The organism is Caballeronia sp. TF1N1, from assembly GCF_022878925.1.
Taxonomy (GTDB): Bacteria; Pseudomonadota; Gammaproteobacteria; order Burkholderiales; family Burkholderiaceae; genus Caballeronia.
In genome coordinates, this window is sequence record NZ_CP084626.1 from 511,022 (window position 1) to 568,692 (window position 57,671).

A 57,671-nucleotide genomic window follows, 5' to 3' on the forward strand; every position below is an offset into this window, starting at 1 on the left:
CATCCGTGCCTATTCCGAGCGATGTCGTCACCGCGAAGGAATTCGCCGCGACCGCGAAAGCCGAAACCAAGCCCGTGGCGGATGTGTCCGACGACGACCTGATCCTCGATATTGGTCCGGACACCGCGAAGGCGCTCGCCGCGCAACTGGAAACGGCGGGCACGATCGTGTGGAACGGCCCCGTCGGCGTATTCGAGTTCGACCAGTTCGGCAACGGCACGAAGACGCTCGCGCAGGCCATTGCGAGTTCGTCGGCATTCTCCATCGCGGGCGGCGGCGACACGCTCGCGGCCATCGCGAAGTACAACATTCACGACAAGGTGAGCTACATCTCGACCGGCGGCGGCGCGTTCCTCGAATTCCTGGAAGGCAAGACGCTGCCCGCGGTCGAAGTGCTCGAGTCGCGGGCTTAAGGTCTTGACGACCCGAGGAAATCCGGCGAAGGCAGGCAAGAAGGGCGCGCAGGAAGCCGGCGGCGCGCAAAAAGACGGAATCAGAAACGTAGTGGCGGGCGGGGCATCGGGCGACGAGCTCGACGCCGCCGCGCTCGCGGCGCGGGCCATTGCCGAAGCGGCTCAGAACACCGAGCCGTCGTCCGGCGAAGCCCGCGCGCAGAATCAGCAACCGAGGCAGAACGAAGACGCGGCATCGCCGGCACCAACGGCGGCGCCCGTCATCATCGGCGGCTTGCCCGCTCATGCAATCAAGCAAATCGATAAAGCGACGCCGGCACGATCCGGCGCGCGCGCGCAACCGGTGAGCAACACCTCACCGTCGGCGCAACGTGCTCGCAGCGTCACGGGCGGTCCTACAGAGACGAGGAATTCCATGCATCGCGCTACCAAAATTGTTGCCACCATCGGTCCGGCATCGAGCAGTCCCGAGATCCTGCTGCAGATGATGCAAGCGGGGCTCGACGTCGTTCGCTTCAACTTTTCGCACGGCACCGCCGACGATCATCGCCAGCGCGCCGAATGGGTGCGCGAGGCCGCGCGTCAGACGGGCCGCGAAGTCGCCATCATGGCCGACCTGCAAGGCCCGAAAATCCGCGTCGGCAAGTTCGAGAACAACAAGACGATGCTCGTCGCGGGCAACAGTTTCGTGCTCGACGCCAATTGCGAACTTGGCAACAACGAGCGCTGCGGACTCGACTACAAAGACCTGCCGCGCGATTTGCGCGCCGGCGACGTGCTCCTGCTGAACGACGGCCTGATTGTCCTCGACGTCACGCGCGTGATCGGCGAAGAGATTCACACGGTCGTGAAGGTCGGCGGCGAGTTGTCGAACAACAAGGGCATCAACCGGCAGGGCGGCGGACTCACGGCGCCGGCGCTGACCGAGAAGGACATGGAGGACATCAAGACGGCGATGTCGCTCGGCGCGGATTTCGTCGCGGTGTCGTTCCCGAAAAACGCGACGGACATGGAAATGGCGCGTCAACTCGCGAACATCGCGGGCGCGCCTTACGGCATCAAGCCGAAGATGATCGCGAAGATCGAGCGCGCCGAAGCCATTCCGGCGCTGCAAGGCATTCTCGATGCGTCGGACGGCATCATGGTGGCGCGCGGCGATCTCGCGGTGGAGGTGGGCAACGCGGCCGTGCCCGCGCTGCAAAAGCGCATGATCCGCATGGGGCGCGAGTCGAACAAGCTCGTCATCACCGCCACGCAGATGATGGAATCCATGATCCACGCGCCCGTGCCGACCCGCGCGGAAGTGTCGGACGTGGCCAACGCCGTGCTCGACGGCACCGACGCCGTGATGCTTTCCGCCGAAACCGCGGCGGGCAAGTATCCGGTGACGACCATCGAGACGATGGCCGCCATCTGCGTCGAAGCCGAGAAGTCGGAAGAGTCGCAACTGGACCGCGATTTCCTCGACCGCACGTTCACGCGCATCGACCAGTCCATTGCCATGGGCGCGCTGTTTACGGCGTTCCATCTCGGCGCGAAGGCGGTCGTGGCGCTGACCGAATCCGGTTCGACCGCGCTGTGGATGTCGCGTCACTGGACGCATGTGCCGATCTTCGCGCTCACGCCGCGCGTGGCGAGCGAGCGCACGATGTCGCTATATCGCAATGTCACGCCGTTGCATCTCGATACCAACATGGACCGCGACGACGCGCTCAATCAGGCGCTGGAAGTGGTCGTGTCGAAGGGATACGCGGCGCGCGGCGACATGGTCGTGCTCACCGTCGGTGAGCCGATGGGCGCGGCGGGTGGCACCAACACGCTGAAGATCGTGCGCGTCGGCGATCATTTCTGAGCGCGCGTAGAGCGAAAAAACGCTTTCGGATGAGCGCGAATTCAGCCTGATCCGAGCCAGGCGTTATTTGTAAAGTAAAATCAACGGGTTCCGGCGACGGGACCCGTTCCCATTTCTTTTCGCCGCTCATGGCAACCTGAGCGGCGGTCAACATTTCTCCGTACCTCTTCGGACCATGACGATGTCCACGCTATACGAATCCACGATCAAATCGCTGCCGCTGCTCGGCCGCGGCAAGGTTCGCGACAACTATGCCGTCGGTCAGGACAAGCTCCTGATCGTTACGACCGACCGCCTCTCCGCATTCGACGTCGTCATGGGCGAGCCGATTCCGAACAAGGGCCGAGTGCTCAATCAGATGGCCGACTTCTGGTTCGAGAAGCTCGGTCATATCGTGCCGAATCACAATACGGGTATCGATCCGGCGAGCGTCGTCGCGCCGGACGAGGTGGCGCAGGTGACGGGCCGCGCGGTCGTGGTGAAGCGTCTCGAACCGATTTTGGTGGAAGCGGTCGTGCGCGGCTATCTCGCGGGCAGCGGCTGGAAGGACTATCAAGCGACGGGCGCGGTCTGCGGCGTGGAATTGCCGCCCGGCCTGCAAAACGCGCAGAAGTTGCCCGAGCCCATTTTCACGCCCGCCGCGAAGGCCGAAATGGGCCATCACGACGAGAACATCACGTACGACGACATGGAACGGCGCATCGGCACCGAACTGTCGGCCACCATCCGTCGCATTTCCATTCAGTTGTACAAGGAAGCCGCCGAGTATGCGGCGACGCGCGGCATCATCATCGCGGATACCAAGTTCGAGTTCGGCCTCGACAACAAGGGCGAGCTGTTTCTGATGGACGAAGTGCTCACCGCCGACTCCTCGCGCTTCTGGCCGGCCGACGGCTATCAGGTCGGCACGAACCCGCCGTCGTTCGACAAGCAGTTCGTGCGCGACTGGCTCGAAACGCAGCCGTGGAAGAAGGAACCGCCCGCGCCGAAGCTGCCCGACGAAGTCGTCGCCAAGACCGCCGAGAAGTATCAGGAAGCGTTGCAGCGCCTGACCGGGCAGACGCTCGCGTAACACCCGTATCGCGCGCGGTCATTTGGAAGAGATGACGGCGCGCCCGAACCAACGCCCAAGGAAAGCAGCTAAATGAGCGAAGTACAGACCGGAGCGCATTCGCACGATGCGCCGCTCGTCGGCGTGTTGATGGGTTCCAGCTCCGACTGGGACGTCATGAAGCACGCCGTCGCGATCTTGCAGGAATTCGGCGTGCCTTATGAAGCGAAGGTGGTGTCCGCGCATCGCATGCCGGACGAGATGTTCGGTTATGCCGAAAGCGCCCGCGCGCGCGGCGTGCAGGCGATCATCGCGGGCGCGGGCGGCGCGGCGCATCTGCCGGGCATGCTGGCCGCCAAGACCACGGTGCCGGTGCTCGGCGTGCCGGTGGCGAGCAAGTATCTGAAGGGCGTGGATTCGCTGCATTCCATCGTGCAGATGCCCAAGGGCGTGCCGGTCGCGACCTTCGCCATCGGCGAGGCGGGCGCGGCGAACGCGGCGCTCTTCGCGGTGTCCATTCTGAGCGTGACCAATGCGCGTTACGCCGAAGCGCTGGCCGCGTTCCGTGTGAAGCAGAACCAGGCCGCGCGCGATATGGCGCTGCCTCCGCTCTGAAGCGTTGAAACGTCGAAGCATTGAAGTGCGATGCCGCGCGCCCCTTTGCGCGGCGTCTGGAAATCAAACCAGCAAATCAGTCCCGGCAAGCCCCAGCCCACGATGAACCCAAACAAATCCCCGAACTCACCCATCCTGCCCGGCGCGTGGCTCGGCATGGTCGGCGGCGGCCAGCTCGGCCGCATGTTCTGCTTTGCCGCGCAGTCGATGGGTTACCGCGTCGCCGTGCTCGATCCTGACCAGACGAGTCCAGCGGGCGCGGTCGCTGATCGTCACATCCGCGCCGGTTACGAAGACAAGGCCGCGCTCACCGAACTCGGCCGCTTGTGCGCGGCGGTTTCCACCGAGTTCGAGAACGTGCCGTCGGCAAGTCTCGAATTCCTCGCTTCGTGCACGTTCGTGAGCCCGGCGGCGAGTTGCGTGGCAATTGCGCAGGATCGCGTTGCGGAGAAGCGGTTTATCGCCGAGGCGGGCGTGCCGGTCGCGCCGCACGTGGTGATCGAATCGCCGGAAGCGCTTGCAGCGTTGTCGGACGAGAAGATCGCGGCAGTGCTGCCCGGCATTCTCAAGACCGCGCGTCTTGGCTATGACGGCAAGGGACAGGTGAGCGTGCGCAACGTGCAGGAAGTGCGGAACGCGTATGGCTCGCTGTCGGGCGTGCCGTGCGTGCTCGAAAAACGCATGCCGTTGAAGTACGAAGTGTCCGTGCTGATCGCGCGTGGCGGCGACGGCAAGTCGGCCGTGTTCCCGCTTGCGCAGAATTCGCATGTCGGCGGCATTCTGGCAAAGACCGTCGTGCCCGCGCCCGATGCGCCCGCCGCGCTCGTCGCGCAGGCGCAGGATTCGGCGTTGACCATCGCGGCGAAGCTGGGCTATGTCGGCGTGTTGTGCGTCGAATTCTTCGTGCTGGAAGACGGAACGCTCATCGCCAATGAAATGGCGCCGCGTCCGCACAATTCCGGCCATTACACGGTCGATGCCTGCGCCACGAGCCAGTTCGAACAGCAAGTCCGCGCGATGACCGGCATGCCGCTCGGCGATACGCGCCAGCATTCGCCCGCCGCAATGCTGAATCTGCTCGGCGATATCTGGTTCAACGGCGATAAGCAACGTGCTCCCGCCTGGACCGACGTCGTGGCAATGCCGGCTGCGCGCCTGCATCTGTACGGCAAGGAAGAAGCGCGCCATGGCCGCAAGATGGGCCACATCAACTTCACGGCGGCGACGCTGGAAGAGGCGCGCACGGCGGCGCGCGACTGTGCGCGCATGCTGCATATCGCGCTCGATTGAAAGACTTGAAGCAGTAAGGCAATGACCATCATCCATCCGAGCGCCGCGCAGATCGACGAAGCAGCGGCCCTGCTCGACGCAGGCGAACTTGTCGCGTTTCCGACTGAAACGGTCTACGGCCTCGGCGGCGATGCCGAGAATCCCGAAGCCATCGCGCGCATCTATGCCGCGAAGGGCAGGCCGGCGAATCATCCGGTGATCGTGCATCTCGCGCCCGAAGCCGATCCAGGCTATTGGGTAAGCGCGTTGCCGGCGGACGCACAAAGGCTCATCGACGCCTTCTGGCCCGGACCCTTGACGCTCATCCTCAAGCGCGCGGAGCATATTCCGGCGGCGGTGAGCGGCGGGCAGGATTCGGTGGGCATTCGTTGCCCGTCGCACCCGGTGGCGCAGCGGCTGTTGTCGGCGTTTCACGTTTTACGCAGCGGAACGGGCAAGCAGGGCGGCGTGGCGGGGCCTTCGGCGAATCGCTTCGGACACGTAAGTCCGACGAGCGCACAACATGTTCGCGATGAATTCGGCGTGAGCGTTCATGTGCTCGATGGCGGGACGGCGCAAGTGGGAATCGAATCGACGATTCTGGATTTGTCGCGCGGCTTTCCCGCTTTGTTGCGGCCGGGACACGTGAGTCCGCGGCAGATCGCGGATGTGATCGGCGTCGCGCCGAGATTGCCGGATGGAACGGATGCCACCGCGCCGCGTGCCTCGGGCACGCTGAAGGCGCATTACGCGCCAAGGACGCCGCTCGCGTTGCTGCCTTTCGCGGCGATCGAACCGATCCTCGTTGCGGCCCGCGCCAATGCGCGCGACAAGAAAATCGCGCTGGTGGCGCGCGCGTCGAGCGCAGGCGATTGGGCGCGCGATTCCGGCGTGCACTTCGTGGCTGCACCTGAAGACCCGCAGAGTTACGCGCGGGAGTTGTATGGCTTGCTGCGGGCGCTGGATCGGGCGAATGTCGAACGCATTCTCATCGAGAAGCTGCCGGAATCGGTCGAGTGGATCGCGGTGAATGATCGGCTGGGAAGAGCGGCGGCGGCGTTCGAAGGGGAAGGCGCTTAGCTCGCTCATGTTCGCTTCGACAGCGACGCGAAGGATCGTCCACGGCAAAAAGAAACCGCCCGGAAAACCATCTCCGGGCGGCTCGCCGACTTCCAATAAACCGGACTACTTACCCAACCCCGCCGCCGCGACCTTCTGCTCCGCCGTCTGCGCATACAGCGCATGCAGATGCGTCGTCGGGTGCACGGTGTCCGCGTACATATAAAGTTGATCCGCGTTGGCCACCGTGTAGTTCTGCGGCGAGCAGAAAAGCGAAGTGGCGAACGCTTGCGGATTCGGCTCGCCGAAAGCCGCTGCTGCCGCGGCCATCGCCTGCAGATTGCACGCCGTGCCGGTATTCGACACCGTGAATCCGTACTGCCCGAAGTTGGCCGTGATATTAGCGAGCGCCGGCACGATATCCAGGTAAATCACCTTCGACATCAGGCCCGTTTGCGTCAACGCGGCGGCAAGCGCCTGATTGAAGCCAAGCGATGCCTGCGTCAGCAGCGCCTTGACGGCCGCGTTGCTCATCATGCCCTGCGGCGTGGTGCCGATATCCGGCACGTTCGACACCAGCACATGCGTTGCGCCATGCTGCAGCACCGAGCCGATGACGCCCGCCAGATCGATCGCCGATTGCACGATCGCGGTGGTCGCCTGCGCTGGCGTCATCTGTCCTGCCTGCACGGCCGTGAGGTTGTACAGAATATCGTTCGCGCCGCCATTGACGATGACGAGCTGATTCGAATTGAAGCTACCGTGCGACGCCAGATAGTTCGTCACCTGTTGCGCCACCGGCACCGTCAGCGCGCCCGTGTAATTGGCCGGATCGGTCGTCGCATGACTCACGCCGATAGGATTGGTCACGCGCGATCCGCCCTGCGCGTAGCCGAGCCCCGATTGCGCCTGGGGCGGCGTGCCGAAGCCACCGGTCATCGCGGGCGTGAGCGTGTCGCCGTAGTATTGCGCGACATCCTGAACCCACACCTGACCGGGATTCGTCGTGAAGCGGCCGCCGCCGAAGTTCGCCGCCGCCACCGGCGCGTAGGTGCCGACGTCGGAGAGGCTATCGCCGAAAGAGACGACTTGCAGTTTGACACCGCCCGGCGGCAACGAATTGTTGTTGTCGTCGCCACCGCCGCCGCACGCGGCAATCAGGGCGAAAGCGGCGCTCGCCGTGGCGATTCGGGCGTAGCGCACCAGGGCGGCGCGCGTCGAGAGTTGCTTCTTCATGGACCTCGTCTCCAATTTTCGGTGTTATCTGTTTGAATCCGCAGCGCGTGTGCCTTGTGTTGGCCCGCGTGTCTGTCTGCGTTTCGTCCGGCGTGCGCCTCGATACGCGCGTGCGCTCGAACGAATTGTGCATCACGAAGGTGGTCGAGTCATCCTTCCGTCATGCGTGCCCGACAGCGTACACGGCGCGCGTGCAGGCGCGGGCGGTCTTCGTAGAAGAAATCTTCGGTCCGCCTTGCCGGGCGCGGGTTTGGCTCAATTGCATCGCGCCTGCCTCCTATGCTTGGCGCAACGCGCGTTCAGTCTTCGATGCCCGGCTTGCGCGCGCCTTCGTACACCCATTCGAGGAGCGCGTCGTGCGCGGCGCGTGCTGCCTCGGCGCGCGGATCGTTGATGAAGCTCACCACGACATAACTCTCGCCATTGGCCGCGCCGACGTAGCCCGCGATCGCCCGGACATCGCGCAAGGTGCCGGTCTTGATGTGCGCATTGCCGAACGCCCCCGCGTTGGTCAGGCGGTTGCGCATGGTGCCGTCCACGCCGGCAATGGGCAGCGATTCGACGAACACTTGCGCGACCGGACTCGCGTTCGCCGCTTGCAGAAGGTCGGCGAGCGAGAGCGCGGAGATGGTTTCGTCGCGCGAGAGTCCGGAGCCGTTGTCGAGCACGAGACCGGCCATTGGCAGGGCGCTTTTCTTGAGAAACGTCTGGATGGCCTGCGAGGATTTGGCGGTCGTAGCGGGCGGTTTCAGTTGCGCCGCGCCGATCGTCAGAAACAGATTTCGCGCCATCACGTTGTTACTGAACTTGTTGATGTCGCGCACGATATCCGACAGCACCGGGCTGCGATGCGTGCCGACGAGCCGCGCCGACGAAGGCGTCGGGCCTTCGCGCGTGGCGCCCTGAAACGTGCCGCCCGCCTGCTTCCACAGCGCGAGGAAGCCGCCTGCGAAGAACGTCGAATGGTCGAGCGCGGCGACGTTGATGGTGCGCGAGCCGCAGCGCAACGGATAGTCGCCGATGAAGGACGCCTGCACGAAGCCGCCCTGCGTCTGCGCCACGCTCGGCGATGCGGACGGCAACGTGCCCGCGCACGCGCCGCGCGTCACGCGCAATTCGTTGTCGATCTGCAGTTGCGCCAGTTGCGGCAATACGTCGATAGATACCTGCCCGTCCGGATTCGGCGTGAGCGTGAAGGTAAGCGACTTGAACGCGTAGAGCAGCGGATCGGGACCGACGTTGTAGGGCGCGGCATCGTCGTTATCGAACGCGGGCAGATCGCGCGTGGAGGCGTCGAAATAGCGCTTGTCGAGCACGAGCGCGCCATCGATTCCCGTGATGCCGTTCTTGCGTATCTGATCGACGAGATCGATCAGTTCTTCCGGCACGAGCTTCGGGTCACCCGTGCCCTGAATGTAGAGATTGCCGTGCAGCACGCCTTGTGCGTCGACATCGCCATCGGCGTAGGCGGTGGTTTTCCAGCGGTAGTCGGGGCCGAGCAGCGAGAGGCCCGAGTAAGTCGTGACGAGCTTCATCGTCGATGCGGGGAGCATTGGCCGGTCCGCGTTGATCGTCACGAGCGGCACGGGCGCGCCGATACGTTGCACGACTACGCTCATCGACGAAAGCGGGATGTGCGCGTGAGCGAGCGCCGCCATGACCGGCGCGGGCAGTGGCCCGGCGGGCACGCGTTCTCGTGCGGCGACGGCTTTCTCGGCTCTGGACGCCTTGCCTGCGCGCTTTGCCTTCGCGCCGCCATGCGCCGCGCGCTCGGGCGCCTGCGCTTGCGATTCGGACTTCGAGCCGCCACGCGCTTGTGCTTCGGGCATGTGAGCGATGACGGCAAAGCCGATTGCGGCGGCGAGTGCAAACGACGAACAGCGAGAAACGAGCGAGGCAAGCGGCATGGGCGTGCTTTTGGTGTTGTTAGGCGAAGCCCACACGGGCGAAAGGCTCATTGTAGACAAGCTGGCTTGCGAAAATCGTACGAATAGGGGTTTGCGGGCTGGCCAAGGGCGGCGAGCAAGCGCGCCCCTCGTCACATCGCGTGATCAAGCGTCATAGATTCCAGCACCCTGCAAGATTCATCACATCCACCCATTAAGCCTTGCTTAAGCCTGCCCGCGCGCGGCAAAGCTAGAATGGCTACGACTTTCAAAGCCGGTCTCCCCAACCACGAAGACGAGATGCCATGCGAATCCTGCTAGTCGAAGATGACCGGATGATCGCCGAAGGTGTGCGCAAGGCGCTGCGCGCGGACGGCTTCGCGGTCGACTGGGTGCAGGACGGCGAGGCCGCGCTGACGGCCGTCGGCGGCGAGCCCTACGACCTGATGCTGCTAGACCTCGGCTTGCCCAAGCGCGATGGCATCGACGTCCTCAGGACGCTGCGCGCACGTGCGAACGCATTGCCGGTGTTGATCGTGACGGCGCGCGACGCCATCGCCGATCGCGTGAAAGGACTCGATGCCGGCGCCGACGATTACCTCGTCAAGCCCTTCGATCTCGACGAACTCGGCGCACGCATGCGGGCGCTCATCCGTCGTCATGCGGGACGCGGCGAATCGCTCGTGCGTCATGGTCAACTCACGCTCGACCCGGTCGGTCATCAGGTGACGCTCGCGGGCGCGCCCGTCGCGCTCTCGGCGCGCGAATTCGCGTTGCTCGAAGCGTTGATGGCGCGTCCGGGCGCCGTGCTCTCGAAGAGTCAGCTCGAAGAGAAAATCTACGGCTGGGGTGAGGAAATCGGCAGCAATACGGTCGAGGTCTACATCCACTCGCTGCGCAAGAAGCTCGGCGCGGACCTCATTCGCAACGTGCGCGGCTTGGGTTACATGGTCGCGAAGGACGCCTGATGCGGTCCATCCGCCGGCAATTGCTTATCTGGCTGCTCGCGCTCGTCATTGTCGGCGTGGGCTTCGCCGGATGGCTCATCTACCGGCAGGCGCTCGCCGAAGCCAACGAACTCTTCGATTATCAATTGCAGCAGATCGCGGCGGCGCTGCCTTCGGAGCCGTTTTCGTCGGTGCTCACGTCGCGCAGCGAAAGCGACGAGGGCGTCGTCATCCAGATCTGGAATCGCAACGGCGTGCTGATGTACTACTCGCATCCGCGCGTACCGCTCGCGCCGCACGCCGAACTCGGCTTCTCGACGGAAATGACGGCGCGTGGCGAGTGGCGCGTGTATAGCGCGATCGTCGGCGACAACGTCGTGCAACTCGCGCAGCCGCTTTCGATACGCAACCGCGTCGCGGCGGGCGTCGCGTGGCGCACGTTGTGGCCGCTGGTCCTGTTGCTGCCGCTGCTCGGGCTTGCGATCTGGGTGATCGTCGGACGCGGGCTTGCGCCCTTGCAGCGTGTGACGAGCGCGCTCGATACACGGCATCCCGAAGCACTCGATCCGCTTCCCAATCAACGCTTGCCACAGGAAGTGCAGCCGGTCGTGCGGGCGCTGAACGCGCTGCTGGTGCGATTGTCGACGGCGCTCGATACGCAAAAAGCCTTCGTCGCCGATGCCGCGCACGAGTTGCGCACGCCGCTTGCCGCCGTGCAGATTCAGGCGCAGCTCGTGGCGCGCGCGCAGGACGACGCATCGCGGCGCGAGGCGTTGCTCGATTTGCACGAAGGCATCGCGCGCGCCACGCGGCTAGCGGAGCAGTTGCTTGCGCTCGCGCGCTCGGAGCCGGACGGCAAGGGCGTGGCGACGAAAGTCGATCTCGCCGCGTTGCTCGAAACATGCGTGCGCGGTTACGTGCTCGTGGCGCAGGAGCGCGGCGTGGACCTCGGCATCGAGGCAAGCGAGCCCGCCACCGTGACGGGCGACGCGGATTCATTGCGCGTGATGTTCAACAATCTCATCGATAACGCGACGAAATACACGCCGCGCGGCGGCCGCGTGGATGTCTGCCTAAAAATAAAAGATGGACATTCAGTAGTCGAAATCGCGGATTCCGGGCCGGGCATTCCAGAGGACGAACGAGAAAGAGTATTCGACCGGTTTTATCGCGTGGGCGAAAGCGTGGACCGCGCGCGTACGGATGTGGCGGGCAGCGGGCTTGGGCTTGCCATCGTGCGGCGGATTGCGGATCAGCATGGGGCGGCTGTTCACCTTGGAGCGTCCGTCGCAGGCGGACTTCGAGTCGTGGTCACGTTTTGAGTTTCACGCGCTGATCTATACGGAATTGCCATGTGGTGACAGGGTGGGTCAGTGGCGTTGGGCTGCGCATATCAGTCAAACAGCGTCCAAACTGGGGCGTCGTCGTCGCTAAGAAAAAATTTCAGTTTCCGATTCTTCTCCAGTTGCTTTACAAGTTATCGCAGAATTGAAGCACAACCGAGTTAGCAACCTAGCGAAAAGCTGTAATGAAGTAACGCAAGATCATTTCAAATCCACACAATTAATTACTCGGTTCGGACCTGATTCTCTTTCGCTTGGACGGAAGGCTATTGACATCGGAAGACATTAGGAGCGCGCTTATGTCTCCCGACCACAAATTACCGTAAATTTCGTCTCACTGCAGGCGAGCTAGTTTTGATTGATCGACGTGCTTCAAGGCAGTTAAATCAACGAGACCCCTTAATGCTTGCAACTGTCAACGTCGGCTGCGCCCATTCGGTGACATTGCTCTCTTTGATTCGTTTTAACTCGCGATCCTTTTTGCTTTGAACGGATTCTCGTGCGAAGCAGTGTTTCATCGCATTCGATTTCACTCTTAGGTTTATTCATGAAGAAAGTTATTAATTCGTCGCAAACGCAATCGCGGTTTCTCTCGAAAGTCGTCCCCGCAGCATTGGCGGTCGGTGCTGTGGCTGCAGCAGTACCGCTCACGGCATCGGCCTCGGATATATGCATTAAAGACGCTTCAGGTGGCTATAAGTACGCAACTACCGGAGCCTCTTCATTAACGTCCTGTCCTTGGGCCGACTCCACGTTTGCCAACACTAATACCAACGATTACGTCCGGTTAGGTGATAGCGGCAATGCAGCAATGCAACTCAGCAACTCTACAGCTCAGTTCATGCTGACGAGTTCGGACAATACTGCGGCGTTTTTGTCGATGCAAAACCTGGGCAATGGCGGCGTGACGATTGACGGCCTGGCTCCGGGCGCCGTCAACGCGTCCAGCTTGCAGGCGGTCAATGGCTCGCAACTGTTTGGGCTATCAAAGTCGACGGCTGCTGCACTCGGCGGCGGTTCGACGGTTAATAGTGACGGTTCGATCACTCAGCCGAGTTACGCGCTGACGAACGCCAACTCGATCAATGGCACGTCTGGCGCCGCTACGGACGTCGGCACGGCTTTCGGTACGGTCGATGCAGCGTTGGGCAAGCTCAACTCGAACGTGACGCAAAACACAGCCGACATCGCGAACCTCAACACCGGACTCACAAACGGCACACTCGGCTTGGTTCAGCAAGACCCGACGACACGCAATATCACCGTAGCAAAAGCCACCGATGGTACGGTTGTCGACGTAACGGGTACTGCAGGTGCTCGGACCGTGACGGGCGTTGCGGCTGGCGCAGTCTCCGCAACCAGTCTTGATGCAATCAACGGCTCGCAGCTCTACGCTACCAACCAGAACGTGGCCCAAAACACGTCCAACATTGCGCAAAACACGTCCGACATCGCGGCGCTGAGTACAAACGTCGCTCAGAACACGTCGGATATTGCTTCGCTGAACACGAACGTCGCTCAGAACACCTCGGATATCGCAAAGAACACCTCCGATATCAACAATATCAACACGCAACTGGCGAGCGGCGGCCTTGGCCTCGTCAAGCAAGACGCAACGACGCAAAACATCACCGTCGCGAAGGACACGGGCGGCACGGTCGTCGACATGACGGGCACCGATGGCACGCGTACGGTGACCGGCGTATCGGCTGGCGCCCTGAGCGCTGATAGTACCGACGCAGTCAACGGCTCGCAGCTCTATCAAACGAACCAAAACGTTTCGAGTCTGGCGCAGCAATTGAGCAACGTCGAAGGCGCTGCTTCAACGGTCGCTTCGCAAAAGACCGATACCCCCGCTGTTGCGTCCGGCACCGACTCGACCGCCCTCGGAAATGGCTCGAAGGCAACGGGTAACAACTCCGTCGCGCTGGGTAGCGGTTCTGTCGCGGACGAAGACAACACCGTCTCGATCGGCTCGAAGGGCAACGAACGTCGCCTGACGAACGTCGCGCCGGGCATCAACGGTACCGACGGCGTCAACATGAACCAGTTGAACGCAGTTCAAAGCAACGTCGATACGGTAGCGCGTCAGGCATTTTCCGGCGTCGCCGCCGCGATGGCCATGCCGAACCTGACGCCGAGTCAGCCGGGCAAGACCGTGGTCGCAGCCGGTGTCGCGAACTACAAGGGCTACACGGCCATGGGCGTTGGCGGCACCTACCGTTCGCGTGACAGCCGCTGGCTCGTCAACGCTGCAGCTTCGATCACGCCGCACGGCGACGCAGGCGTGCGCGGTCAAGTCGGCTACGAGTTCTAAGCGCGCGGTTCGCGAGCGAGACCAAACCAGAAGCACGAAGCATCGATAAGGCAGTAAGCAGGGCGGCTATCCGAAAGGGTAGCCGCCCTTTTTGCATTTTTACGCACCTTAAGAAAGCTTTAAGCGACACCCCGTAATCTTCGTTCATCCAATGGCGCCTTCTCAAGCGCAACCCGTCAGGAGCACACACGATGAAAGCGAAGATTCTCACACGCAGCGCCGTCGCAGCAGCGGTCGCCGTTGCCTTGTCGGCGGGCTACGTGGCCGGCCATAACAACGTGCCCGCGCCGCAGGTCATCGCGCCCGCGCAAGCCGCGCTGATGCCTGCCGAAGCCGCGGCGAAGACCGGCGTTCCCGATTTCTCCGGCCTCGTCGAAACGTATGGTCCGGCCGTGGTGAATATCAGCGCGAAGCATGTCGTGAAGCAAACGTCCGCCCGACGCGGCAACGCGAATCAAGTGCCGATGGACCCCGACGATCCGTTCTATCAGTTCTTCAAGCGCTTTTATGGCGGCGTGCCCGGCATGGGCGGCGGCGATGGCGCGGGTCCCGGCGCGGACCGTCCGAGCGAAGGGCTGGGTTCGGGTTTCATCGTCAGCAACGACGGCTACATTCTCACCAACGCGCACGTGGTCGATGGCGCGAATGTCGTCACCGTCAAGCTCACGGACAAGCGCGAATATCGGGCGAAGGTGGTTGGCGCGGACAAGCAATCGGACGTCGCGGTGCTGAAGATCGACGCGAAAGATTTGCCCACGGTGAAAATCGGCGACCCCAACGGCAGCAAGGTCGGGCAGTGGGTGGTTGCCATCGGTTCGCCGTATGGCTTCGACAACACGGTGACCTCCGGCATCATCAGCGCGAAGTCGCGCGCGCTGCCCAACGAGAATTACACGCCGTTCATCCAGACCGATGTACCGGTGAATCCGGGCAATTCGGGTGGGCCGCTCTTCAATCTGCAAGGCGAAGTCATCGGCATCAATTCGATGATCTATTCGCAGACGGGCGGTTTCCAGGGACTTTCGTTCGCCATCCCGATCAACGAGGCGATCAAGGTAAAGGACGCGCTCATCAAAACGGGTCACGTCGATCGCGGCCGGCTCGGCGTAACGGTGCAAGGGCTGAATCAGACGCTCGCCAATTCGTTCGGCATGAAGTCGCCGCAAGGTGCGCTCGTGAGTTCGGTCGAGCCGGGCGGACCGGCCGCGAAGGCTGGCTTGCAACCCGGCGACGTGATTCTTTCGCTGAACGGCACGCAGGTGACGGATTCGACCTCGTTGCCGTCGCAAGTCGCGGGTCTTTCGCCGGGCACATCGGCGAAGGTGCAGGTGTGGCGCGACAAGAGCGCGAAGGATCTGACCGTGACGATCGGCGCGCTCAAGGACGCCAAGACCGCAAGCGCTGACGTGAAGGGCGACGACGATGGCGGCGCCGCCGCACAGGACGCGCGCCTCGGCGTCGCGGTGCGCCCGCTCACGCCGGAAGAGAAGCAGGAAAGCTCGGTGTCGCGCGGCTTGCTCGTGCAGCAATCGAACGGCGCGGCGGCGAATGCGGGTATCCAGGCAGGCGACGTGATTCTCGCGGTCAATGGCCAGCCGGTCACGACGGCGCAGCAGTTGAAGACGATGATCTCGCACGCGGGCGACAGCATCGCGCTGCTGATCCAGCGGGACAATGCGCAGATTTTCGTGCCGGTCGATCTTGGCTGATGGTGTACGTCGATGCGCGTCGTGCGGTTCGGAGTGGCGTGTTCGCGTCGCTCCGAAACGCGCTTGCGCATGCGGCATGAATGGCGCTTAGCGTCGCTGATTCGTCCGGAGTGCGTTTTCGATTGCGCAATGGATATCACGTTCTGCAATGGCTTTCGCATCATTCCACTAAGCGCGGTCCATCGAACGACAAAAGATCCCGCCCGAACGCGCAGGCACAAAGCATGCTCTACACCCCACTCGGTGCCCCATCGCGTGCAAAAGACGCATCGGGCGTGGCGTCGTCGGTGTGTTCGCATGCCGCGGCATCGAATAAAGGAGCCAACATAATGATGAGCAAGACCACGGGAAAACTGGCGACCGCGCTGCTGGTGACGGCGCTTTCGGCTGGAATGGCAGGCGGCGCATGGGCGCAGGCATCGAGCGCCGGCACGAGCGATACGTCGAGCGCGGGCAACGAAAACGGCGGCGGACTGCCGCAAATCGAACAGCAAGGCGATGTGTCCTACACGTCGGGCGGCGTCGGCCTCGACGAATCGCACGCCTTGCAGCGCGAACAAGCGCATTGGCCGCTATCGCTGCGCTTTACGGGTCCAACCGCGGATTACTTGTCGGGCGTGCACGTGCGGATCGTCGGCGGCAAAGGCGGTGAAGTGCTGAGCACCGATTCCATGGGACCTTACATGCTTGTCAAACTGCCGGCGGGCAGCTACACGGTCTACGCCAAGTACAAGGATCAGGAGAAGAAGCAGTCGGTCAATGTCTCCGGACCGGGCAAGGCAAAGGCGGCGTTTCACTGGAGCATCCAGTAACGATAATTCCCGCCGGTCCGGGCGAAATCCCGTCCACCCGGCGACCAAAGTTTGTCTCATAATGAAGCCACGGGCAGCACGCTCGTGGCTTTTTTGGTGACGAGGCGTCCAACGCGCCTCGCAAATTCGGCAGAGGCCGGAGGGCCCACGATGAGCACGGATCTGAACGACGGGCATGAAGCGGCGCATCGGATCGAGATCGCGCCGAACGGACGGCGCTGCCGCGTGATTCACCAGGGCGTCACTTACGCCGACACGCACGAAGCCGTGACGCTTTCCGAAACGGGCGCCGACGACGTGCACTATTTCCCGCGCGCCGACGTCAACATGGCGCGCCTGCAACGCTCCATCCATACATCGGACTGTCCGTTCAAGGGGCAGGCCACGCACTACCATCTGATGACCGAGGAAGGTCCGGTCGAAAACGCCGCCTGGAGTTACGAGGCGCCGCTCGAAAGCGCGCGGCAGATCGGCGGATATCTCGCGTTTTATGCATCGCGCGTCGATCGTATCGACGTGACTTCCTAGGCAGGGCGTCGAATAAAAGCGCCGAACTCGAGGCGCGCGAGCCGAAACGCAATAGCCAGAACGCGGTCCTTGCCCGGAGAAGCGGATGGAAGTTACCGAAGCGTTGCGCGTTCCGCTCGATCCGGCGCATGTGAAGGCGGCGTTGAGCGATCTCACGCTGTTGCGCGCGAGTCTCGATAATTGCGAGTCCTTTACGCTCACGCCGAGCGGCGAGTACGTGTTGACGCTCGTCATGCCGATCGGCGCCTTGCGCGCGCGTTACGAAATTCGCGCGCACATCGCTCGTCGCAGGCGTCTGGCGCAGGCCGACGAAAGTCAAGAAATCGACGACGACACCAGCACGCTCAGTTTCAAGGCGCGCGGCGAAGGCGTGGGTTCGTTGCGCGGTCAGATAGCCGTCGCGGTGAACGCGGAGGACGGCGGCGCGGACACGTGGATCGAATATACGGTCTGGGCGACGGTTTCGGGGCCGCTCGCCGCGTTGCCGCCACGGCAGATCGAAAACGCGCTGCACGAAGCAGCCGACGACTTTTTCGCCGAATTCTGCGAAGTCGTGCGGGCGAAATACGGTTTGCCATCGGCGCGTGCGGAACAGGAAGCCGTGCCGCGCCGGCATCTCTTCTTGCGACCGGGTTCGATGTCGGCGGCGTTCTCGCGTCGCGGCGGCGCGACCGCTCGCGCGATGGGCGGAACCTCCGTCGATGGCGCCGCGACCAATGTGCTGCGTCATCGTCTGGCCGCGCATGGCCTCGTGCGCCGTAGTCGCGATGGCGCGGGCGCCCCGCGCGTGTTCGGTCTGCCCGCCTGGGCGTGGCTCGCGATGCTAGTTTGCGTCGGACTCTTTGTGTTCTTCGCAGAGTACGTTGGCCTGCAATGAGGCGGGCATCGAACGCTCGGGGTATCCGGCGTTCTTGAGCAAAGCCGGACTGCACCGCAAGGCGTCGAAGCAGGCATCGATGACGGCTTCGGAGTCGTGTTCCGGATCGACGCTTCCAGGCAGCATCAGCGAATCGTGCAGGATGCCGGTGAAAAGCCCGTGCAACAGCGTGGTGGCGCGTCGCGTGTCGAGCGCCGCCGGCAGTTGCTTCTTTTCGATGGCATTACGCAGCGCACGCTCGATGCGCTCCATGCCGTCGCGCATGTTGTTCTGATGGCGCTCGCGCACCGGTCCCATTTCCTCGACGAACTCGCACTTCAAAAACAGAATGTCGAAGACGCGGCGGCGCTGTTCATCGGCCGTGATGCTGCGCATGCACCAGATGAAGATTTCGCGGATGCGCGCAAGCGGGTCGGGCTCCTTGCCGTCGAGCGTCGCTTCCACGAGTTCGTCGAGCGGAAGAAGACTGCGGTCGAACATGGCGTTGAAGAGGTCGCCCTTGTTGGCGAAATGCCAGTAAATCGCGCCGCGCGTGACGCCCGCGGCGTGCGCGATATCCGCGAGCGTCGTTCGCGACACGCCTTTTTCGTAAAAGACGCGCTCCGCCGCGTCGAGGATGCGGTTGCGTGTCTCCTGTGCTTCTTCCTTGGTTCGTCTGACCATATCCTGCGGCCGCTTGCCGTCTGCTCCTGCTTTTTTGCCTGCTCGACCAGCCTCGGAGGACTGTTTGTCGAAAATTTGTCAAACGTAATCGATTCCGGCGGGGCGTTTTCGCTCCGTCAATCTGACAGATCGTCGGTCTGGTTTTATACATGCATTCGTGAATGTATATACAATACCACCCGTCGACCGATAGCCCAAGCTGCAGAGGGCGAGTACTATCCGACCAAGCTTTCATTTCGATTGCCCGTTCTGGCCGTCCTCTTGGCCATCGGCGGCGCTTGCACAGCGCCGCGCACGGGCGGAGAAAGCCGGCCACTGGCCGGACGTTGCGCTCACTGGTCTCACTGCTTGGTTATTGGTCAGCGTCTTGCGACGCTTGTGCGCGGCATCGCCCGGGGAAGGCCGTCGCGCACCCAACTTCACTCTCAGTCTTAGACAGAGGTCGCTCCATGCGCGTCGAACGGGTTCCATTCCGCTTAATCACCGCCGCGACGGCTGCCGTTTTCCTGGCTGCCTGCGGACAAAAACAGTCAGCACCTCCGCCACAAACGCCCGAAGTGGGCATCGTCACCGTGCAGCCGACCAGCGTGCCGGTCATCGCCGAATTGCCGGGCCGCACGAACGCGTTCCTGGTCGCGCAAGTGCGCGCGCGGGTGGATGGAATCGTCCTGCGCCGTGAGTTCGTCGAAGGCGCGGAAGTCAAGCAAGGTCAGCGTCTGTACAAGATCGACCCGGCGCCGTATATCGCCGCACTGAACAACGCCAAGGCGACGCTCGCCAAGGCGCAGGCGAATGTCGCGTCGCAGAACGCCTTGACCGGGCGCTACAAGGTGCTGGTCGCGGCCAACGCGGTGAGCAAGCAGGACTACGACAACGCCGTGGCCGCGCAAGGCCAGGCCGTCGCCGATGTCGCCGCGGGCAAGGCCGCCGTCGATACCGCGCAGATCAACCTCGGCTACACCGACGTGGTCTCGCCGATCACCGGCCGCACGGGTCTGTCGCAAGTCACGCCGGGCGCGTATGTACAGGCGAGCGCGGCGACGCTGCTCACCACTGTGCAGCAGCTCGACCCGATCTACGTCGATCTGACGCAATCGAGCGTCGATGGCCTCAAGCTGCGTCGTCAGATTCAGGACGGGCGTCTGCAGACTCAGGGCATCCACGCGGCGAAGGTGTCGCTGGTGCTGGAAGACGGTCGCGTCTATCCGGAGCAGGGCAAGCTGCAGTTTTCCGATGTGAGCGTCGACCAAAGCACGGGTTCGGTCACCGTCCGCGCGATCTTCGACAACAAGGATCGCGTGCTGCTGCCGGGCATGTTCGTGCGGGCGCGTATCGAGGAAGGCACGAACGACAAGGCGCTCGTCGTGCCGCAAATCGGCATCACGCATGACCAGAAGGGCCAGCCGACCGCGCTCGTCGTCAACAAGGACGACAAGGTCGAACTGCGTCAACTCGTTACCGGTGGCACGTTCGGCAACAACTGGGTGGTCGACAGTGGCCTGAATCCGGGCGACCGCGTGATCGTGAACGGCGTGGAAAAGGCGAAGCCCGGTATGCAAGTGAAGCCGGTCGCGGCGCAACTGCCCGCACAGCCGGCCTCGGGCGCGGCGGCCGGTCAGGCGCCGGCGGCATCCGGCGCGGGCGCGACACCCGACAACGCCAACAGCGCGAGCGGCGCCACGGGCCCGAGCGCAGCCGCGCCGGGCGCAGCTTCGGGCAACGCATCCGGCGCGCAAGCGGCGCCGGCATCTGCCGCATCGGGCGCGTAATAACAGGGAGCCTGTTTCATGGCAAAGTTTTTTATCGATCGCCCGATTTTTGCGTGGGTGATCGCGATTATCTTGATGCTGGCGGGCATGGCGTCGATCTTCACGCTGCCTATTGCGCAGTATCCGACGATCGCGCCGCCTGCCATCCAGATCAGCGCGACGTATCCGGGCGCATCCGCGAGCACGGTCGAAAACACGGTGACGCAGGTGATCGAGCAGCAGATGAGCGGCCTCGATCACTTGTTGTATCTGTCCTCGACCAGTGACGACTCGGGTACGGCCACCATCACGCTGACGTTCGCGGCGGGCACGAATCCGGACATCGCGCAGGTGCAGGTGCAGAACAAGCTGCAGCTCGCGACGCCATTGCTGCCGCAGGTCGTGCAGCAGCTCGGTACGAAGGTCACGAAGTCGAGCAGCAGCTTTTTGCTAGTGCTTGCGTTCGTGTCCCAGGACGGAAGCATGAACAAGTACGACCTCGCGAATTACGTGGCGTCGAAAATTCAGGACCCGCTTTCGCGTATCGATGGTGTGGGTACGGTCACGCTGTTCGGCTCGCAGTACGCCATGCGTATCTGGCTCGATGCGACCAAGCTCACCAACTACAGTCTGACGCCGGTCGACGTGCAGACCGCCATCACCGCGCAGAACGTGCAGGTGGCGGCGGGCTCGCTCGGCGGCACGCCGGCGGTTCCGGGGCAGATGTTGCAGGCGACCATCACGCAAGCGACGCTTCTGCAAACACCCGAGCAGTTCGGCAACATTCTGCTGAAGGTGAATCAGGATGGTTCGCAGGTGCGCCTGAAGGACGTGGCGCGTATCGATCTGGGTGGCGAAAACTATAACTTCGACACCAAGTACAACGGTGCGCCGACGGCCGGTTTCGGTATCCAGCTCGCAACGGGCGCGAACGCGCTCAACACCGCGAAGCTCGTGCGCCAGAAGGTCGACGAACTGTCGAAGTACTTCCCGAACGGGCTGGTCGTGAAGTATCCGTACGACACCACGCCGTTCGTGCGGCTTTCGATCGAGGAAGTGGTCAAGACCCTGATCGAAGGTATCGTGCTGGTGTTCCTCGTGATGTATCTGTTCCTGCAGAACTTGCGGGCGACGCTCATCCCGACGATCGCCGTGCCGGTCGTGTTGCTCGGCACGTTCGCGATCATGTCGGCGGTCGGGTTCTCCATCAACGTGCTGTCGATGTTCGGCCTCGTGCTTGCCATCGGCTTGCTGGTGGACGATGCCATCGTGGTGGTGGAAAACGTCGAGCGGGTGATGTCCGAGGAGCACTTGTCTCCACGGGACGCAACCCGCAAGGCGATGGACCAGATCACGGGCGCGCTGGTGGGCGTGGCGCTCGTGCTGTCGGCGGTGTTCGTGCCGGTGGCGTTTTCGGGCGGTTCGGTCGGCGCCATTTACCGGCAGTTCTCGCTCACCATCGTGGCGGCCATGGTGCTGTCCGTGATGGTCGCGCTGGTGCTCACGCCGGCGCTGTGCGCGACCATTCTGAAGCCGCATCCGGAAGGGCATCAGCCCGAGAAGAAGGGTTTCTTCGGCTGGTTCAACCGCAACTTCAACAAGAGCCAGGACAAGTACCACAAGGGCGTGCAGCACGTGATCCGGCGCTCGGGGCGCTGGCTCATCATCTATCTGGTCGTGATCGTGGCAGTGGGCATGCTGTTCCTGCGCCTGCCGAAGTCGTTCCTTCCCGATGAAGACCAGGGCACGATGTTCGTGCTCGTGCAGGCGCCGTCCGGCTCGACGCAGGAATACACGGCCGGTGTGCTCGCCGACGTGCAGAACTACCTGCTGAACGACGAGAAGGCGATCGTCGAATCCGTCTTCACGGTGAACGGCTTTTCGTTCGCGGGTCGCGGCCAGAACTCCGGTCTCGTGTTCGTGCGGATGAAGGACTACGCGCAGCGTCAAGCGAGCAACGACAAGGTGCAGGCGCTGGTCGGCCGGATGTTCATGCACTTCGCGCCCTACAAGAACGCGATGATCTTCCCGGTCAATCCACCGTCGATTCCGGAACTCGGCACCGCGTCGGGCTTTGACTTCGAGTTGGAGGATCGCGCCGGCGTGGGGCACGCGAAGCTGATGGAAGCGCGCAACATGCTGCTCGGCATGGCGTCGAAAGACCCGGTGCTCGCGCAGGTGCGTCCGAACGGCCTGAACGACACGCCGCAGTTCAAGGTGAACATCGACCGCGAGAAGGCGAATGCGCTCGGCGTCTCCATCTCCGATATCGACCAGACTTTCTCGATCGCGTGGGCGTCGCAGTACGTGAACAACTTCCTCGACGTGGATAACCGGATCAAGAAGGTGTACGTGCAGTCCGAGCCGCGCTTCCGTATGTCGCCGGAAGACATCGGCAAGTGGTATGTGCGTAACACCTCGGGCACGATGGTGCCGTTCTCGGCCTTTGCGACCACCGACTGGATCTACGGTTCGCCGAAGCTCGAGCGCTACAACGGTATCTCGGCGGTGGAAATCCAGGGTGCGGCCGCGCCTGGCAAATCGACCGGTCAGGCCATGACGGCCATCGAAGCCATCGCGGCGAAGTTGCCGGCGGGTATTGGCTACGAATGGACGGGGCTGTCGTATCAGGAACGTCAGTCGGGTTCGCAGGCGCCTATTCTGTACGGCATCTCGATTCTCGTCGTGTTCCTGTGTCTCGCGGCGCTGTACGAAAGCTGGTCGATTCCGTTCTCGGTCATCATGGTCGTGCCGCTCGGCGTGCTCGGCGCGCTGCTCGCGGCGACGCTGCGCGGTCTGGAAAACGACGTGTTCTTCCAGGTCGGCCTGTTGACTACGGTGGGTTTGTCCGCGAAGAACGCCATTCTGATCGTCGAGTTTGCGCGTGAGTTGCGCATGCAGGGCATGTCGACGGTGGAAGCCGCGATGGAAGCGGCGCGTCTGCGGCTGCGTCCGATTCTGATGACGTCGCTCGCGTTCATTCTCGGCGTGATGCCGCTTGCCATCAGTAACGGCGCGGGTTCGGCGAGCCAGCACGCGATCGGCACCGGCGTGATCGGCGGGATGCTGACCGCGACCTTCCTTGCGATCTTCATGATCCCGATGTTCTTCGTCGTGATCAGCAAGTTCAGCAAGAGCAAGGACATGCCGGCACCGGGTTCGTCCGGCGGCGATATCGAAGGTCCGCATGGCGGCGCGCCCGCGGGCTCTGGCAAGGAAGGACATTGAAATGCTAAAACTTTCGTTGATCGCAGCCGCCGTGGCTTTCGTGGCCACGGGCTGCACCTTCGAGCCGAAGTACGACCGGCCGGCCGCGCCCGTCACGCAGACGTTCCCGGAAGGCGGCGTGTACGCCACGCAGCCGACTGCTGAAGGCGCGGCAGACAAGAGCCGCAGCGCGAGCGGGCAGACCGCGCCGGATATCGGCTGGCGCGACTTCTTCGCCGATGCGCGTCTGCAGCGTATTGTCGAACTCGCGCTCAAGAACAATCGCGATCTGCGCGTGTCGATGCTCAACGTCGATGCGGCGCGCGCGCAGTATCAGATCACGCGCGCGGGCCTCTTCCCGACGCTCGATGCGGTTGGCTCGCAAAGCAAGCAGCGCACGCCGCGCAACCTGTCGTTCTTCGACCAGACCATCTCGAACACGTATTCGGTGGGCGTGAATGCGTCGTGGGAAATCGACTTCTTCGGGCGGATTCGCAGCCTGAAGGATCAGGCGCTCGCGCAGTATTTCTCGCTCGCGGAAACGCGCAAGGCGGCGGAAATCTCGCTGGTGTCTTCGGTGGCGGACCAGTATCTGACCATGCTTGCCTACGACGATCTGCTCACCGTCACGCAGAACACGCTGAAGACGGCGCAGGAGTCGTATCGCATCACCAAGCTGCAGTTCGACAACGGTACGGGTTCGGAACTCGATCTGCGTCAGGCCGAGGGCGTGGTGCAACAGGCGCAGGCGAATCTGCAGTCGCAGGCGCGTCTGCGCGCGCAAGCGGAAAACGGTCTCGTGCTTCTCGTGGGCGAACCGTTACCGGACGATCTGCCGGGTGGCATGCCGCTGGATGCGCAGGACTTGCTCGCCGACATTCCGGCGGGTCTGCCTTCCGACCTCCTCACGCGCCGTCCCGATATCGCGGCGGCCGAGCAGAGCTTGCTTGCGGCCAATGCGAACATCGGCGCGGCGCGGGCCGCGTTCTTTCCGCGCATTTCGTTGACGGGCAGTTTCGGTACGCTCTCGCCCACGCTTGGCGGATTGTTCAAGCCGGGTTCGGCGGCGTGGTCGTTCGCACCGCAGATCAGCGTGCCAATCTTCGAGGGCGGCACGAACGTCGCCAATCTGGATCTGGCGAACGTGCAGAAGCGCATCGAGATTGCCAACTACGAGAAGGCCATTCAGACGGCGTTCCGCGAAGTGGCCGACGGTCTCGCCGCGCGCGGCACGTACGACGAGCAGATTCGCTCCCTGCAACGCTTCGTGAGTTCGCAGAGCCGGCGGCTGGAGTTGTCGGACCTGCGCTATCGCAATGGCGTGGACAGCTATCTCGCTGTTCTGACCGCGCAGACCTCGTTGTATGACGCGCAGCAGACGCTCATCAGCGCGCGTTTGAACCGCCTGACCAACCTCGTCGATCTGTATCAGTATCTCGGCGGCGGATGGATCGAGCATTCCGGCGATTCCCCGCGTCCGGCCGACACTCCCACGGATTTCGGCTCGGCTACTCCGCCGAAGGCAGCATCCGACGCGGCGAGTTGACGGTTCGATTCACCGATGTCAGATGTGAGAAAGCCCGGCCACGTGTCGGGCTTTTTTTTCGCCTGTTGCCTGTTGCCATTTGCCAGTTGCCTGTAGCTCAACAATCAAACGCGATCGCAGCGCCGAAAAAAAACGCCGCGGGATGAACCGCGGCGCTCAACGCAAGCACTACAGGAATCTGCTCTTACTGCGCTTCACTCGCATGAGCCGCGCCGTCGAACTCGTGTGCGGCCTCGCGAATCTCGCGGCGCGCATCGCGCTCCTTGCGCACGCCGTTGAACACGATATTCAGAATCACCGCCGACACCGAAGCCAGCAAGATGCCGCTGTGAAGAATCGGCTCCAGCGCATGCGGCAGTTGCGTGAAGAACTTCGGTGCGACCACCGGCACCATGCCCATACCCACGCTCACCGCGACGATGAACAGGTTGTGATGGTTCGTCGAGAAGTCCACGCGCGACAGCGTCTTGATGCCGTTCGCCGCGACCATGCCGAACATCACGATGCCCGCGCCGCCAAGCACGAACGGCGGCACCGATGCAACGACCTGCGCCATCTTCGGAAAGAGGCCGAGCACGACGAGAATCACGCCACCGGTCGCGCAGACGAAGCGGCTCTTCACGCCCGTCACGCCGATCAGCCCGACGTTTTGCGAGAACGACGTATGCGGGAACGAGTTGAACACGCCGCCGATCAGCGTGCCGAGGCCATCGACACGCAGGCCGCGCACGAGCGCTTTCTGATCCACCGGACGATCGACGAGATCGCCGACCGCGAGAAACATGCCGGTCGACTCGATGAAGGTCACGAACATGACGATGACCATGGTCGCCACCGACAGCGCGTCGAAGTGCGGCAAGCCGAAGTGGAACGGCAGCACGACGCCGACCCACGGGGCGTGCGCGACGCCGTCCATGTTGACGCGGCCGAGCATGGCGGCGATCACGAAGCCCGCGACAATGCCGAGCAGCACCGAAATATTGGCGATGAAGCCGCGCGCGAACTTGTTGATGAGCAGAATCAGCGAAAGCACGACGAGCGACAGCAGCAGATAAACGGGATTGCCGTAGTCGGGATTGCCCACACCGCCCGCCGCCCAGTTGATGCCCACGCCCATCAGCGACAAGCCGATCACCGCGATCACCGTGCCGACCACGACTGGCGGGAAGAAACGCAGGAGCTTGCCGATCATCGGCGCGAGCACGATGCCGATCACGCCGGCCGCGATGGTCGAGCCGAACACATCGAGAATGCCGAGCGAAGGATTGGTGCCGATGGCGACCATCGGGCCGACGGCGGCGAAAGTACAACCCATGATGACCGGCAAGCGGATGCCAAAGATCCAGAGACCGAGCGTCTGGATCAGCGTGGCGACGCCGCATGAAAAGAGATCGGCGCTGATGAGGAACGCGATCTGATCCTTGGACAGATTCATCGCGGCGCCGAGAATCAGCGGCACCGCAACCGCGCCCGCGTACATCACGAGAACGTGCTGGATGCCAAGTGTCAGTAACTGTCCTGTCGGCAAACGCTCGTCCACCGGATGCACCTTGTTCGAAGCCATGTCTCTCTCCTTGTATGCCTTGGCATTTGTGTGGCCTCCACGGTAAGTGCATCAAAATGCGCGAACAAGACCATGGGACGCTATACGCCGCGTTCGCACGCCGATATATATTTAGCGCGCCCGGATCATTTGCGTTTCGCGGAAGTCCTTGCTACAAGGGGTTTGGCGGTTATCGAAGCAGAACCGTCGTGTGACGAAAGGCGGCCATCTTCGTGTGCTCGTTATGATGTTCATGGCGGCGCGCGTATAGTCCGTTTTTCATGCTCGTCGCGTATTGGCGGGGTTAACCCGCGATTTACGCGTTTTCCCTTACTCCTTCCGAAGCACGAAATCCCATGCGTTTCTTAGGCATCGATCTCGGTACGGGTTCGCTGAAACTGGCCATCATCGATGAACGCGGCCACGAGGTCGCCATGACGAGCCGTGCTTATTCGGTCACGAGCGCGCATCCCGGCTGGGCCGAAACTTCCGTCGATACCTGGTACGCCGCGCTCGCCGATGCCGCCGCGCATCTTCCCGTCGACGAACGTCAGGCGGTGCGCACGATCGGCTTCTCCGGTCAAATGCATGGCGTCGTTCCCGCCGATGCCAACGGCCGCGCGTTGCGCCTCGCGATGCTCTGGCCGGACACGCGCGCGAGCCATCTGCTCGATGCGTGGCCCGAGCCGCAGCAAAACCCCGTCGCGCCGGGCATGGCCGGTCCGCTGTTGCGCTGGCTCGTCGCGCATGAAAGCACGCTTGTCACGCAGATGCGCTGGGCGTTGCAGCCGAAGGACTGGCTGCGCGCGCGTCTGGGCGGCGCGTTCGTGACGGATGCATCGGATGCATGCGCCACGGCGCTCGCCGCGCCATCGGGCGAATGGGACGATGCGCTCATCGACAAGCTGGGTTTGCAGCGCGCGTGGTTCGCACCGCTCGCGGCATCGCATGCAACGGCGGGCACGTTGTCGGCGGCAGCGGCGGCGGAACTGGGCCTGCGCGCGGGCATTCCGCTCGCCGTCGGCGCGGGCGATACGCCATGCGCCGCGCTCGGCAGCGGCCTCACCGCCGACGGCGACGCGCTTCTCACCACGGGCACCGGCGGCCAGATCATCGTGATGTGCGACGCCGCGCCCGCACCCGTGCACGGACTGCATACGTATCGCGCGGCGAGCGGCGCGTGGTATCGCATGGCGGCCATGCAGAACGTGGGCGTCGCGCTTGAAGCGGTGCGCGGCTGGCTTGGTTATGCATCGTGGCCGGCCGCTTACGACGACGCCTTCGCCGCCGACCCGAGCGCCTCCGTCACGTTCCTGCCTTACCTGAGCGGCGAGCGCTCGCCGTGGATGAACCCGGCAGCGCGCGGCGGCTGGCTCGGCCTCGGTCTCAACGATTCGCGCGGCACGTTGATGCGCGCCGCCTTCGAAGGCGTGACGTTCGCATTGCGTGCGGGACTCGATGCCATCAGACAGCACGGCACGCCGCTGACATCGTTGCGGCTTGCGGGCGGCGGTTCCATCGATGCACGCTGGCGTCAATTGCTCGCGGATTCCCTGCAAGCCGAACTCCATGCCGTCGAATGCCCGAACGCGGCAACGCGCGGTGCGGCGATGCTCGGCGGCATCGCGGCGGGGCACTTTCGTATCGACGAGATTCACGCGCTCGCGCCATCCGCGACACGGGGCGCGATTCCGCAAACGAACCCCGCACTCGATACGCGGTATGCGCGCTTCATCGATCTGTACCAGCGCGCGCATGACTGGTTTTGAGCGTGGGCGCTCGCGGCATCGGCTACGCAAAGTGCCATGCCTAGAGCGAACCCACGCCGACCCCGCGCCGCGTTTTTCTTTTACCGCTTAAACTTTGCGCTCGACCGAAGTTCGCGCCGTCCGGTTCATGAAGAACCGCTTCATATGAGCTGCCCCTGACCACATCGAAATCAGCCATGTCCGCATCCGCACCGTCGCAACCCACTTTCCGCTCGCGCGAATTCCTGCTCGATCACGCGCTGCACACGATGATCTTCTATCACCCGCACTGCCTCGACCCGAACGGCGGGTTCTATCACTACTACAAGAACAACGGCACGATCTACGACCGCAAGTCGCGGCATCTCGTGTCGAGCACGCGCTTCGTCTTCAACTACGCGATGGCGCACAAGCACTTCGGCCTCGACGAATACCGCGGCGGCGTGAAGCACGGCATCGACTATCTGCGCGAGTTTCACTACAACCCGCAAACGGGCGGCTACGCGTGGACGCTCTCCGGCCGCGACGTCACCGATGCGACGAATCATTGTTATGGCCTTGCGTTCGTCGTGCTTGCGTATGCGAAGGCGATCGAAGCGGGTTTCGACGAAGCACGCGCCTATCTCGACGAAACCTGGCAACTGATGGAGACGCACTTCTGGGACGCCGCCCACGGCTTGTACAAGGACGAAGCGAGCGCCGACTGGAAGGTGTCGGACTATCGCGGCCAGAACGCCAACATGCACACGTGCGAAGCGTTTCTCGCCGCCTTCGAGGCGACCGGCGAAGCGCGCTATCTCGACCGCGCGGCGCTCCTCGCCGACAACATGGTGAACCGTCAGGCAGCGCTTGCGGGCGGGCTCGTGTGGGAGCACTACAAGCCGGACTGGTCTGTCGACTGGGATTACAACAAGGGCGATCGCAGCAACATCTTCAGGCCTTGGGGTTTTCAGCCGGGACATCAGACCGAATGGGCGAAGCTGCTGATGATTCTCGACCGGCATCGTCCGGAAGCGTGGCATGTCACGCGTGCGCGTGAGCTTTTCGATCGCGCGATGGAACTGTCATGGGACGACGAGCACGGCGGCATGGTCTACGGCTTCGATCCCGACGGCAAGTTCTACGACGAGGACAAGTACTTCTGGGTGCAGGCGGAATCGTTCGCGGCCGCGGCCTTGCTCGCGGATCGCGCCGAACGCGATAGCGACAGCGCCGCCGCGACGCGCTACTGGAACGATTACGACCGTTTGTGGACCTATAGCTGGGCGCATTTCGTCGATCACAAGTACGGCGCGTGGTATCGCATCCTCACGCGCGATAACCGCCAGTACAACGACGAGAAAAGTCCCGCCGGCAAGACCGACTATCACACGATGGGCGCATGCTACGAAGCGCTGAACGTGATCCGCTGATTCCTATCAAACGACATAAGGAGCCTTGAACGATGAAGACCAAAGCAGCAATCGCATGGGAAGCAGGCAAGCCGCTCACCATCGAGGAAGTCGATCTCGAAGGCCCGCGCGCGGGCGAAGTGCTGATCGAAGTGAAAGCGACGGGCATTTGCCACACCGACTATTACACGCTCTCGGGCGCCGACCCCGAAGGCCTGTTCCCCGCGATTCTCGGCCACGAAGGCGCAGGCGTGATCGTGGATGTCGGGCCGGGCGTCGGCACGCTGAAGAAGGGCGACCACGTCATTCCGCTCTATACGCCGGAATGCCGTCAGTGCAAATTCTGCCTCTCGCGCAAGACCAATCTCTGTCAGGCAATTCGCGCGACGCAGGGCAAGGGCTTGATGCCCGATGCGACCTCGCGCTTTTCCATCGACGGCAAGCCGCTCTTTCACTACATGGGCACGTCGACGTTTTCGAACTACATCGTGGTGCCGGAGATCGCCGTGGCAAAGGTGCGTGAGGACGCGCCTTTCGACAAGATTTGCTACATCGGCTGCGGCGTGACGACGGGCGTGGGCGCGGTCGTGTATTCGGCGAAGGTCGAGGCGGGCGCGAACGTCGTCGTGTTCGGGCTCGGCGGCATCGGCCTGAACGTGATCCAGGGCGCGAAGATGGTGGGCGCGGACAAGATTATCGGTGTCGATATCAATCCGGGGCGCGTGGAGCTTGCGAAGAAGTTCGGCATGACCCACTTCATCAACCCGAACGAAGTGGAGAACGTGGTCGACCATATCGTGCAACTCACCGATGGCGGCGCGGACTATTCCTTCGAATGCGTGGGCAATGTGAAGCTGATGCGTCAGGCGCTCGAATGCACGCACAAGGGCTGGGGACAGTCGTTCATCATCGGCGTGGCGGCGGCGGGGCAGGAGATCAGCACGCGGCCGTTCCAGCTCGTGACCGGACGCGAATGGAAGGGCTCGGCATTCGGCGGCGCGCGTGGACGCACGGATGTGCCGAAGATCGTCGATTGGTACATGGAAGGCAAGATCAATATCGACGATCTGATTACGCACCATTTGCCGCTTGAACGTATTAACGAAGGCTTCGACCTGATGAAGAAGGGCGAATCCATTCGTTCCGTCGTGATCTATTGAGAGAGGATGCAGCCATGCTCGAACTCGTCGAAGAACACCGTTGTTTCGATGGCGTGCAGCGTACTTACCGGCATCAGTCGGACGTGATTGGCCTGCCGATGCGCTTTTCGGTTTTTCTGCCCGCGCAGGCTGCCCATTCGCGCGTGCCGGCATTGTTTTATCTTGCCGGCCTGACTTGTACCGAAGAGACGTTTCCCATCAAGGGCGGTGCGCAACGTTACGCTGCCGAGCATGGCATTGCATTGATTTCGCCGGATACGAGCCCGCGAGGAGCGGGTATTCCGGGCGAATCCGATGCGTGGGATTTTGGCGTTGGCGCGGGTTTTTATGTCGATGCGACGGTGGCGCCTTGGGCCGAGCGGTATCGGATGTATTCGTATGTGACGCAGGAGTTGCGTGAGCTGGTTTTGCGAGAGCTGCCGTTGCGCGAGGACCGGATTGGCATCTTCGGGCACTCGATGGGTGGGCATGGTGCGCTCGTGCTCGCGTTGCGTAATCCTGATCTTTATCGCTCGGTGTCGGCGTTTGCGCCAATTGCCGCGCCGTCTTTGTGTCCCTGGGGCGTTAAGGCTTTCTCCGGATATCTTGGTGATAATCGCGAAGCGTGGAAGCTATACGATGCCAGCGAACTCGTTATTGGCGATGCGGCTTCGCGTTTCGATGGCGGGATCTTGATCGATCAAGGACTTGCGGATCAGTTTCTCGACGGGCAGCTTTTTCCGGATGTTTTCGAGCGGAATGCTCGGGAGGCGGGGCATCGAGGGGTCGTCTTGCGTAAGCACGATGGGTACGATCATGGGTACTTTTTTATTTCCACGTTCGTGGGGGAGCATGTTGCGCATCATGCGCGAGTTTTGTGTAAGTGATTTTTTTGGGTTTCGGCTGACTATGGTTTTTGTATCTGGTTGGGGCGCTTTTTTTCTTCGGGGAAGTTGCTCTGGTTTCTTGCGGTCCTTTGCAGTAGCCGCCTGCCCGGCGGAGGGGTTACTTTCTTTGCTGCTGCAAAGAAAGTAACCAAAGAAAGCAGCTTTGGAACCGGATTCTGAAGCACAACTGGTTCCTCGCTATTTCCCACAAACCCTTTGAGCACTTCCCATTGTTCGCGCTTGTGGTTAATCAATTATTAGGTATGCGGCGTTTATGACTGCGCTGTGTAGTGGTCTAATGAATCCGGACGCTGATTTAGGCGAGAATGGTCGCCATGAAGAGGTGTCTGATGAGCAAGCAACGATGTACGTTTTCCCCGGAGTTCAAACAGCAAGCCGCCGGTCTGGTGTGGTGCGGGCCAATATCGGCAAGCGTGGCCCAAGCATCGAATGTCGCATCGGACAAGTCCGAATGTCGACTGAACCGTTCCAGCACACACGCATATAACTTCTTGAATCTGCGGAATATACAGCGGTTCCTACAGAAACCCGCTCAGTTCATTGCCTAATAGCAGCAGTTTATTGCGTCACAATGGCCCGTGGTCGAAAAAGTAATTTCGTCGTCCTTTCGAACACGAGGCAACGCAAGACATGGCTGCAACCGATTTTCTGACGGCGATCAAAGATCGCAACGCATGGCTTTCCCAGCACCTCTCATTGACTGTCGCAGGACTTAAGGTCCCGGTCCGTCCGCTGGAATACACCATCACGGAAGCGATGAACGATTTGTTCGAACTCGATATCCTCATCTATTCCGACGATCAGACGCTCGATGGCGTCCACTTTCTCGGCAAGAACGTGTCCTTCGTCGTCGAGGAGCGCGCGGCGCTGAAGTACCTCGACACCGCATCGCGTCACGCGCGGACCTTGCACGGCGTAGTCCGTGAATTCACGCACCAGAGTTCAAGCAACGATGGTGCGCAATTCCGTCTGAAGATCGCGCTACGTGTGTCCTTACTCGATCTGACGAAGACGTCAAACGTCTTTTTACAGAAGACGCTCAAGGACATTTTCTACGAGCTATTGGTCGATCGTGAACATCTCTTTCCGCATGATATCGAGTTGAATTTTGAGGGCGTCGATCAGCGCTACGATCAACTGCTGATGCACGAGGAAAGTGTTCTTGAATTTTTCCGACGTCAGTGCTTACGGCATGGGTTGTATTGGTACTTCAGGCACGCTCCGCTCGAGAGTAAAACCCATCGCGATACGCTCGTGGTGGATAACCGTGCGAACGGTTACATGCGTTCGATCGACGTGCCCTACGTCCGTCCCAATGGTCTGGACGGCGAGTTTCACGAAGCGCTGCTGAGCATCAAGCGCAGGCAGACGCTGCTGCCTGAAAGCGTCGAGTTGCGCGATCACAACTATCGGACGCCCAATGCGCCGGTGTCCGCGATCGCGTATGTGGATCGAGGCGACAAAACGCTCCATGGCCAAATCGATCGGAGCAGCGAGCATTTTCATACTCCGGAAGAGGCGCAGGCGCTCACCAAAGTTCGTGCGCAGGACATTGCTTCGAAGCAGGTCATCCACACTGGCACGACGAACATCGCCGGGCTGTATCCGGGCTGGGTGCTGACGACCACCAACCACAAGTTGCCGAAAGCGCCTTATGGTCTGGTGATCGTCAAGCTCAAGACGACGGGTTCGCTCTCCAAGCCGGTTCTGAACGAATTCGAAGCCACGCCTGCGGACAAGATATGGCGGCCCGAGTACGTCCCCGAGCGCGACTGGAAATGGATGAACGGCTCGATCATCGCGACGATCGAATCGAGCGCCGAGGGCAGCCCCTATGCGGATTTAGACGCGCATGGCCGGTATCTGGTCAGGTTTCACTTCCATCGTGGCGCGGGCAAGTCGGGATCGAACAGCATGCGGCTGCGGCTGATGACGCCGTCGGCCTCGCGCGAAGGCGGGTTTCATGCGCCCTTGCTACCCGGAACGGAAGTCAGAATTTTCTTCACAAATTCTGATATCGACAGGCCCTATATAGGGTTCGCCGCCTTCGACTATTCGCACACGAATCACGTTCACGGGCTTGAGGGCTGGAACTCGCGTTCGGTGTGGCGCTCGGCGCTGCTCGCCAACAAGGTGCGCTTCGAGGACTTCAAAGGCCGCGAAGGCGTGAAGCTGGCGACGATCTATCAGAAGTCGTCGGTGAGCATGGGCTATCTGGTGGATAACCAGAAGCAGCTTCGCGGTGAAGGCGTCGAAATTCACACGCAGGGCCACGCGACCATTCACGGATCGAAGGGGCTGTTCTTTTCTGCGGATGCGTTGTCGAGTCCGAATGCGCCGCATCTGGAGATGAACGCCGCGCTGAAGGAACTGCAATCGGCTTTGACGCGCGTCACGTCGCTGGTTCGGGCGACGACGCAGGCGAAGGCCGAGCCTGCTGATCGTGATACGCAGGCAAGCTTGATGGACACGCTCGATCAACTCAAAAGCGCTGGCCTGCTCGCGAGCGCGCCGGGCGGCATGGCCTTCGTGACGCCGCGCTCGGTGCAGCAGGCGGCGGGCGACAACGTGATCGTCAATGCGGGCAAGCACGTCGATATCAGTGCGGTGAGGCGCTTCACGGTCGCTGCGGGCGAATTGATTTCGCTGTGCGCGCAGAAGCTGGGCATGAAGCTGTTCGCAAAAGGCCCGGTGGATACGCAAGCATCGACCAACTTGTTGACGCACGAACTGAGCGTGATCGAAAAGGCGGCAGCGGACGTTGGCGTGGCGCTATTGGGCAACGCGAAGCCGGTTTGGTATCTGGCCGAAATATCGCAGTACCTCGATGTGCGGCGCGAGCAAATCGTGAGCGCATGGCAAACGTTATGTGCATCGAAGTGGCGTCGTGCATCGCTCGCGGGCGTTATGTTTGCGCCGGTCTATGCGACGCCCGCCGTTCCGACGCCAATTCCTGCACACGAGGAAGATGTTGCGCAGGAAGTGGCCGAACGGATTGCGAACAAGACAACAGCGCCGCGTGAGCAACCGCGCGCGCTGCTGCCAATCTGGCGTGAAATCGGCGCACGCGTCGATCCGCGCAAAGGACGGCGTATCGGCTTTTATTGGCCGAACGCGCTGGCGGCTCTGGTGATGATCGGCGCCATCGCCTGGTGCGCGGCGATGACGATCTCGTTCATCGGCAACCGCTCCCTCGTTCAGGATGCGCGCAGTACGGTCGATGCGGCGCTCGCCGTTCAACCGAACACCTCTGCCGCTTTACGCAGGCAACTCGACCTTCAACAGCAAATCGAGAAGCTCGAATACCGCCAGCAGCACGGTGCACCGTGGTATCTGCGCGCGGGCCTGAATCGCAATGACGAATTGTTGGCCGCACTCTGGCAACCGTATTCGACGATCGCCGCACGAAACCTGCGCGATCCGATTGGACGTCACCTCGAAGCATCGCTCACGCAGTTATCGCAAGCCCGCGCCGACGCTTTGCCTAACGCCGACGAGCAACAACGCGATTACGACGCGCTTAAAGCCTATCTGATGCTCGCTGACCCGAAGCACGCCGATGCCGCGTTCCTGTCCAGGCAACTCCCAAGCGCATGGCCCGCAAACCCAGACATGCGCACCGGCGAGTGGCTCGATCTCTCGCAGCGCCTCGCCTCCTTCTATGCCAATCATCTCCGCGCGCATCCCGAATGGCGTCTGAGCGGATCAAGCGATCTCGTCGGCATGGCGCGTAACACGCTGGTCAACCAGATCGGTCTGCAAAACTCCGATGAGCCTTGCGCACCAGCGTGTCGGTCAGCGCCTGCGACGGACGGCCCGCTCCGGCCTGATATTCGACCGACTTCATCAGCGCGATCAACGGTGATGTCTGCGCATCGGTCAGGCGCGTAAGCTGGCTGATCGCTGCACTCAAGTTCGTGGCAGGCTGCCACTGGATGCTGTTGAGCATCGACTGCCACGCGGCGGCGTATTCGGAGAAGTAGCGCGCCCGCAGGCGCAGGCGCACTTCCTCCATGTCCTGCTGCGCTTCGAGCGCCGCACCGGGCACACGTGCGGCGCGTGCATCGGCGAGCACCCAATCGGCGCTGACGCGGCCTTCCTTCGCGGCCTTGTCGATGGCATCGCTCACGATCCCGTCCCACGCGGCGCGCGTATAGACGCCGGGAACCGTCTGCGCCGATGCGAACAGGCCGCGCGCGTCCGCGCCGCTGAGCAGTGTCGGCAAGGTCATATCCGCGTACTTGCCTTTCACCTGCGCGATCACGGATTGATAGAGCGTGTCAGGACATGATCGGTACAAAGACGAACAACCCGAGCGAACCGATCGTCAATCCACTCGACAAACCCTTCGGCCCGCTGCTCGCGCTGATGGGCGATGACGTGATGACAGGCGCCAAAGCCAACAGCAAACCCGGCAGCAGAAACGCAGCCGACTTCAGCGGCGTCAGCCTCGCGCACTTTCTGACAGTCGCCACCACCATGCGCCTAAAGCTGCAACAGATCGCCACCGGCGCGGATGCGCAGGCGATGGCGCGTCAAATGGCGCAGGCCGTGTTTCAGGGCAAGCTCTCCGAACTCACGCAGGCGCGGGACGATGCCGCACTCACCGCCGCGAGCCTCGGCTCGCAATGGTCGGGCTTCGGTGACGCGCTGTTCGCTCGTCCGCTCGATGTGGCATGGCAAACGATTCTGCAACCCGCCGCGGCCAGTCTGAACGACCTGTGGCGCTCGGCAGTGGCCGCACCGTTCGCCAGTTCATTCGACGGCCATTACCCGTTCGCCGACACGGATGCCGACGCGTCCTTCGTCGAACTTGGCCGCTACATCAAGCCCGATACGGGGCTGATCTCGCGCTTCGTGACGACGCAACTCGCCGGTATCTTGCAGCAGCAAGGCAACGCATGGGTCCCGAACGACCTCGCCCCGCAAGCGCTGCAGTTCAATCCCGAGTTCCTGTCGGCGCTGCGCCAGTTATCGACGCTGGGCGCGCAACTCTACACGCAGGGCGATGCGAACTATCGGTTCCAGCTTATGCCGCATCCGACGCCTGAGGTAACGCGCAATGTGCTGACGATCGATGGCACGAAGATCGAGTACTTCAACCAGTTGGAGCAGTACACGTCGATCGTGTGGCCGAGCAACGGTCAGAATGGGCGCACGACGCTGACGTGGGAATCGGATACGGCGGGCACGCGCATCGCGTTCCAGGCGAATGGTGACTGGGCGCTGTTGCGTCTGCTTGGCACCGCCAAAGTAACGCCGCTCGACAGCACAAGCTACGCGTTGACCTTCAATCAGGACAGCGGCTTTACGCTGCACTACGACCTGAAGGCACAGGTTGGCGCGGGACCGCTCGATCTGCTCAAGCTGCGCGGTTTCAAGATGCCGCAGCGCGTGTTTATCGTCGGCAAGGGCGGCGTGGTCGCAGGAACGCCCATGCTGCCGCCACTGCCACCCGAGTTGCAGTAACCCGTTTGAACAGAATGAAGCGCGACACCACCAGCGGCATCGAACCCGACTTCCCGCCATCTCGCCAGGATCAGGACCCAGTTCTGCGCTACTACGAAGCCGAGATGCGCTATCTGCGCGAGTCGGGCCGCGAGTTCGCGCGCGCTCATCCCGACCGCGCCCGCATGCTCAATCTCGATCGCGTCGGTGACCGCGATCCGTACGTCGAACGCTTATACGAAGGCTTCGCGTTCCTCACCGGCCGCTTGCAGCAGAAACTCGACGACGAACTCCCCGAACTGACCGAAGGACTCGTGAGCCTGCTATGGCCGCATTACCTGCGCATGATCCCGTCGCTGTCGATCGTCGAATTGATCCCGCGTATGGAGAAACACGAGCGCACCGAACAAGTGCCCGCAGGCGTAGCGGTCCGATCCAAACCGATTCCGGTGACCCGAGACGCATCGGACGGTATTACGCAGAAGAACGTCCAATGCCTGTATCGCACGACGCAGCCGGTGGACTTGCACCCCGTGCGTCTGGAGCAGGCGGGACCGGGCGTGCGTCACGATGGCCGCTCGATCATCCGGCTCGCCTTCAGACTCGATGCCGCCGCCAAGCGCAACGAAACCGACCTCTCGCGCCTGCGCCTGCACCTGAGTGCCGATCAGCCCGTCGCGTTCGCCATGCACCTCGCGCTCACGCGACACGTGCATGCGATCGACTGGCGTATCCCTGAAGTGCGCGATGGCGAAGCTCTACCGCTCGATGGCGTGACGATCGAACCGGCTGGCTTCTCGCCCGAAGAACGCCTTTGGCCCAAGTCCGACGCGGCGTTCGCGGGCTATCAACTGCTGCTCGAATACTTCACGTTCCGCGAAAAATTCCTGTTCGTCGATATCTGCGGTCTCGACGTGAACGAGCTGCCGGAACGCTCCACGCATTTCGAACTGGACATCGTGCTGAAAGAAACCTATCCGCACGACATGCGCTTCAACAAAGACAACGTGCGGCTGTTCTGCACGCCGGTCATCAATCTGTTCGAACTGGACGCCGAACCGCTCGTGATCGACCATCATGAAACGGAATACCGCGTGATTCCGGCGAGCCATCAGGGCGAGCACATCGAAACCTATTCCGTCGATGGCGTGGTCGGCTTCGATCACGTCACAGCGCAAAGTTTCGAATACGTGCCGTTCTCGACCTTCCGTCATCGCGGCGGCATGATGCGGCACGAGTCGCCCGAGCGCTATTTCCATACGCGCGTGCGCCCCGGCATGGACGGCCTGCATGAGACGTGGCTGATCTTCGGCGGCAACGCATGGGAGTCGTTGGAGGACTTGCCGGAAGAAAGCGTGTCACTGCGCGTGACCGGCACGAATGGCCTGTTGCTGCGCAAGGGCCTGCGTGAAGCACGCATCGACGAAATGGTAGGCGGCGCAGCGGAGCTCGTCGGCGTGAGAAACCTCGTCGCGCCGACGATGCCGCTGTACCCGCCGACCGGCGATCGCTTCCAATGGCGCGTGCTGTCACACCTCGCGCCCAACTTCCTGTCGATGATGAATGCCGAAGTGTTGCGCGGTGCGCTGGCGCTTTACGACTGGACCAATGACGAACTCAATCGCAGGCGGCTGGCGGGCATTCTGTGGGTATCGGAGACGCTGCTCGAAGAGGTGTCGGGCGGGGCCCTAGAGCGTGGCGTGTCGATCGAAGTGACGATCGATTCGCAGGCGTTCTCGGGTGACGGCGATGTGACGTTGTTCGGCGAACTGCTGCATCGGTTCTTCGAGCTTTACGCGGAGATCAACCTGTTCACGAAGCTCGAGGTCATCAGTCTGCCGACGCAGAAGCGCGTCGAATGGCCGCGCAGCAGAACCTGTCCGCATTTTTGTGTGCGAGGCGGTTAGCGGAGTCACCCGCGTGCGTTGGTAAAACGCTCTCCAAACAGGATGGCAAACTGGTTCATCGCGGACGACCAGTCGAACGCCGCGCGTACTGACTTTGCCAGCACGTTGCGCAATGCCAGCCACAGCAGCTTGATGGCGGCCTCGTCATTGGGGAAGTGGCCGCGTGTCTTGATGATCTTGCGTAGTTGCATGTTCAGACTCTCAATGGCGTTGGTGGTGTAGACGACACGGCGTATGTCCGGCGGAAACACGAAAAACGGTGTGACGTTCTCCCACGCCCGTCGCCACGACTGCACGATAGTCGGATACTTCGCACCCCACGGGCCTTCGGCAAAGGCCTCCAGGGCCTGCTGAGCGGCCTGTTCACTCGCGGCGGCATAGACCGGCCGCAGCGCTGCGGCCACGCTCTTGCGGTCCTTGTAGCTGGCGTACTCCAGACTGTTGCGGATCAGATGCACGATGCAGGTCTGCACGGCCGTGCGCGGGTACGCCGTGCCAATCGCCTCAGCCAGTCCCTTCAGGCCGTCGACCACCGCGATCAGGATGTCCTGGCAGCCCCGGGTCTTCAGTTCGTTGAACACTTTCAGCCAGAACTTCGCCCCTTCGGTCTGTTCGATCCACAGGCCGAGCACATCGCGCTGGCCGTCGGCCTGAATGCCCAGCGCCAGATACACCGCCTTGTTGCTCACCACGCCGTCGCCACGGATCTTCACACGCAACGCGTCGAAGAACACCACCGGGTACATCGGCTCAAGCGGACGGCTTTGCCAGGCGAGCGCTTCAGCCATGACTTCGTCGGTGACCGAGCTGATGAAATCGGGCGAAACCTCGGTGCCATAGGCTTCGGCCAGAAACGCCTGGATCTCGCGCACACTCATGCCGCGCGCGTACATGGCGATGATGCGCTCGTCGAAACCGGTAAAACGGCGCTCGTGTTTCGGAATCAGGATGGGTTCAAAACTGCCGTCACGATCACGCGGCAGATCGACCCTGAGCGGGCCATAATCGGTGATGAGCGTCTTGCCGCTGGCGCCGTTACGTTCGTTGTCCTGGCCGTCGGGTTTCGGCTGCCCCGCCAGGTAGCCCAGATGCATCTTCATCTCGGCGCCCATCGCGCGCTCGATGAGTGCCTTGTTGAACGCCAGCATCAGGTCCTGGACCTCGGTGGGCGTCATCGGGCCTTTGACCAGGTCATCCAGCAGACCTTCCGGAAGGGCGGGCAGCGGCCCTCGGGCCGCTGCCTGAGAAGCGACGGTGCGTTTCTTCTTCATCGGCATATCCATAACTTTTACCTCACCTCTCATAATATGCCTCGCCCACAGAATTACGGATAGGTCCGCGCAGCAAGACGTGGCGCTCGCCACTATAAAACCGCGCGATCTGCCCGATATGCAACAGTCGATCGAACCGCTTATCGCGGCTTTGCTCGCACATGCGCCGGCGATGAGCTTCACGCAACTGTGCCGATCGCTTGAGGCAAGCCACCCCGAGATGGCAAACGGCTTTGGCTTTGGCGAGCGAGACACGCACGAGCATGAGCCGGTGCGCTTTGGCTTGCATCCCCGCATGGGTTTCCCTGCGGGCGAGATCGCGCGTGTCGAACTCGATGACTCTAGCGATGGCCCGTACGCTGTTCCATTGCCGCCCGTCGTTCGCACGACTTTCATGGGTCTGTACGGTGTCGATGCCGCGATGCCGAGCCATTACCTCGACGATATCGCGCAACGCGAAGAAGGACACGAAGCGGTCGAAGCGTTCCTCGATCAGTTCCATCAGCGATTCGTGACGCTGCTGTATCGCACATGGAAGAAGTATCGCTATACCGAAACCTTCCGTTACGGCGGAGCCGATACCCATTCGCAAAACCTGCTCTGTCTTGCCGGTTTCGGTTGGGGCAACAAGCCCGCGCGCGCCGGTGAGCGACGGTGTTGGACGGAAAAAGCCGGACTTTCCTTGTAAATCCCTATCCATGAGGGGTTCAGCCTCAAACCCGTCTTTGCTTTGCAAAGAAAGTAACCCCCTCCGCCGGGCAGGCGGCTACTGAACAAAAACGCAAGAGAGCGGCCCAACTTCTCAACCGCGCCGAATAAAGAATGCAACCCGCTAAGCGGATGGAAGCTGCTTTCCTTGGTAACTTTTTTGCAGCCGCAAAGAAAGCTACCCCCGACCGGAGACGGCTACTAAACCAAAACGCAAGACAACGACAAAACCCAAACCCACCGCGCCCGCAAAAGCAGCAAAAAACCTTTTCAACCCTTCCTCAACAAACTAACTCCATAAACCAAAGCCGCGAGCATCGTAATCCAGAAACTGGTAGGCCAATCCGTATAATAGGCAAGCGTCAATCCCACCCAAGCCTGCGCGAGCGCAAAAAGACCAGCCAACACCAACCCCGACGACAACCGCGTCGTCAAATTCTGCGCAGCGGCAGCCGGCCCGACCATCAACGCAAAAACGAGCAATACTCCGACGATCTGCGTACAAGCCGCCACCGCCAACGCGGTAATCGCAAGAAACAACGTCGACACGAGCCGCAGCGAAACCCCTTTCGCCTCCGCCAACTCCGGCTGCAGCGAAGCAAACAACAGCGGCCGCATGATCACCGCCAACGCGCCCAGACTCACGACCGCAAGCCCCGCCAGCACGATCAACACGCTATGACTCACGCCCAGCACATTGCCGAACAAGAGGGCCGTAGCCTGCGTCGCATAAGCCGTGAAGAAGTGCAGAAACAACAAACCGAAGCCAAGCGATAGCGACAAAATCACGCCAATCGCCACGTCACGTCCCGCGAGCTTCTCGCCGAGCGCGCCCATGCCGACGCCCGCCGCAAGCGTGACGCCAATCATCCCCCAAAGCGGCGGCAGGCCGATCAACACGGCGCCCGTTGCGCCCGTGAAGCCGACATGCGACAACGCGTGACCCGCGAACGTCTGCCCGCGCAGCACCAGAAAATAGCCGACGATCCCCGACAGCACCGCGACGATCCCCGACGCCGCGAATGCGTTGACCATGAAGTCGTATTCAAACATTGTGCGTATGCTTTCCCTTCGTGTCGTGACCGTGCGCATGCGCGTGGCCATGACCGTGATCGTGCTCATGCTCGTGCCCATGAGCATGTTCGTCGCCTTCTTCGTGCGCATGATCGAGCTTGTCGATCTCCACATCGCCCGACATCACGAAGATGCGGCCGTTCACGCGCATCACGTCGATCGGCGAGCCATACAACTTCGACAACACCGGCTTCGAGATGACCTCATCGACCGTGCCGAGCGCCGCGCGTCCATTGCCGAGATAGAGCACGCGGTCGAGCGAGTTGAGCAGCGGATTGAGTTCATGCGCCGAGAACAACACGGTGATGTTCAATTCGCGCTGCACACGCCGCACGAGTTCGACCACGCTCGTCTGATGCCGCGGGTCCAGACTGATGAGCGGTTCATCGAGCAAGAGAAGGCGCGGATCGCCGAGCAGACATTGCGCAAGCAGCAAGCGCTGCCGCTCGCCTCCCGACAACTCGGACAGCGGCCGCCCGGCGAGCTGCACCGCGCCGACGAGATCGAGCACGCGCTCGACATCCGCGCGAATGCGGGCATTGCGATGCGGCACGCCCCAGTGATGTCCGTCCGCCGCCATCGCGACGAAATCGCGGCCCAACACTCGCCGGCCCGCAAGGCCGCTGCGAATCTGCGGCATATAGCCAATGGTCGGATTGCCGCGCACCACCGCCGCGCCGTTCACGCGAATCGTTCCGCCGGCGAGCGGCACGAGGCCGAGCAGCGCGCGCATGAGCGTGGTCTTGCCCGCGCCGTTCGGCCCGAGCACGCCGATGAATTCGCCCGTGTGGACGGTAAAGCTCGCGTCGTCGAGGATCGTGCGGCCGCCGAGTTCCAGCGTCACGCGATCGACTTCGAGCGCGGGTCCCGAGTGAACGCTCATCTTTGCCATCCTTGCAAGGCGCCCGATAACGAATCGAGCTGACTCAGCATCCATTGCTGATAGGTCTTGTTGGCAGGCAACGTCTCCGTCACGCTGACGCTAGGCAAATGCGCGTCCTTCGCCACGTTGAGCAGGCGTTTCGTGAGCGCGCCCGTCGCCTGGCTGTTGTAGATGAGCACGTGCACGCGCCGCTCGCTCAGGTCCTTTTCGAAAGCAGCGATATCGGCGGGACTCGGCTCGGTCTCGTTCATCTCGGCCATCTGGAAGCGCTGATTGCGCATCTCGAAGCCGATGGCATCGGCCATATAGCCGAACACCGGCTCGGTGGCCGTCACCGGCACGCCTTTGAAGTGTGCGCGCAATTGCGCGACGCTGGCATCGATCGGCTTGAGCGAATTCAGGAAGGTCGCGAGGCGCGCGTCGTAATCGCTCTTGTGGGACGGGTCCGCGCTTACGAGATACTGGCTCACCGCTTTAGCGACGGCGGGCATGGTCGCCGGGTCGTACCAGAGATGCGGATTGTCGCCGGACTTCTTGCCGACAAGTTGCGCCGCGACGATTATCGTGCGCGTGTCGTTCTTTCTCGATGCCGCGAGCAGTTTGTCCATCCATGGATCGTAGTCCGCGCCGTTGTAGACGACCAGCGCCGCGTGCTGAAGCGCACGCGCGGTCTTCGGGCTGGCTTCGAAGAGATGCGGATCTTCATCCGGATTGCTGAGGATGCTCGTCACCTGCACGTGATCGCCGCCGAGCTGGCGGATCACATCGCCATAGAAGTTTTCAGCCGCCACGACGGGCACGCGCGTGGCTTGCGCGAAAGCTCCCTGGCAAAAGCCGAATGCGGCGACGAGGCAGGTGAGGACATGCGCGAGTTTCATCGGGTTCCTTGAGTCGTTGAAGGGCGTGCCGGCGCGGTGCGGCAGGGGCATGGTTCGTGGCTCGAACGACGTGCGCTCAGGCGTGGCGGTGCTTCTTCTGGCAATCGCTGCACAGTCCGCTCAATTCGACGACCTGATGCCGTACTTCGAAGCCATGCGCGGGCGGCGTGGCCGAAAGCGACGAAGCCAGATCGCGGCCCTGTATTTCGAGCGTGTTGCCGCAGTCGTCGCAGATAAGGAACTGGCTTTCGTGCGGCTTGCCGGCATCGCAGCAGGCGACGAACGCGTTCTTCGATTCGATGCGATGCACGAAGCCGTTCTCGACCAGGAAGTCGAGCGCGCGATAAACAGTGGTGGGCGGCACGCGCGCGCCGCGCTTCGGCTCCATCGCGTCGATGAGGTCGTAGGCGCCGATCGGCTTATGCGCCTTCAGCACGAGTTCGTACACGTGCCGGCGCAAGGGTGTGAGCGCGACGCCGCGCTCGATGGCCAGCGCTTCCGCGCGAGCAAGCATGGTTTCGACGGATGCGGTCATGTTGAGGCTCGGTGTCCGGGTTTGATGCATGACACGGCGTTCATGTCGAATGCCGCATCGGAGAATTCCGAGATGATATAACGTATCAGCGTCGAATGCATCCTTCGGAAGGACCGCTCCTTGAAGCAAGCCAGCGGCGGGCCTTCCGCCGTGGACGCAATTGCGCGTCGCACCATCGAAACTGGTTTTCCCGCCTTGACACTTCTCTACACAACGCCGATCATTCGACCACACAAAGAGCAATTGATCGAAGCCAGAGCGTTCGCTCACTTCGAACCAAACAAAAATCTCGGAGATGTCGGTGAGATTGAGCGACAAGGTGGCGATCATCACGGTTGCCACGAGTGGTATTGGCGAAGCGGTGGCGCGGTCTTTTCTTGAAGAAGGCGCGAAGCTCGTGGTCGAAGACGAGAGCGAACTCCGTCGGCGCTCCGAAGACGCTGGCGAACGCGTGCATGTGTTCGAGCGCATCGTCGCCAAAACCGTCGAGCGTTCAGGCGGTATTGACATTCCCTTCAGTCACGCGGCGCTCATCGACATGCACCCAATCCTCGGCAAATCGCGGGATATCCACGGCCATGTCTTCGCGGTCAACGACATCATGGCCCGCAAGCTCAGCGTCGAAAAGCGGCAAGCGGACGAGTTGACGGCCCTTGCAGCGCGAGGCGCACCGTCTATAGTGAAACGGCACGATGAGCACGCAAGGTAGGGCGCAAGACCAAAGAAGGCAGCGAAAGGTAAGAGGCGATACCGCAGCGAAGATTCAAAAGGAAACCCGAAGCAAAACCGGAATCCACGCGATATCCATCGCGCATCCCTGAGGCAGCAGGCAGCGGCACACCGGCGCTTGCGAGACAGGCACCGACGGCATCGAAGACATCGCCGCACGGCCTGTTTCCCGCATGGCGCCCATGCCAACAAAAAAGGAGACGCACCACAATGAAACGCATCCACACTATCGTTCGGACAGAGCCGCGTGCACAGCTTGCCGTGACCGGCGTCGTCGCATCGCTCATCGCGGCAAGCGCGGCCTTCGTGCCGCCTGCGCAAGCAGCGACCACCATCACGGTGGCCACGCTCAACAACCCGGACATGATCGAGCTGAAGAAGCTCTCGCCCGCGTTCGAGAAGGCCAATCCGGACATCCAGCTGAAGTGGGTGATTCTCGAGGAAAACGTGCTGCGTCAGCGCGCCACCACCGACATCACGACCAACAGCGGCCAGTTCGACGTGCTCACCATCGGCACGTACGAAGCGCCGCAGTGGGGCAAGCGTGGCTGGCTCACGCCGATGGCCAATCTGCCCGCGAACTACGATCTCGACGACGTGGTGAAAACCGCCCGCGACGGTCTCTCGTACAACGGCCAGCTCTATGCGCTGCCGTTCTACGTCGAAAGCTCGATGACCTATTACCGTAAGGATCTGTTCGACGCGGCCGGCCTCAAGATGCCCGATCAGCCGACCTACGATCAGATCAAGCAATTCGCCGACAAGCTGACCGACAAGGCCAAGGGCCAATACGGCATCTGCCTGCGCGGCAAGGCAGGCTGGGGCGAGAACATGGCTTTCGTTTCGACGGTGGTGAACACCTTCGGCGGCCGCTGGTTCGACGAACAATGGAAGGCGCAGCTCGATTCGCCCGAATGGCACAAGGCCGTGTCGTTCTATGCGGACTTGCTCAAGGCCGACGGCCCTCCGGGAGCAAGCTCCAACGGCTTCAACGAAAACCTCACGCTGATGTCCTCGGGCAAGTGCGCAATGTGGATCGACGCGACGGTTGCCGCCGGCATGCTCTACAACAAGGCGCAGTCGCAGGTCTCGGACAAGATCGGCTTTGCCGCCGCGCCGATCGCCGTGACGCCGAAGGGCTCGCACTGGCTGTGGTCGTGGTCGCTCGCGATCCCGAAGACGTCGAAGCAGCAGGACGCCGCGAAGAAGTTCGCCGCGTGGGCCACGTCGAAGGAATATATCGAAATGGTCGGCAAGGACGAGGGCTGGGCCTCGGTGCCGCCGGGCACGCGCAAGTCCACCTACGCGCGCCCCGAGTACAAACAGGCCGCGCCGTTCGGCGACTTCGTGCTGGCGGCGATCGAAAGCGCCAATCCGAACGATGCGTCGCTCAAGAAGGTGCCGTATAGCGGCATCCAGTTCGTGGGCATCCCCGAGTTCCAGTCGTTCGGCACGGTGGTCGGTCAGTCCATCGCCGGCGTCGTCGCGAATCAGGGCAGCGTCGATAGCGCGCTCAAGGCCGCCAACGCGGCAGCCGATCGCGCAGTGAAACAGGCGGGCTATCAGAAGTAAGTCACGTAGTTCGCAGGCCGCGCGTCTTCGCCCTCCGAAGATGCGCGGCCGGTCAATCATCGAGAGGTGTCACGATGAGTCAACTGAATCCCCCTATCTCCGACCACTACCAGGAGTCCGCGGCCGAGCGCGACAAGAAGCGCGCGAAGTCGGTGCGCTGGCTGATCACGCCCTCGACCGGTCTCCTGTTCTTGTGGATGGCGATCCCGCTCGCGATGACGATCTGGTTTTCGTTCTCGCGCTACAACTTGCTCAATCCCGATGTAAAGGGTTTCGCGGGCTTCGATAACTACGAGTTCCTCGCCACCGACCCGGCGTTCGGCCCGTCCATTGGCCATACGCTGACCCTGATCGGCTCGACGCTCGGCATCACGGTGATAGGCGGCGTGCTGCTCGCCGTGCTGTTCGACCGCAAGTTCATCGGGCAGGGCATTGCGCGGCTTCTGGTGATTGCGCCGTTCTTCGTCATGCCGACGGTGTCCGCGCTGATCTGGAAGAACATGATCCTGCACCCGGTGTATGGCCTGGTGGCCTCGCTGATGCGTTCCATGGGCATGCAGCCGATCGACTGGTTCGCAGACTATCCGCTCTTCGCGGTCATCATGATCGTGTCGTGGCAATGGCTGCCGTTCGCGTTCCTGATTCTCTTCACGGCGATCCAGTCGCTCGATCAGGAGCAGAAGGAAGCGGCGCGCATCGACGGCGCGGGTCCGTTCGCCATGTTCTTCTTCATCACGCTGCCGCACTTGCGTCGCGCAATCGCCGTCGTCGTGATGATGGAAACCATCTTCCTGCTGTCGATCTTCGCTGAAATCTATACGACCACCGGCGGCGGTCCGGGCACCGCGACCACCAACCTGTCGTATCTCATCTATGCGCTCGGCCTGCAGCAGTTCGATGTCGGTCTCGCATCGGCGGGCGGCATCCTCGCGGTGATCCTCGCGAACGTGGTTGCGTTCTTCCTCGTGAGAATGCTCGCGAAGAACCTCAAAGGGGAGTACGAGTCATGAGCACTCAACCGGTTTCCACCAGGCCGCCCGTGCCCGTGTTCGAACATGTGAAGCGCATCGTGCCCGGCATCGTGGCGTGGATCGTTTCGATCCTGTTGTTTTTCCCAATCTTCTGGATGACGATCACCGCGTTCAAGACCGAGCAGCAGGCATACTCGTCGTCGCTTTTCTTCACGCCGACGCTCGACAGCTTCCGCGAGGTCTTTGCGCGCAGCAACTACTGGGGCTTCGCGCTCAACTCGGTGCTGATCTCGCTGGGCGTCACGGTGATCTGCCTGTTGCTCGCCGTGCCCTGCGCCTACGCGATGGCCTTCTTCCCCACGAAGAAGACGCAGAAAGTGCTGCTGTGGATGCTCTCCACGAAGATGATGCCGTCGGTCGGCGTGCTGGTGCCGATCTATCTGTTGTGGAAGAACACGGGCCTGCTCGATACGGTGTCGGGTCTCATCATCGTGTACACGCTGATCAATTTGCCGATTGCCGTGTGGATGGCGTTCACTTACTTCAACGAAGTGCCGCGCGACATTCTCGAAGCGGGACGCATAGACGGCGCGACGACGTGGCAGGAGATCGTCTATCTGCTCATGCCGATGTCGCTGCCGGGACTGGCATCGACCGGTCTCCTGCTCGTGATCCTCTCTTGGAACGAGGCGTTCTGGAGCATCAACCTGTCGAGCTCGAATGCGGCGCCGCTTACCGTGTTCATCGCGTCGTATTCGAGTCCAGAAGGCTTGTTCTGGGCCAAGCTTTCGGCGGCGTCGCTGCTTGCCGTCGCGCCGATTCTCATCGTCGGCTGGCTCTCGCAGAAGCAACTGGTGCGCGGCCTGACCTTCGGCGCGGTGAAGTGAGGCGTACCCAGTGAACCTGACACCTTCCAGAGAAGCCGCGCTCGCAGATCGACTGATGATCTGCGACTGCGACGGCGTGCTCATCGACAGCGAAGCCGTGGCGGCGCGCATGCTCGTCACGGAATTGCAGACGCTGTGGCCAGGCGTCGATATCGAACCCGTGGTGATGCCGCTGCTCGGCTTGCGCATCGAAGCCGTGCTCGCGAGCGCGGCGGACACCGTGAACCGCACGCTCACGCAGGATCAGATCATGTCGATCCGCCGCGCGGTCGAAGCGGCGGCGGTAGAAGCGCCGCCGGTCGCGGGCATCGCCGAGGCGCTTGCCGCCGTGCCGCTCACCAAGGCATGCGCGAGCAACAGCTTCGCGGCTTACGTGGATACCGTCCTGAATCGCACGGGCCTCGTGCAGTTTTTCGGCGACAGGCGCTTCACGGCGGACATGGTGGCGAACCCGAAGCCTGCGCCCGACGTGTATTTAGCGGCGGCGCGCGCGTTGAAGGTCGACCCGTTGCGCTGCCTCGTGGTGGAGGACAGCGTGACCGGCGTGACGGCGGCGCGCGCGGCGGGCATGCAGGTGCTGGGGTTCATCGGCGGAGGACATGCGACGGAAGGACAGATCGGCGCGTTGAAGCGCGCGGGCGCGGAAGTCGTCTTCGACGACATGGCGCGCTTGCCCGCACTCGTCGAACAATGGCTGCAGCATGCGACCTTCGAGACGCCTTGAAAAGAGGCTCGGCTAAGCGTCGCAAACAAAGAAACATGGAGACGGATCATGGCTAGTCTGACACTGCGTAACATCAACAAGCGATATGAAGACACCGAGGTGATGAAGAGCGTCAACCTCGATATCAACGACGGCGAGTTCGTCGTGTTCGTCGGACCGTCGGGCTGTGGCAAGTCCACGCTGATGCGCATGATCGCGGGGCTGGAGGAGATCAGCGGCGGCGATCTGTCGATCGACGGCGTGCGCGTGAACGAGTTGCCGCCCGCGAAGCGCGGCATTGCGATGGTGTTTCAGTCGTACGCGCTCTATCCGCACATGACGCTCTACGACAACATGGCGTTCGGACTCAAGCTCGCGGGCGAGAAGAAGCCCGCGATCGATGCGGCCGTGAAGAACGCCGCGAAGATCTTGCATATCGATCACTTGCTGGACCGCAAGCCGAAGCAGTTGTCGGGCGGGCAGCGCCAGCGCGTGGCGATTGGTCGCGCGATCACGCGCAAGCCGAAAGTGTTTCTCTTCGACGAACCGCTTTCCAATCTCGACGCCGCGTTGCGCGTGAAGATGCGCCTGGAATTCGCGCGCCTGCACGACGATCTCAAGACGACGATGATCTACGTGACCCACGATCAGGTCGAAGCAATGACGCTGGCGGACAAGATCGTGGTGCTCTCGGCGGGCAATATCGAGCAGGTCGGCACGCCCAACACGCTGTATCACGCGCCGGCCAACAAGTTCGTGGCGGGTTTTATCGGCTCGCCGAAGATGAACTTTCTCTCGGGCACGGTCGAGCGCATTCAGGACGATGGCGTGCTCGTGAAGTATTCCACCGGCGAGACGCAACTGGCCGGCGTGCTGCCAGGCAATGCCAAGCCCGGCGATGCGGTGACTATCGGCATTCGTCCGGAAGCGTTACAGCCGAACGTTTCGGAATACGGCGTGTCCGCTTCGACGATGACCGTGGAAACGCTCGGCGACGCGGCTTATCTGTACGCGGAGACATCGGTGGCGCCGGACGGCTTGATCTCGCGGATTCCGCCCTTGGAAAAGCACACGCGGGGCGAGAAGCTGAAGGTGGGCGCGTCGCCGGAACACTGCCATCTGTTCAACGCGGACGGCATCGCGTTCAGGCGGCACGTGGTGGAAGCTTATCTCGTGGAGCATCCGGAATTGGCTGTGCCGAGCGTGGCGCGGGCTTGATCTCCGCAGTGGCGCCGGTGTCTCGCGTGGACGCCGGCGTCATGGGACGAGCGATTCAAGCCGCCAGCGCCGCGCGCGCGCAAAGCTCATCTGTCACCAATCCAGACAACCACTTCCCCTTCAACGCCGCGACCAGCGCCGCGCGCTTGCGCTCGCCGCCGGCAAAGCCGATGGTCGGCCGTTTCGGCGGCGAATCGATCCTGAGGCTCGTCGCGCGCGCGCCGGTTTTCGAATCGACGCGCGCTCCGTTCGCATCGATCGGCAGGCCGAGCAGTTCCGCCACCGCGCCCGCTTTCATCAACTCGTGGACTTCGGCGTTCGAGATGAATCCGTCCTCGTGCAGCGGACAATTGATGCCCACATTGCCGATGCCGACGAAAGCCACGTCCGCTTTCTGCGCGAGCGCATCCACGATCCGATAAAGACGGTGATTGCACCATTGCGCGCGCTCGGCTTCGCTATCGGCCATGAGCGGCGCGGGCAGCATGAAGTGCTTGCCGCCGGTCTTTTCGGAGAGCTGCTGCGCGACGTCGTAGCGATTGGACGAACCATCGTGCGCAATCGCGCCGACGAGCGACACCAGCCGATGCTGCGGCCGCTCCAGTTGCCCGATCTGCGCGACCACCGCCTTGAGCGTGCGCCCGCTGCTGATGGAGACGACGAGCGGTTTCTCATCGACGAGATAGCGTTCCATCACCTGCGCGCCTGCTACCGCGAGCTTGCGGTCCACTTGCTCGTTGCTGTCGCCGTCGATGGGCACCACTTCGCACATCGCGAGTCCGTAGCGGTCGCTGAGTTGCTTCGCAAGCGAAAGGCAATCGGCGATCTGATGATCGACTCGCACGCGAATCAGGTTCTTTTCGACCGCGAAGGCGACGAGCCGCTGCGCGACAGGTCGCGAGATTTGCAGTTTTTCGGCGATCTCATTCTGAGTATTGCCCGCGACGTAGTAGAGCCACGCGGCGCGCGTCGCCAGATCGAGTTTTTCGTTGGACTTGGGCACGGTCGTTGAATTGAGTCTGCTTCAGTTGTAGTTCTTTTTATAGCGCGCGGCGCGGTTTATCGTCGGAAACCATCGCCGAATATTTACCCGCACGACCGAAACGCTGCGTTCAGGCCAAGCAAGGCGGCCAATGAATGCCGTTTGAAAAACGAAACAGCCGGCTGCCCGCTTAACGGCAACAGCCGGCTTTCGAACGTCTCTCGGCGTCAGGCTAGTCGCGGACGCGCCGGATCGAACAACGGCCGCACGTGCTGATACAGCTCGCGATAGCCCTTGAGCCGCTGGCGCAACGCCGCGTGGCGCTCGGCATTCGGCGTGAACTCTTGCTTGATGGCAGGTTTGGTCAGCACCGTCGCCGGATCGCCGCCCGCCGCGAGCCAGCCGAGCCGCGCAGCGCCGAGCGCCGCGCCCGTCTCGCCGCCGCCGTGCGTGCGCGTGGGCGTATCGAGCGCATCGGCGAACATTTGGCCCCAGTACGCACTGCGCGCGCCGCCGCCAAGCAGCGACAAGGCATGCGCTTCCGTACCCGCGGATTGCAGGGCGTCGAGACCATCGGTCAGGGCGAGCGTCACGCCTTCCAGCACCGAATAGCCGAGCAAGGCGCGATCGGTGGCGTGCGTCATGCCGAAGAACACGCCCTGCGCGTAAGGGTCGTTGTGCGGCGTGCGCTCGCCGCTCAAATACGGCAGGAACAAAGGCGCGGTCGATAAGGCATCGGCGGGCAGCGCCTCGATTTCCGCAAGCAGCGTGGGCTCGTCGGTGGACGTGAGCTTGCATACCCAGCGCAGGCAACTCGCCGCCGACAACACCACGCTCATCTGATGCCAGCGATCCGGAATGGCGTGACAAAACGCATGCACCGCCGATGCCGGATTGGGCCTGAAGCGATCGCCCACCACGCACAACACGCCCGACGTGCCGAGCGAGAGGAAGCCATCGCCGGGTTCGGTTGCGCCGATTCCCACCGCGCTCGCCGCATTGTCGCCGCCGCCTGCCGCAACGATGACGCCATCGGGCAAGCCGAGTTCACGCGCGAGTTCCGGACGCAAGGTGCCCGAAGGCTCGCTGCCCTCGGTGAGCTTCGGCATCTGCTGCCGCGTCATGCTGCACGCGGCGAGCAGTTCGTCCGACCAGTCGCGTCGCGCAACATCGAGCCAAAGCGTGCCGGCGGCATCGGATGGATCGGACACTTTCGTGCCCGTGAGATGCATGCGCAGATAATCCTTCGGCAACAGCACGCAAGCCGTCTGCCGGAAGATTTCCGGCTCGTTGTGCGCGACCCAGAGCAGCTTGGGCGCGGTGAAACCGGGCATCGCCAGATTACCGGCGATCTCGTGCAGATTCGGCGCGCGCTCGTAAAGCTCGGCGCACTCCTTGTCGCTGCGCATGTCGTTCCAGAGGATGGCCGGGCGCAGCACGCGATCGCTCGAATCGAGCAGCACCGCGCCATGCATCTGCCCGGACAGGCCGATGCCGCGCACTTGCGCGAACTCTTTCGGAAACTTGTCGCGCAAGGCGAAGAGGGCGGCGCGCGTGCCTGCCCACCAGTCGAGCGGATTTTGTTCGGACCAGCGCGGTTTCGGGCGCGACACCGTAAAAGGCGTGCCCGCCGTGCCGATTACACTGCCGTCGCTTGCGAGCAGCAGCACTTTCACTTCGGAGGTGCCGAGGTCGATACCTAAATACATGAACGGACCTTTGTCGAAGCCAGGCGCGAAGCCCGGCAGAAAACCGGAGGCGCTAATGTAACGCCGTGCGCCTCAATGCGCCATGAGCACAACACCCAAGCGAGCCAATCAAGGCCGGTTCTTGAGCCACGCATCGACGCGCCCGATTGCCGCGCGCAGCACGCGCTCCAGGCTCTCGGTCTGCGCCATGCTGCCCCAGAGCAGCTTGTCGCCGGCGAAGGCCTTGATCGGATCGTCGGCCGTGAAATAGCCATGCGCGACGGCGGGGTCCATCACGCCATCCTGATAGGTATAAGGCAGCTTGCCTTCGTGCCAGCGTTCGAGGAAGCGAAAGAAGAGCGCGGGCAGAATCGCGGTCGAGTCGGGATCGACGTCGCGCTCGAAACATTCCGCGAGCGTCGGCGCGATAAAGCCCGGCAGCTTCGAGAAGCCATCGGCGGCGACGCGCTGATTCGTGTCCTTGATATACGGATTGCTGAAGCGGTCGAGCACGACATCGCGATACTTCGCCAGATCGATCGGGCTAGGCGTGAGGCACGGGATGACGTCGTCGGTGACATAGGCTTCGGCGAGAGCGCGAATCTCCAGGTCCTGCGTGCCTTCGTGAATGTACTGCAGGCCGACGAGCGTTCCCGCCCACGCAATGCAGCTATGACTCGCGTTGAGAATGCGGATCTTCGCCTCTTCGTACGGCAGCACGGACTCGACCATCTCCGCGCCCACCTTCTCCCAAGCGGGCCTTCCCGCGATGAAGTGATCCTCGATCACCCACTGGATGAACTTCTCGCCCATGATCGGCGCGCGGTCGTCGAAACCCGTCGCGGCTTTCACGCGCTCCGCGACATCGGGTGTCGGACGCGGCGTGATGCGGTCGACCATCGCGTTCGGGCACGAGGTGTTGGCGATCATCCAGTCGCGCAATTGCGTTTCGCCGCGCAGTTCGAGGAATTCGAGCATGCCCGCCTTGAAGCGGTCGCCGTTGCTGCGCAGGTTGTCGCAGTTCTGCAGCGAGAGCTTGCCCGCGTCGTTCTTCATGCGGGCGTCGAGAATGGCGGCAATGGCACCGTAAATGGTGGTCTTCGCGCCTTTCAGGTCGGCGGCGAGATCGACGTTGCCGGTTTCGAGCTTGTCGTGTTCGTCGAGGTAATAGCCGCCTTCGGTGACGGTGAACGATACGATCTTGCATTCGGGCGCGCTGCCCGCCGCGATGAGCCCGTCGAGATCGGCGGTCCAGGGAATCACGCGGCGGATGGAGCGCACCGTTTCGTAGTCGCGCTCGCCTTGCGGCGTGACGGTTTCGAGCGTGTACTCGCCGTTTTGCGCGGCGAGCGCATCGAGCACGGCGTTCATGTCGCCGCGAATGTTGCCCACGGCGAGCGACCAGCTCGCATCGCCCGATTCGATCAGCCGGCTCAAGTACCACGCCTGATGCGCGCGATGAAAAGACCCCGCGCCGATGTGCAGGATCACATTGTTTTCGCTCGTCATGTCTCGCTTCCTTTGATTGGATGTGCGCCCGTTCTTCGCGGACGACCGTTTGCGTTTGCGACGCCTTGCGCTCACAATTTACGCAGCCGTGGTGAGCATTTGCTCTTTGGTTGATCGAATGATCGTATTGGGCATCGCGAAAGTCAAGGCGCGGTGCCGCATGCGGCCGCGCGCGGCAGCGGCGCTGAAGCGCCGGACGTAGCCCAGCGCGCCGTTACAGGACGAATCGGGAATAACCCGGATAGTCAGCATGGCCGGCGTTGAACGAAGGTCTGCATCAACCATAGGCAATGACGCGGCAAACCACACAGAAAGATACGAGTCGGAGACAAAGCATGGATTACGTGATCGGCATAGACATCGGCACGCAGAGCACGAAGGCGCTTCTCGTCGATACGACTGGCGCAATCATCGCGCAACATTCGACCGCCTATCATCCGGATACACCGAAGCCGCTCTGGGCGGAACAATGGCCGTCCGTCTGGTTCGATGCCGTGACCGAAGCCTTGAGCGGCTGCGTCGCGAAAGCGCGCGCGAAGGGCGTCGCGGCCGATCAGATTAAGTCGGTCTGCGTGAGCAGTCTCTACGGCGGCTCGGGCATTCCCGTCGACGACGACATGGAAGCGCTTTACCCGTGCCTCATCTGGATGGATCGCCGCGCGACCGCGCAAGTCGAATGGGTGCGGCAGAACGTGGATATGGCGCGCATCGAGGCGATCACCGGCAACGGCGTCGACAGCTACTACGGCTTCACGAAAATTCTGTGGATGCGCGAGCAGCAGCCGGAAGTCTGGAAGAAGACGCGCTATTTCCTGCCGCCGAACGCGTTCATCATCCAGCGCCTCACGGGCGAACTCGCGATCGATCACAGCTCGGCGGGCAATATCGGCGGCGTGTACGACATCGGCCGCCGCGCGTGGTCGGAAGAAGCGCTCGACATGCTCGGCATTCCCGTGTCGATGATGCCTGCGCGGCTCGTCGAGTCGTCGGAGATCGTGGGCGGGCTGTTGCCGCAGTGGGCGGACAAGCTCGGGCTTGCGGCGGGCACACCGATCGTCGCGGGCGGCGTCGATGCGGCCGTCGCCACTTTCGCGGCGGGCGTGACGCGCGCGGGTCACCATGTCGCGATGATCGGCACGAGCATGTGCTGGGGCTACATCAACCAGAGCGTCGATGCGCAACACGGTCTCGTCTCCATGCCGCACGTCTACAACGGCAAGCGCGATCTCTACGTGTTCGGTGGCGCGAGCACGGCCGGCGCGTGCGTCGCGTGGTATCGCGATCAGTTCTGTCAGGCCGAGATCGCGGCGGCCAAGCAAATACCCGATGGCGATCCGCATCGGCTGCTCGAAGATGCGGCGGCCAAGGTCGCGGCGGGTTCGGACGGCGTCGTGTTCCTGCCTTATCTGATGGGCGAGCGCAGCCCCGTCTGGGATGCCCACGCGAGCGGCACGTTCGTGGGCTTGAATCTCTTTCACACGCGCGCGACGCTCTATCGCGCGGTGCTCGAAGGCGTCGCGTTTGCGTTGAAGCACAACATGGAAGCAGGGCGGCGCGGCGCGCAATCGCTGGATGACAAGCTGATCGTGGTCGGCGGCGCGGCGCATTCTGACCTGTGGATGCAAATCATCGCGGATGTAACGGGTTATCCCGTGCAATCCATCGAACAGGAAGTCGAAGCGGCGATGGGCGCGGCCTTGCTCGCGGCGCTCGGTGCCAATCTCATTTCACGCGAAACGGCGGAAGGCGGCTGGGTCACGCTCGTGGATCGCGCAGAGCCGGACGAAGCACGGCAACGCGTTTATGGAGACCGCTTCGGCGTCTATCTCGATCTGTATCCGGCGCTGAAGCCGCTGATGCATCGCCTGCGCAGCGACAGCTAACGCAATTCTCCGGGATGCGCGTCGAACACCGGCCCTTGCACGAAGTGCACGTCGTATTGTTCGAGCGCATTGAACTGCGCGGCATCGGCGACATTGCTGAAGATGAGCGGAATGCGCAGCCTATGCGCATACGCCACCAGATGCTTGACCACGGAATCGCGCAAGGCGGCGCGCGCATCCATCTTGATGAAGTCGAGCCGCGCCATGTCCGATACCGCCATGATCTGCCCGGCATTGGGCAGATTGCCCGCTACCTTGAAACCGTAGCGCTGATAGCTTTTGATGAGGTAGCCGAGAAACGTCTTGTGCGCGACGGCCGCCGCCGGCAATTCGATCACGATGCGTCCGGGATTCACGCCGAACTCCAGCAACACCGACGAGAAGTGCAGACCGTGGTCGTACTTCACGCTCTTCAATAACCGCTCATGCACGCGCAAAAACAGCAGACCGGGCTTTTGCGCGCCGAAGAAATTGAACGCATGCAGCGCGCGCGATAACCGGTCGAGCGCGACGAGTTCGCGGTCGTTGTCCAGTTGGCCAAAGGGATCGTGCGGAGTATCGCCTTCGATCAGCGTCTGCGCCTGCACGCCGAGTTCGTCGCCGAAACGCTCGGCGCTTTCGGGCGACGCGCTCAACACCTGCGGAAAGCTATGCGTGCCGACATCGAAGATCGGCTCATACGCGCTTGCAATACGCAACTCGCCATAGTTCGCCACCGCTTGTCCCGCGTGCTCGCCTTCGCCCAGCACGATATGCGCGCCGAGAAACGGATGCGCCTTGGCGCGGTTGACGAGTTCAGTCACGGACGGGGTGATCATGGCGCGTTCGACGTTAAGGCTTCCAATGTGGGACGAATTCCGTCGATGGTACCAGCGCATGGCGCCGTGGCTTGCGCCAAATTCACATATTCATATGCGGGTGGGATAAGCCACGCTCAGGGTTTACGACAAATTTCACTAAACGTAATTGGTTTTACCATTCGTAAATACCACGCGATGGCACTCATCGAGGATCACGA

At 62.3% G+C, this 57,671-nt stretch carries 44 protein-coding genes and 2 pseudogenes (1 of these 46 cut by a window edge); 31 read left to right on the top strand and 15 right to left on the bottom strand.

The window, feature by feature from the left end; all coding sequences use genetic code 11:
- From LDZ28_RS02410 to LDZ28_RS02435, 6 genes are all read left to right on the top strand, one after another.
- Positions 1-413 carry the end of a phosphoglycerate kinase gene (locus tag LDZ28_RS02410; RefSeq protein WP_244827146.1) on the top strand. 778 nt of this gene lie to the left of the window's left edge, so only the last 413 of its 1,191 coding nucleotides appear in the window; its start codon lies off the left edge, out of view; its stop codon occupies positions 411-413.
- 343 nt (positions 414-756) lie between these two features.
- Positions 757-2,265 (top strand): pyruvate kinase, encoded by a 1,509-nt coding sequence (pyk, locus tag LDZ28_RS02415; RefSeq protein ID WP_370652122.1) that lies wholly within the window; start codon positions 757-759, stop codon positions 2,263-2,265.
- 181 nt (positions 2,266-2,446) lie between these two features.
- Positions 2,447-3,337, top strand: coding sequence for a phosphoribosylaminoimidazolesuccinocarboxamide synthase (locus LDZ28_RS02420; RefSeq protein ID WP_244827147.1), 891 nt, complete (start codon positions 2,447-2,449; stop codon positions 3,335-3,337).
- Between the two features lie 72 nt (positions 3,338-3,409).
- Complete coding sequence (gene purE / locus LDZ28_RS02425; RefSeq protein ID WP_244827148.1) at positions 3,410-3,931, top strand: 5-(carboxyamino)imidazole ribonucleotide mutase; 522 nt, start codon at positions 3,410-3,412, stop codon at positions 3,929-3,931.
- 102 nt (positions 3,932-4,033) lie between these two features.
- Positions 4,034-5,221 carry a 5-(carboxyamino)imidazole ribonucleotide synthase gene (locus LDZ28_RS02430; protein WP_244827149.1) on the top strand — a complete coding sequence of 396 codons (1,188 nt, stop codon included), beginning with the start codon at positions 4,034-4,036 and terminating at the stop codon, positions 5,219-5,221.
- A 21-nt stretch (positions 5,222-5,242) separates the two neighbouring features.
- Complete coding sequence (locus LDZ28_RS02435) at positions 5,243-6,280, top strand: L-threonylcarbamoyladenylate synthase (protein ID WP_244827150.1); 1,038 nt, start codon at positions 5,243-5,245, stop codon at positions 6,278-6,280.
- A gap of 105 nt (positions 6,281-6,385) precedes the next feature.
- Here LDZ28_RS02435 and LDZ28_RS02440 read toward each other — a convergent pair whose 3' ends face one another.
- Together LDZ28_RS02440 and dacB are read right to left on the bottom strand one after the other, a co-directional pair.
- Positions 6,386-7,495: an SGNH/GDSL hydrolase family protein gene (locus tag LDZ28_RS02440; RefSeq protein WP_244827151.1), complete on the bottom strand. Its 1,110-nt coding sequence runs from the start codon at positions 7,493-7,495 to the stop codon at positions 6,386-6,388.
- 299 nt (positions 7,496-7,794) lie between these two features.
- Positions 7,795-9,402: a D-alanyl-D-alanine carboxypeptidase/D-alanyl-D-alanine-endopeptidase gene (dacB, locus tag LDZ28_RS02445; protein WP_244827967.1), complete on the bottom strand. Its 1,608-nt coding sequence runs from the start codon at positions 9,400-9,402 to the stop codon at positions 7,795-7,797.
- A gap of 284 nt (positions 9,403-9,686) precedes the next feature.
- Here dacB and LDZ28_RS02450 point away from each other — a divergent pair, with 284 nt between their 5' ends.
- The 7 genes from LDZ28_RS02450 to LDZ28_RS02480 all read left to right on the top strand — a co-directional run bounded on the left by LDZ28_RS02450 (position 9,687) and on the right by LDZ28_RS02480 (position 17,914).
- Positions 9,687-10,349: a response regulator gene (locus LDZ28_RS02450; RefSeq protein WP_244827152.1), complete on the top strand. Its 663-nt coding sequence runs from the start codon at positions 9,687-9,689 to the stop codon at positions 10,347-10,349.
- The gene (locus LDZ28_RS02455; protein ID WP_244827153.1) at positions 10,349-11,650 is read left to right on the top strand and encodes an ATP-binding protein; all 1,302 of its coding nucleotides are present in this window, start codon (positions 10,349-10,351) and stop codon (positions 11,648-11,650) included. Before LDZ28_RS02450 ends, LDZ28_RS02455 begins: the two co-directional genes overlap by 1 nt.
- A 568-nt stretch (positions 11,651-12,218) precedes the next feature.
- Positions 12,219-13,988 (top strand): YadA-like family protein, encoded by a 1,770-nt coding sequence (locus tag LDZ28_RS02460; RefSeq protein ID WP_244827154.1) that lies wholly within the window; start codon positions 12,219-12,221, stop codon positions 13,986-13,988.
- Positions 13,989-14,179: 191 nt separating this feature from the next.
- On the top strand, positions 14,180-15,697 hold the full coding sequence (locus LDZ28_RS02465) for a DegQ family serine endoprotease (protein WP_244827155.1): 1,518 nt from the start codon (positions 14,180-14,182) through the stop codon (positions 15,695-15,697).
- Positions 15,698-16,026: 329 nt separating this feature from the next.
- Entirely contained in the window at positions 16,027-16,509 is a 483-nt protein-coding gene (locus LDZ28_RS02470) for a carboxypeptidase regulatory-like domain-containing protein (RefSeq protein WP_244827156.1), read from the top strand.
- 150 nt (positions 16,510-16,659) lie between these two features.
- Positions 16,660-17,037 carry a DUF427 domain-containing protein gene (locus LDZ28_RS02475; protein WP_244827157.1) on the top strand — a complete coding sequence of 126 codons (378 nt, stop codon included), beginning with the start codon at positions 16,660-16,662 and terminating at the stop codon, positions 17,035-17,037.
- Between the two features lie 85 nt (positions 17,038-17,122).
- A complete protein-coding gene (locus tag LDZ28_RS02480; protein WP_244827158.1) occupies positions 17,123-17,914 on the top strand; it encodes a CoxG family protein in 792 nt (263 codons plus the stop codon).
- On the opposite strand, the gene LDZ28_RS02485 is transcribed toward LDZ28_RS02480, so the two are convergent.
- A complete protein-coding gene (locus tag LDZ28_RS02485) occupies positions 17,861-18,577 on the bottom strand; it encodes a TetR family transcriptional regulator (protein ID WP_244827159.1) in 717 nt (238 codons plus the stop codon). The two genes, LDZ28_RS02480 and LDZ28_RS02485, sit on opposite strands and share 54 nt — an antisense overlap.
- A 449-nt stretch (positions 18,578-19,026) precedes the next feature.
- On the opposite strand from LDZ28_RS02485, the gene LDZ28_RS02490 reads away from it, so the two are divergent.
- The 3 genes from LDZ28_RS02490 to LDZ28_RS02500 are packed head-to-tail and all read left to right on the top strand — an operon-like array spanning position 19,027 to position 25,078.
- Positions 19,027-20,346, top strand: a complete 1,320-nt coding sequence (locus LDZ28_RS02490) for an efflux RND transporter periplasmic adaptor subunit (protein ID WP_244827160.1) — start codon at positions 19,027-19,029, stop codon at positions 20,344-20,346.
- Positions 20,347-20,364: 18 nt separating this feature from the next.
- A complete protein-coding gene (locus LDZ28_RS02495; RefSeq protein WP_244827161.1) occupies positions 20,365-23,553 on the top strand; it encodes an efflux RND transporter permease subunit in 3,189 nt (1,062 codons plus the stop codon).
- 1 nt (position 23,554) lies between these two features.
- Entirely contained in the window at positions 23,555-25,078 is a 1,524-nt protein-coding gene (locus tag LDZ28_RS02500; protein ID WP_244827162.1) for an efflux transporter outer membrane subunit, read from the top strand.
- A gap of 184 nt (positions 25,079-25,262) precedes the next feature.
- Here the strand turns inward: LDZ28_RS02500 and LDZ28_RS02505 are convergent, their stop codons facing one another.
- Positions 25,263-26,642, bottom strand: a complete 1,380-nt coding sequence (locus tag LDZ28_RS02505) for a nucleobase:cation symporter-2 family protein (protein WP_244827163.1) — start codon at positions 26,640-26,642, stop codon at positions 25,263-25,265.
- A gap of 335 nt (positions 26,643-26,977) precedes the next feature.
- On the opposite strand from LDZ28_RS02505, the gene LDZ28_RS02510 reads away from it, so the two are divergent.
- The 5 genes and pseudogenes from LDZ28_RS02510 to vgrG form a co-directional block, all read left to right on the top strand.
- Positions 26,978-28,390: a xylulokinase gene (locus LDZ28_RS02510; protein WP_244827164.1), complete on the top strand. Its 1,413-nt coding sequence runs from the start codon at positions 26,978-26,980 to the stop codon at positions 28,388-28,390.
- A gap of 176 nt (positions 28,391-28,566) precedes the next feature.
- On the top strand, positions 28,567-29,781 hold the full coding sequence (locus tag LDZ28_RS02515; RefSeq protein ID WP_244827165.1) for an AGE family epimerase/isomerase: 1,215 nt from the start codon (positions 28,567-28,569) through the stop codon (positions 29,779-29,781).
- A 32-nt stretch (positions 29,782-29,813) separates the two neighbouring features.
- Positions 29,814-30,920, top strand: a complete 1,107-nt coding sequence (locus LDZ28_RS02520) for an S-(hydroxymethyl)glutathione dehydrogenase/class III alcohol dehydrogenase (protein WP_244827166.1) — start codon at positions 29,814-29,816, stop codon at positions 30,918-30,920.
- A gap of 14 nt (positions 30,921-30,934) precedes the next feature.
- A complete protein-coding gene (gene fghA, locus LDZ28_RS02525; RefSeq protein WP_244827167.1) occupies positions 30,935-31,786 on the top strand; it encodes an S-formylglutathione hydrolase in 852 nt (283 codons plus the stop codon).
- Positions 31,787-32,563: 777 nt separating this feature from the next.
- Positions 32,564-35,494: pseudogene (gene vgrG, locus LDZ28_RS02530) on the top strand (type VI secretion system tip protein VgrG); the annotation flags it as partial.
- 55 nt (positions 35,495-35,549) lie between these two features.
- Here vgrG and LDZ28_RS02535 read toward each other — a convergent pair.
- Positions 35,550-36,107 carry an ImcF-related family protein gene (locus LDZ28_RS02535; protein ID WP_244827168.1) on the bottom strand — a complete coding sequence of 186 codons (558 nt, stop codon included), beginning with the start codon at positions 36,105-36,107 and terminating at the stop codon, positions 35,550-35,552.
- Between LDZ28_RS02535 and LDZ28_RS02540 the strand changes: the two genes are divergently transcribed.
- Positions 36,095-37,276: a type VI secretion IcmF C-terminal domain-containing protein gene (locus tag LDZ28_RS02540; protein ID WP_244827169.1), complete on the top strand. Its 1,182-nt coding sequence runs from the start codon at positions 36,095-36,097 to the stop codon at positions 37,274-37,276. The two genes, LDZ28_RS02535 and LDZ28_RS02540, sit on opposite strands and share 13 nt — an antisense overlap.
- Before the next feature lie 14 nt (positions 37,277-37,290).
- A complete protein-coding gene (tssF, locus tag LDZ28_RS02545; RefSeq protein ID WP_244827170.1) occupies positions 37,291-39,162 on the top strand; it encodes a type VI secretion system baseplate subunit TssF in 1,872 nt (623 codons plus the stop codon).
- Positions 39,163-39,167: 5 nt separating this feature from the next.
- On the opposite strand, the gene LDZ28_RS02550 is transcribed toward tssF, so the two are convergent.
- A complete protein-coding gene (locus tag LDZ28_RS02550; RefSeq protein WP_370652123.1) occupies positions 39,168-40,439 on the bottom strand; it encodes an IS256 family transposase in 1,272 nt (423 codons plus the stop codon).
- 112 nt (positions 40,440-40,551) lie between these two features.
- Here LDZ28_RS02550 and LDZ28_RS02555 point away from each other — a divergent pair.
- Positions 40,552-41,079 (top strand): annotated as a pseudogene (locus LDZ28_RS02555) (type VI secretion system baseplate subunit TssG); the annotation flags it as partial.
- 332 nt (positions 41,080-41,411) lie between these two features.
- Here the strand turns inward: LDZ28_RS02555 and LDZ28_RS02560 are convergent.
- The 4 genes from LDZ28_RS02560 to LDZ28_RS02575 all read right to left on the bottom strand — a co-directional run bounded on the left by LDZ28_RS02560 (position 41,412) and on the right by LDZ28_RS02575 (position 44,511).
- A complete protein-coding gene (locus LDZ28_RS02560; RefSeq protein ID WP_244827172.1) occupies positions 41,412-42,194 on the bottom strand; it encodes a metal ABC transporter permease in 783 nt (260 codons plus the stop codon).
- Positions 42,187-43,098 (bottom strand): metal ABC transporter ATP-binding protein, encoded by a 912-nt coding sequence (locus tag LDZ28_RS02565; RefSeq protein ID WP_244827173.1) that lies wholly within the window; start codon positions 43,096-43,098, stop codon positions 42,187-42,189. Before LDZ28_RS02565 ends, LDZ28_RS02560 begins: the two co-directional genes overlap by 8 nt.
- Positions 43,095-43,976: a metal ABC transporter solute-binding protein gene (locus LDZ28_RS02570; RefSeq protein ID WP_244827968.1), complete on the bottom strand. Its 882-nt coding sequence runs from the start codon at positions 43,974-43,976 to the stop codon at positions 43,095-43,097. The genes LDZ28_RS02565 and LDZ28_RS02570 overlap by 4 nt, the downstream gene beginning before the upstream one ends.
- Positions 43,977-44,052: 76 nt before the next feature.
- The gene (locus LDZ28_RS02575; RefSeq protein ID WP_244827174.1) at positions 44,053-44,511 is read right to left on the bottom strand and encodes a Fur family transcriptional regulator; all 459 of its coding nucleotides are present in this window, start codon (positions 44,509-44,511) and stop codon (positions 44,053-44,055) included.
- A 301-nt stretch (positions 44,512-44,812) separates the two neighbouring features.
- Between LDZ28_RS02575 and LDZ28_RS02580 the strand changes: the two genes are divergently transcribed.
- From LDZ28_RS02580 to LDZ28_RS02605, 6 genes are all read left to right on the top strand, one after another.
- Entirely contained in the window at positions 44,813-45,220 is a 408-nt protein-coding gene (locus tag LDZ28_RS02580) for an SDR family NAD(P)-dependent oxidoreductase (RefSeq protein WP_244827175.1), read from the top strand.
- A 230-nt stretch (positions 45,221-45,450) separates the two neighbouring features.
- On the top strand, positions 45,451-46,812 hold the full coding sequence (locus LDZ28_RS02585; protein WP_244827176.1) for a sugar ABC transporter substrate-binding protein: 1,362 nt from the start codon (positions 45,451-45,453) through the stop codon (positions 46,810-46,812).
- Positions 46,813-46,886: 74 nt separating this feature from the next.
- Entirely contained in the window at positions 46,887-47,822 is a 936-nt protein-coding gene (locus tag LDZ28_RS02590) for a carbohydrate ABC transporter permease (protein WP_244827177.1), read from the top strand.
- Complete coding sequence (locus LDZ28_RS02595; RefSeq protein ID WP_244827178.1) at positions 47,819-48,670, top strand: carbohydrate ABC transporter permease; 852 nt, start codon at positions 47,819-47,821, stop codon at positions 48,668-48,670. Before LDZ28_RS02590 ends, LDZ28_RS02595 begins: the two co-directional genes overlap by 4 nt.
- A 55-nt stretch (positions 48,671-48,725) precedes the next feature.
- Complete coding sequence (locus tag LDZ28_RS02600) at positions 48,726-49,394, top strand: HAD family phosphatase (RefSeq protein WP_244827969.1); 669 nt, start codon at positions 48,726-48,728, stop codon at positions 49,392-49,394.
- Positions 49,395-49,442: 48 nt separating this feature from the next.
- Positions 49,443-50,591 (top strand): ABC transporter ATP-binding protein, encoded by a 1,149-nt coding sequence (locus tag LDZ28_RS02605; RefSeq protein ID WP_244827179.1) that lies wholly within the window; start codon positions 49,443-49,445, stop codon positions 50,589-50,591.
- A gap of 55 nt (positions 50,592-50,646) precedes the next feature.
- Here the strand turns inward: LDZ28_RS02605 and LDZ28_RS02610 are convergent, their stop codons facing one another.
- From LDZ28_RS02610 to LDZ28_RS02625, 4 genes are all read right to left on the bottom strand, one after another.
- Positions 50,647-51,594, bottom strand: a complete 948-nt coding sequence (locus LDZ28_RS02610) for a sugar-binding transcriptional regulator (protein ID WP_244827180.1) — start codon at positions 51,592-51,594, stop codon at positions 50,647-50,649.
- Between the two features lie 206 nt (positions 51,595-51,800).
- Entirely contained in the window at positions 51,801-53,282 is a 1,482-nt protein-coding gene (gene xylB / locus LDZ28_RS02615; RefSeq protein ID WP_244827181.1) for a xylulokinase, read from the bottom strand.
- Positions 53,283-53,390: 108 nt separating this feature from the next.
- Positions 53,391-54,770: a D-arabinitol 4-dehydrogenase gene (gene dalD, locus LDZ28_RS02620; RefSeq protein ID WP_244827182.1), complete on the bottom strand. Its 1,380-nt coding sequence runs from the start codon at positions 54,768-54,770 to the stop codon at positions 53,391-53,393.
- Positions 54,771-54,848: 78 nt separating this feature from the next.
- Positions 54,849-55,055: a hypothetical protein gene (locus tag LDZ28_RS02625; RefSeq protein ID WP_244827183.1), complete on the bottom strand. Its 207-nt coding sequence runs from the start codon at positions 55,053-55,055 to the stop codon at positions 54,849-54,851.
- A 50-nt stretch (positions 55,056-55,105) separates the two neighbouring features.
- Here LDZ28_RS02625 and LDZ28_RS02630 point away from each other — a divergent pair, with 50 nt between their 5' ends.
- Positions 55,106-56,653 (top strand): FGGY-family carbohydrate kinase, encoded by a 1,548-nt coding sequence (locus LDZ28_RS02630; RefSeq protein ID WP_244827184.1) that lies wholly within the window; start codon positions 55,106-55,108, stop codon positions 56,651-56,653.
- Here the strand turns inward: LDZ28_RS02630 and LDZ28_RS02635 are convergent.
- Positions 56,650-57,471, bottom strand: coding sequence for an EAL domain-containing protein (locus LDZ28_RS02635; RefSeq protein ID WP_244827185.1), 822 nt, complete (start codon positions 57,469-57,471; stop codon positions 56,650-56,652). The genes LDZ28_RS02630 and LDZ28_RS02635 overlap by 4 nt on opposite strands.
- Between the last annotated feature and the right edge of the window lie 200 nt (positions 57,472-57,671).

What these genes read in the sequence shown, in the direction of transcription:
- dacB (WP_244827967.1), bottom strand. Translation starts at nt 9,402, where the DNA reads ATGCCGCTTGCCTCGCTCGTTTCTCGCTGTTCGTCGTTTGCACTCGCC.
- LDZ28_RS02440 (WP_244827151.1), bottom strand. Translation starts at nt 7,495, where the DNA reads ATGAAGAAGCAACTCTCGACGCGCGCCGCCCTGGTGCGCTACGCCCGA.
- purE (WP_244827148.1), top strand. Translation starts at nt 3,410, where the DNA reads ATGAGCGAAGTACAGACCGGAGCGCATTCGCACGATGCGCCGCTCGTC.
- xylB (WP_244827181.1), bottom strand. Translation starts at nt 53,282, where the DNA reads ATGTATTTAGGTATCGACCTCGGCACCTCCGAAGTGAAAGTGCTGCTG.
- LDZ28_RS02495 (WP_244827161.1), top strand. Translation starts at nt 20,365, where the DNA reads ATGGCAAAGTTTTTTATCGATCGCCCGATTTTTGCGTGGGTGATCGCG.
- LDZ28_RS02510 (WP_244827164.1), top strand. Translation starts at nt 26,978, where the DNA reads ATGCGTTTCTTAGGCATCGATCTCGGTACGGGTTCGCTGAAACTGGCC.
- LDZ28_RS02475 (WP_244827157.1), top strand. Translation starts at nt 16,660, where the DNA reads ATGAGCACGGATCTGAACGACGGGCATGAAGCGGCGCATCGGATCGAG.
- LDZ28_RS02540 (WP_244827169.1), top strand. Translation starts at nt 36,095, where the DNA reads ATGATCGGTACAAAGACGAACAACCCGAGCGAACCGATCGTCAATCCA.
- LDZ28_RS02515 (WP_244827165.1), top strand. Translation starts at nt 28,567, where the DNA reads ATGTCCGCATCCGCACCGTCGCAACCCACTTTCCGCTCGCGCGAATTC.
- LDZ28_RS02600 (WP_244827969.1), top strand. Translation starts at nt 48,726, where the DNA reads ATGATCTGCGACTGCGACGGCGTGCTCATCGACAGCGAAGCCGTGGCG.
- LDZ28_RS02435 (WP_244827150.1), top strand. Translation starts at nt 5,243, where the DNA reads ATGACCATCATCCATCCGAGCGCCGCGCAGATCGACGAAGCAGCGGCC.
- dalD (WP_244827182.1), bottom strand. Translation starts at nt 54,770, where the DNA reads ATGACGAGCGAAAACAATGTGATCCTGCACATCGGCGCGGGGTCTTTT.
- LDZ28_RS02625 (WP_244827183.1), bottom strand. Translation starts at nt 55,055, where the DNA reads ATGGTTGATGCAGACCTTCGTTCAACGCCGGCCATGCTGACTATCCGG.
- LDZ28_RS02480 (WP_244827158.1), top strand. Translation starts at nt 17,123, where the DNA reads ATGGAAGTTACCGAAGCGTTGCGCGTTCCGCTCGATCCGGCGCATGTG.
- LDZ28_RS02465 (WP_244827155.1), top strand. Translation starts at nt 14,180, where the DNA reads ATGAAAGCGAAGATTCTCACACGCAGCGCCGTCGCAGCAGCGGTCGCC.
- LDZ28_RS02485 (WP_244827159.1), bottom strand. Translation starts at nt 18,577, where the DNA reads ATGGTCAGACGAACCAAGGAAGAAGCACAGGAGACACGCAACCGCATC.
- LDZ28_RS02605 (WP_244827179.1), top strand. Translation starts at nt 49,443, where the DNA reads ATGGCTAGTCTGACACTGCGTAACATCAACAAGCGATATGAAGACACC.
- LDZ28_RS02490 (WP_244827160.1), top strand. Translation starts at nt 19,027, where the DNA reads ATGCGCGTCGAACGGGTTCCATTCCGCTTAATCACCGCCGCGACGGCT.
- LDZ28_RS02500 (WP_244827162.1), top strand. Translation starts at nt 23,555, where the DNA reads ATGCTAAAACTTTCGTTGATCGCAGCCGCCGTGGCTTTCGTGGCCACG.
- LDZ28_RS02585 (WP_244827176.1), top strand. Translation starts at nt 45,451, where the DNA reads ATGAAACGCATCCACACTATCGTTCGGACAGAGCCGCGTGCACAGCTT.
- LDZ28_RS02520 (WP_244827166.1), top strand. Translation starts at nt 29,814, where the DNA reads ATGAAGACCAAAGCAGCAATCGCATGGGAAGCAGGCAAGCCGCTCACC.
- LDZ28_RS02595 (WP_244827178.1), top strand. Translation starts at nt 47,819, where the DNA reads ATGAGCACTCAACCGGTTTCCACCAGGCCGCCCGTGCCCGTGTTCGAA.
- LDZ28_RS02570 (WP_244827968.1), bottom strand. Translation starts at nt 43,976, where the DNA reads ATGAAACTCGCGCATGTCCTCACCTGCCTCGTCGCCGCATTCGGCTTT.
- LDZ28_RS02470 (WP_244827156.1), top strand. Translation starts at nt 16,027, where the DNA reads ATGATGAGCAAGACCACGGGAAAACTGGCGACCGCGCTGCTGGTGACG.
- LDZ28_RS02635 (WP_244827185.1), bottom strand. Translation starts at nt 57,471, where the DNA reads ATGATCACCCCGTCCGTGACTGAACTCGTCAACCGCGCCAAGGCGCAT.
- LDZ28_RS02575 (WP_244827174.1), bottom strand. Translation starts at nt 44,511, where the DNA reads ATGACCGCATCCGTCGAAACCATGCTTGCTCGCGCGGAAGCGCTGGCC.
- LDZ28_RS02550 (WP_370652123.1), bottom strand. Translation starts at nt 40,439, where the DNA reads ATGCCGATGAAGAAGAAACGCACCGTCGCTTCTCAGGCAGCGGCCCGA.
- LDZ28_RS02460 (WP_244827154.1), top strand. Translation starts at nt 12,219, where the DNA reads ATGAAGAAAGTTATTAATTCGTCGCAAACGCAATCGCGGTTTCTCTCG.
- fghA (WP_244827167.1), top strand. Translation starts at nt 30,935, where the DNA reads ATGCTCGAACTCGTCGAAGAACACCGTTGTTTCGATGGCGTGCAGCGT.
- LDZ28_RS02630 (WP_244827184.1), top strand. Translation starts at nt 55,106, where the DNA reads ATGGATTACGTGATCGGCATAGACATCGGCACGCAGAGCACGAAGGCG.
- LDZ28_RS02420 (WP_244827147.1), top strand. Translation starts at nt 2,447, where the DNA reads ATGTCCACGCTATACGAATCCACGATCAAATCGCTGCCGCTGCTCGGC.
- LDZ28_RS02565 (WP_244827173.1), bottom strand. Translation starts at nt 43,098, where the DNA reads ATGAGCGTTCACTCGGGACCCGCGCTCGAAGTCGATCGCGTGACGCTG.
- tssF (WP_244827170.1), top strand. Translation starts at nt 37,291, where the DNA reads ATGAAGCGCGACACCACCAGCGGCATCGAACCCGACTTCCCGCCATCT.
- LDZ28_RS02560 (WP_244827172.1), bottom strand. Translation starts at nt 42,194, where the DNA reads ATGTTTGAATACGACTTCATGGTCAACGCATTCGCGGCGTCGGGGATC.
- LDZ28_RS02450 (WP_244827152.1), top strand. Translation starts at nt 9,687, where the DNA reads ATGCGAATCCTGCTAGTCGAAGATGACCGGATGATCGCCGAAGGTGTG.
- LDZ28_RS02455 (WP_244827153.1), top strand. Translation starts at nt 10,349, where the DNA reads ATGCGGTCCATCCGCCGGCAATTGCTTATCTGGCTGCTCGCGCTCGTC.
- LDZ28_RS02505 (WP_244827163.1), bottom strand. Translation starts at nt 26,642, where the DNA reads ATGGCTTCGAACAAGGTGCATCCGGTGGACGAGCGTTTGCCGACAGGA.
- LDZ28_RS02590 (WP_244827177.1), top strand. Translation starts at nt 46,887, where the DNA reads ATGAGTCAACTGAATCCCCCTATCTCCGACCACTACCAGGAGTCCGCG.
- LDZ28_RS02430 (WP_244827149.1), top strand. Translation starts at nt 4,034, where the DNA reads ATGAACCCAAACAAATCCCCGAACTCACCCATCCTGCCCGGCGCGTGG.